This window comes from Variovorax robiniae, assembly GCF_037889955.1.
Lineage (GTDB): Bacteria > Pseudomonadota > Gammaproteobacteria > Burkholderiales > Burkholderiaceae_C > Variovorax > Variovorax robiniae.
The window spans coordinates 1-57,671 of record NZ_JBBKZS010000025.1 but is presented as its reverse complement, the minus strand read 5'-3'; the positions used below and the strand labels follow the sequence as shown (position 1 = coordinate 57,671).

Annotated in this window: 50 protein-coding genes (1 of these 50 running past the window's edge); 26 read left to right on the top strand and 24 right to left on the bottom strand. The window is 62.3% G+C overall.

The features are described from left to right. The 8 genes from WKW79_RS32080 to WKW79_RS32045 all read right to left on the bottom strand — a co-directional run. Positions 1 to 1,322, bottom strand: the 5' portion of a protein-coding gene (locus tag WKW79_RS32080; protein ID WP_340339285.1) for an NAD(P)/FAD-dependent oxidoreductase. 10 nt of this gene lie to the left of the window's left edge; 1,322 of the gene's 1,332 nt are visible here — the first part of the coding sequence; it begins with the start codon at positions 1,320 to 1,322; its stop codon lies beyond the left edge, outside the window. A gap of 333 nt (positions 1,323 to 1,655) precedes the next feature. Beyond that, a complete protein-coding gene (locus WKW79_RS32075; protein WP_340339284.1) occupies positions 1,656 to 2,066 on the bottom strand; it encodes a cupin domain-containing protein in 411 nt (136 codons plus the stop codon). A gap of 76 nt (positions 2,067 to 2,142) precedes the next feature. Next, positions 2,143 to 2,457, bottom strand: coding sequence for an antibiotic biosynthesis monooxygenase family protein (locus WKW79_RS32070; RefSeq protein ID WP_340339283.1), 315 nt, complete (start codon positions 2,455 to 2,457; stop codon positions 2,143 to 2,145). A gap of 18 nt (positions 2,458 to 2,475) precedes the next feature. Continuing rightward, positions 2,476 to 3,246 carry an SDR family NAD(P)-dependent oxidoreductase gene (locus tag WKW79_RS32065; protein WP_340339282.1) on the bottom strand — a complete coding sequence of 257 codons (771 nt, stop codon included), beginning with the start codon at positions 3,244 to 3,246 and terminating at the stop codon, positions 2,476 to 2,478. A 12-nt stretch (positions 3,247 to 3,258) separates the two neighbouring features. Further along, positions 3,259 to 4,188 carry an NAD-dependent epimerase/dehydratase family protein gene (locus WKW79_RS32060; protein WP_340339281.1) on the bottom strand — a complete coding sequence of 310 codons (930 nt, stop codon included), beginning with the start codon at positions 4,186 to 4,188 and terminating at the stop codon, positions 3,259 to 3,261. A 5-nt stretch (positions 4,189 to 4,193) separates the two neighbouring features. Then, on the bottom strand, positions 4,194 to 6,083 hold the full coding sequence (locus tag WKW79_RS32055) for a TRAP transporter large permease (RefSeq protein WP_422823995.1): 1,890 nt from the start codon (positions 6,081 to 6,083) through the stop codon (positions 4,194 to 4,196). A 124-nt stretch (positions 6,084 to 6,207) separates the two neighbouring features. Next, the gene (locus tag WKW79_RS32050) at positions 6,208 to 7,269 is read right to left on the bottom strand and encodes a TRAP transporter substrate-binding protein (protein WP_340339280.1); all 1,062 of its coding nucleotides are present in this window, start codon (positions 7,267 to 7,269) and stop codon (positions 6,208 to 6,210) included. A gap of 33 nt (positions 7,270 to 7,302) precedes the next feature. Further along, on the bottom strand, positions 7,303 to 7,728 hold the full coding sequence (locus WKW79_RS32045) for a VOC family protein (RefSeq protein WP_340339279.1): 426 nt from the start codon (positions 7,726 to 7,728) through the stop codon (positions 7,303 to 7,305). A 194-nt stretch (positions 7,729 to 7,922) separates the two neighbouring features. Between WKW79_RS32045 and WKW79_RS32040 the strand changes: the two genes are divergently transcribed. The 3 genes from WKW79_RS32040 (at position 7,923) to WKW79_RS32030 (ending at position 10,909) form a co-directional block, all read left to right on the top strand. Continuing rightward, entirely contained in the window at positions 7,923 to 8,759 is an 837-nt protein-coding gene (locus WKW79_RS32040) for an HTD2 family dehydratase (RefSeq protein ID WP_340339278.1), read from the top strand. Further along, entirely contained in the window at positions 8,693 to 9,964 is a 1,272-nt protein-coding gene (locus WKW79_RS32035) for a CaiB/BaiF CoA transferase family protein (RefSeq protein ID WP_340339277.1), read from the top strand. The genes WKW79_RS32040 and WKW79_RS32035 overlap by 67 nt, the downstream gene beginning before the upstream one ends. 75 nt (positions 9,965 to 10,039) lie before the next feature. Further along, complete coding sequence (locus WKW79_RS32030; protein ID WP_340339276.1) at positions 10,040 to 10,909, top strand: IclR family transcriptional regulator; 870 nt, start codon at positions 10,040 to 10,042, stop codon at positions 10,907 to 10,909. Positions 10,910 to 11,013: 104 nt separating this feature from the next. Here WKW79_RS32030 and WKW79_RS32025 read toward each other — a convergent pair whose 3' ends face one another. Continuing rightward, complete coding sequence (locus WKW79_RS32025) at positions 11,014 to 11,766, bottom strand: AraC family transcriptional regulator (RefSeq protein ID WP_340339275.1); 753 nt, start codon at positions 11,764 to 11,766, stop codon at positions 11,014 to 11,016. A 307-nt stretch (positions 11,767 to 12,073) separates the two neighbouring features. Here WKW79_RS32025 and WKW79_RS32020 point away from each other — a divergent pair, with 307 nt between their 5' ends. Continuing rightward, entirely contained in the window at positions 12,074 to 13,948 is a 1,875-nt protein-coding gene (locus WKW79_RS32020) for a tannase/feruloyl esterase family alpha/beta hydrolase (RefSeq protein ID WP_340339274.1), read from the top strand. A gap of 77 nt (positions 13,949 to 14,025) precedes the next feature. After that, entirely contained in the window at positions 14,026 to 14,925 is a 900-nt protein-coding gene (locus tag WKW79_RS32015; RefSeq protein ID WP_340339273.1) for a helix-turn-helix transcriptional regulator, read from the top strand. Here WKW79_RS32015 and WKW79_RS32010 read toward each other — a convergent pair. The 7 genes from WKW79_RS32010 to WKW79_RS31980 form a co-directional block, all read right to left on the bottom strand. Continuing rightward, entirely contained in the window at positions 14,910 to 16,811 is a 1,902-nt protein-coding gene (locus tag WKW79_RS32010; RefSeq protein WP_340339272.1) for a sigma-54-dependent Fis family transcriptional regulator, read from the bottom strand. The two genes, WKW79_RS32015 and WKW79_RS32010, sit on opposite strands and share 16 nt — an antisense overlap. 76 nt (positions 16,812 to 16,887) lie before the next feature. Next, a complete protein-coding gene (locus WKW79_RS32005) occupies positions 16,888 to 18,009 on the bottom strand; it encodes an LLM class flavin-dependent oxidoreductase (protein WP_340339271.1) in 1,122 nt (373 codons plus the stop codon). Positions 18,010 to 18,067: 58 nt separating this feature from the next. Further along, the gene (locus WKW79_RS32000) at positions 18,068 to 18,625 is read right to left on the bottom strand and encodes a flavin reductase family protein (protein ID WP_340339270.1); all 558 of its coding nucleotides are present in this window, start codon (positions 18,623 to 18,625) and stop codon (positions 18,068 to 18,070) included. A gap of 292 nt (positions 18,626 to 18,917) precedes the next feature. Next, positions 18,918 to 20,801, bottom strand: a complete 1,884-nt coding sequence (locus WKW79_RS31995) for a tannase/feruloyl esterase family alpha/beta hydrolase (protein ID WP_340339269.1) — start codon at positions 20,799 to 20,801, stop codon at positions 18,918 to 18,920. A gap of 102 nt (positions 20,802 to 20,903) precedes the next feature. Further along, the gene (locus WKW79_RS31990; RefSeq protein ID WP_340339268.1) at positions 20,904 to 21,797 is read right to left on the bottom strand and encodes a helix-turn-helix transcriptional regulator; all 894 of its coding nucleotides are present in this window, start codon (positions 21,795 to 21,797) and stop codon (positions 20,904 to 20,906) included. Between the two features lie 112 nt (positions 21,798 to 21,909). Next, positions 21,910 to 22,548 (bottom strand): maleylacetoacetate isomerase, encoded by a 639-nt coding sequence (maiA, locus tag WKW79_RS31985; protein WP_340339267.1) that lies wholly within the window; start codon positions 22,546 to 22,548, stop codon positions 21,910 to 21,912. A gap of 266 nt (positions 22,549 to 22,814) precedes the next feature. Then, on the bottom strand, positions 22,815 to 23,732 hold the full coding sequence (locus WKW79_RS31980) for a LysR family transcriptional regulator (RefSeq protein ID WP_340339266.1): 918 nt from the start codon (positions 23,730 to 23,732) through the stop codon (positions 22,815 to 22,817). 128 nt (positions 23,733 to 23,860) lie between these two features. Here WKW79_RS31980 and WKW79_RS31975 point away from each other — a divergent pair, with 128 nt between their 5' ends. The 11 genes from WKW79_RS31975 to WKW79_RS31925 all read left to right on the top strand — a co-directional run bounded on the left by WKW79_RS31975 (position 23,861) and on the right by WKW79_RS31925 (position 37,250). Beyond that, the gene (locus WKW79_RS31975) at positions 23,861 to 25,126 is read left to right on the top strand and encodes an aromatic ring-hydroxylating dioxygenase subunit alpha (protein ID WP_340339265.1); all 1,266 of its coding nucleotides are present in this window, start codon (positions 23,861 to 23,863) and stop codon (positions 25,124 to 25,126) included. Between the two features lie 4 nt (positions 25,127 to 25,130). Then, the gene (locus tag WKW79_RS31970; protein WP_340339264.1) at positions 25,131 to 25,601 is read left to right on the top strand and encodes an aromatic-ring-hydroxylating dioxygenase subunit beta; all 471 of its coding nucleotides are present in this window, start codon (positions 25,131 to 25,133) and stop codon (positions 25,599 to 25,601) included. Positions 25,602 to 25,609: 8 nt separating this feature from the next. Then, entirely contained in the window at positions 25,610 to 25,927 is a 318-nt protein-coding gene (locus tag WKW79_RS31965; protein ID WP_340339263.1) for a non-heme iron oxygenase ferredoxin subunit, read from the top strand. Positions 25,928 to 25,951: 24 nt separating this feature from the next. Beyond that, positions 25,952 to 27,217 carry an NAD(P)/FAD-dependent oxidoreductase gene (locus tag WKW79_RS31960; RefSeq protein WP_340339262.1) on the top strand — a complete coding sequence of 422 codons (1,266 nt, stop codon included), beginning with the start codon at positions 25,952 to 25,954 and terminating at the stop codon, positions 27,215 to 27,217. A gap of 50 nt (positions 27,218 to 27,267) precedes the next feature. Then, positions 27,268 to 28,650: an MFS transporter gene (locus WKW79_RS31955; protein WP_340339261.1), complete on the top strand. Its 1,383-nt coding sequence runs from the start codon at positions 27,268 to 27,270 to the stop codon at positions 28,648 to 28,650. Between the two features lie 33 nt (positions 28,651 to 28,683). Then, entirely contained in the window at positions 28,684 to 29,391 is a 708-nt protein-coding gene (locus WKW79_RS31950; protein ID WP_340339260.1) for a fumarylacetoacetate hydrolase family protein, read from the top strand. Positions 29,392 to 29,408: 17 nt separating this feature from the next. Beyond that, the gene (locus WKW79_RS31945; protein ID WP_340339259.1) at positions 29,409 to 30,545 is read left to right on the top strand and encodes a cupin domain-containing protein; all 1,137 of its coding nucleotides are present in this window, start codon (positions 29,409 to 29,411) and stop codon (positions 30,543 to 30,545) included. 13 nt (positions 30,546 to 30,558) lie between these two features. Continuing rightward, positions 30,559 to 31,827 carry a helix-turn-helix domain-containing protein gene (locus tag WKW79_RS31940; RefSeq protein WP_340339258.1) on the top strand — a complete coding sequence of 423 codons (1,269 nt, stop codon included), beginning with the start codon at positions 30,559 to 30,561 and terminating at the stop codon, positions 31,825 to 31,827. Positions 31,828 to 31,954: 127 nt separating this feature from the next. Next, on the top strand, positions 31,955 to 33,757 hold the full coding sequence (locus WKW79_RS31935; protein WP_340339257.1) for a GMC family oxidoreductase: 1,803 nt from the start codon (positions 31,955 to 31,957) through the stop codon (positions 33,755 to 33,757). Positions 33,758 to 33,822: 65 nt separating this feature from the next. Continuing rightward, positions 33,823 to 35,274, top strand: coding sequence for an aldehyde dehydrogenase (locus WKW79_RS31930; RefSeq protein ID WP_340339256.1), 1,452 nt, complete (start codon positions 33,823 to 33,825; stop codon positions 35,272 to 35,274). A 239-nt stretch (positions 35,275 to 35,513) separates the two neighbouring features. Next, complete coding sequence (locus WKW79_RS31925; RefSeq protein ID WP_340339255.1) at positions 35,514 to 37,250, top strand: tannase/feruloyl esterase family alpha/beta hydrolase; 1,737 nt, start codon at positions 35,514 to 35,516, stop codon at positions 37,248 to 37,250. A 256-nt stretch (positions 37,251 to 37,506) separates the two neighbouring features. Here WKW79_RS31925 and WKW79_RS31920 read toward each other — a convergent pair whose 3' ends face one another. From WKW79_RS31920 to WKW79_RS31905, 4 genes are all read right to left on the bottom strand, one after another. After that, the gene (locus tag WKW79_RS31920; protein WP_340339254.1) at positions 37,507 to 37,860 is read right to left on the bottom strand and encodes a c-type cytochrome; all 354 of its coding nucleotides are present in this window, start codon (positions 37,858 to 37,860) and stop codon (positions 37,507 to 37,509) included. Continuing rightward, entirely contained in the window at positions 37,857 to 39,476 is a 1,620-nt protein-coding gene (locus tag WKW79_RS31915; RefSeq protein WP_340339253.1) for a pyrroloquinoline quinone-dependent dehydrogenase, read from the bottom strand. Before WKW79_RS31915 ends, WKW79_RS31920 begins: the two co-directional genes overlap by 4 nt. Positions 39,477 to 40,154: 678 nt before the next feature. Further along, positions 40,155 to 40,700 carry an antibiotic biosynthesis monooxygenase gene (locus WKW79_RS31910; protein ID WP_340339252.1) on the bottom strand — a complete coding sequence of 182 codons (546 nt, stop codon included), beginning with the start codon at positions 40,698 to 40,700 and terminating at the stop codon, positions 40,155 to 40,157. 63 nt (positions 40,701 to 40,763) lie between these two features. Next, on the bottom strand, positions 40,764 to 42,122 hold the full coding sequence (locus WKW79_RS31905; protein WP_340339251.1) for an amidohydrolase: 1,359 nt from the start codon (positions 42,120 to 42,122) through the stop codon (positions 40,764 to 40,766). Positions 42,123 to 42,743: 621 nt separating this feature from the next. Between WKW79_RS31905 and WKW79_RS31900 the strand changes: the two genes are divergently transcribed. Beyond that, positions 42,744 to 44,441 (top strand): PQQ-dependent dehydrogenase, methanol/ethanol family, encoded by a 1,698-nt coding sequence (locus tag WKW79_RS31900; RefSeq protein ID WP_340339250.1) that lies wholly within the window; start codon positions 42,744 to 42,746, stop codon positions 44,439 to 44,441. Then, entirely contained in the window at positions 44,438 to 44,773 is a 336-nt protein-coding gene (locus WKW79_RS31895) for a c-type cytochrome (protein ID WP_340339249.1), read from the top strand. Before WKW79_RS31900 ends, WKW79_RS31895 begins: the two co-directional genes overlap by 4 nt. Positions 44,774 to 44,979: 206 nt before the next feature. On the opposite strand, the gene WKW79_RS31890 is transcribed toward WKW79_RS31895, so the two are convergent. Further along, positions 44,980 to 45,885: a LysR family transcriptional regulator gene (locus WKW79_RS31890; protein WP_340339248.1), complete on the bottom strand. Its 906-nt coding sequence runs from the start codon at positions 45,883 to 45,885 to the stop codon at positions 44,980 to 44,982. Between the two features lie 123 nt (positions 45,886 to 46,008). On the opposite strand from WKW79_RS31890, the gene WKW79_RS31885 reads away from it, so the two are divergent. The 5 genes from WKW79_RS31885 (at position 46,009) to WKW79_RS31865 (ending at position 50,447) form a co-directional block, all read left to right on the top strand. Beyond that, entirely contained in the window at positions 46,009 to 46,635 is a 627-nt protein-coding gene (locus WKW79_RS31885) for an NADPH-dependent F420 reductase (RefSeq protein WP_340339247.1), read from the top strand. A 46-nt stretch (positions 46,636 to 46,681) separates the two neighbouring features. Further along, the gene (locus tag WKW79_RS31880; RefSeq protein ID WP_340339246.1) at positions 46,682 to 47,101 is read left to right on the top strand and encodes a DoxX family protein; all 420 of its coding nucleotides are present in this window, start codon (positions 46,682 to 46,684) and stop codon (positions 47,099 to 47,101) included. Positions 47,102 to 47,129: 28 nt separating this feature from the next. Beyond that, entirely contained in the window at positions 47,130 to 47,942 is an 813-nt protein-coding gene (locus tag WKW79_RS31875; RefSeq protein ID WP_340339245.1) for a DODA-type extradiol aromatic ring-opening family dioxygenase, read from the top strand. Continuing rightward, the gene (gene ypfH / locus WKW79_RS31870; RefSeq protein ID WP_340339244.1) at positions 47,939 to 48,556 is read left to right on the top strand and encodes an esterase; all 618 of its coding nucleotides are present in this window, start codon (positions 47,939 to 47,941) and stop codon (positions 48,554 to 48,556) included. The genes WKW79_RS31875 and ypfH overlap by 4 nt, the downstream gene beginning before the upstream one ends. A gap of 820 nt (positions 48,557 to 49,376) precedes the next feature. Continuing rightward, positions 49,377 to 50,447: a DNA-binding protein gene (locus WKW79_RS31865; RefSeq protein ID WP_340339243.1), complete on the top strand. Its 1,071-nt coding sequence runs from the start codon at positions 49,377 to 49,379 to the stop codon at positions 50,445 to 50,447. 203 nt (positions 50,448 to 50,650) lie between these two features. Here the strand turns inward: WKW79_RS31865 and WKW79_RS31860 are convergent, their stop codons facing one another. From WKW79_RS31860 to WKW79_RS31850, 3 genes are all read right to left on the bottom strand, one after another. Continuing rightward, positions 50,651 to 51,505 carry a hypothetical protein gene (locus WKW79_RS31860; RefSeq protein ID WP_340339242.1) on the bottom strand — a complete coding sequence of 285 codons (855 nt, stop codon included), beginning with the start codon at positions 51,503 to 51,505 and terminating at the stop codon, positions 50,651 to 50,653. 190 nt (positions 51,506 to 51,695) lie between these two features. Beyond that, positions 51,696 to 52,037, bottom strand: coding sequence for a hypothetical protein (locus WKW79_RS31855; RefSeq protein ID WP_340339241.1), 342 nt, complete (start codon positions 52,035 to 52,037; stop codon positions 51,696 to 51,698). 159 nt (positions 52,038 to 52,196) lie between these two features. After that, the gene (locus WKW79_RS31850; RefSeq protein ID WP_340339240.1) at positions 52,197 to 54,788 is read right to left on the bottom strand and encodes a patatin-like phospholipase family protein; all 2,592 of its coding nucleotides are present in this window, start codon (positions 54,786 to 54,788) and stop codon (positions 52,197 to 52,199) included. Positions 54,789 to 55,060: 272 nt separating this feature from the next. Here WKW79_RS31850 and WKW79_RS31845 point away from each other — a divergent pair. The 3 genes from WKW79_RS31845 to tnpB all read left to right on the top strand — a co-directional run bounded on the left by WKW79_RS31845 (position 55,061) and on the right by tnpB (position 57,534). Next, positions 55,061 to 56,193, top strand: a protein-coding gene (locus tag WKW79_RS31845; RefSeq protein WP_422823996.1) for an IS3 family transposase whose coding sequence is annotated in 2 segments (ribosomal slippage) — positions 55,061 to 55,313 and positions 55,313 to 56,193 — 1,134 coding nt in all. Because the reading frame shifts where the segments join, the coding sequence is not laid out codon by codon here. Positions 56,194 to 56,758: 565 nt separating this feature from the next. Next, on the top strand, positions 56,759 to 57,181 hold the full coding sequence (tnpA, locus tag WKW79_RS31840; protein WP_340339239.1) for an IS66-like element accessory protein TnpA: 423 nt from the start codon (positions 56,759 to 56,761) through the stop codon (positions 57,179 to 57,181). 11 nt (positions 57,182 to 57,192) lie between these two features. Next, complete coding sequence (gene tnpB / locus WKW79_RS31835) at positions 57,193 to 57,534, top strand: IS66 family insertion sequence element accessory protein TnpB (RefSeq protein ID WP_340339238.1); 342 nt, start codon at positions 57,193 to 57,195, stop codon at positions 57,532 to 57,534. Positions 57,535 to 57,671: the final 137 nt, after the last annotated feature.

The window sequence follows — 57,671 nt, the reverse complement described above, 5'->3', positions numbered from 1 at the left end:
TTCACTCTCGGCTCTTTGCTGCGAGTCAACGCTCGGGACGCGGTTCCAAGCGCCGTCTTCCAGACACCGTGTACGGCGACTTCATGCATCTTGTAGAGCGACACGTACATCGCGCGGGCAAACAGGCCTTCAACCCAAAGATTGCCTCCGATCAGTCCCCCCATCAGGTTGCCGACTGTCCGGTGCTCACCAAGTGACACCAGCGAGCCAAAGTCACGGTACTGCCACGGCCGCAACGGCTGTCCAAGCTGCTGACGCCTGATCTGACTTGCAACGTGCGACGCCTGTTGATGGGCGGCCTGCGCGCGCGGGGGAACATTGCCCTCCCTGCCAAGCCATGGGGCCGCGGCGCAGTCGCCAAGCGCAAAGATCGAAGGGTCGCGCGTCGTCTGAAGTGTCGGATGGACAACGAGTTGATTGAGGTGGTTGGTCTCGAGCCCCGCAAGCCCTCGCATCCACTCCGCGGCCTTTACGCCTGCGGCCCAGACGACCAACTGCGCTGGAAGGAATTCACCGTTGGCGAGTTGAACACCTTCGGCGGTCACCCCGGTGACGCGCGTACCGCTGCGGACCTGTATTCCGAGGCGGCCAAGCAACTGGGCCGCTGCGTTGGCAATGCGCTCAGAAAGCGCAGGGAGGATCCGCGGCCCGGCTTCGATCAGATGAATTCGGATGTCGCGTTCAGGGTCGATTCTGTCCAGCCCATACGACACCAGAGTCCGCATTGCCCTGTGAAGTTCGGCCGCCAGTTCGACACCAGTCGCACCTGCGCCGATGATGGCCACGTTGACCTGTTGCGGATCGTCATCGGTTCCCTGGACGTGGGCTCGAATGCAGGCATTGACTAGACGACTGTGAAATCGCTCCGCATGCTTTGGCGTTTCGAGCGCAATGGCGTGCTCCGCAACTCCGGGCGTCCCGAAATCGTTGGTCTGGCTGCCCGTCGCAATGACCAGCGTGTCGTATGCCCTCGTGTACGCCGGTGTGATCGGGACACCCTCGTCATCATGCACGGGCGCAACTTGAACTTCCTTCTTCACTCGATCGAGGCCGACCATCTCGCCAATCCCGTAGCGGAATCCGTGCCAGTGCGACTGTGCCAAATAGCTGGTTGCGTGAATGTTGACGTCGATGCTGCCAGCTGCGATCTCGTGCAAGTGTGGCTTCCAAAAATGGGTTCGGGCCTTGTCGATCAAGGTGATGTGCGCACGACCCTTGCGCCCCAACTTGTTGCCAAGCCTGGTGACAAGTTCGAGTCCACCAGCACCACCTCCAATAACGACAATGCGATGAATGGCTTCGCTGGCTTTGCTCGAGTTCATGTTTCGTGCTCAACCTTTGAGAATTCCATGCCGTCTGCCGCCAACTGCTCCTGCTGCGGCGCGGGATTCCAGAACAGCGAAGCTTTCGTTGTGAAGAGACCTTCCGGGACATTCGGTAATCCGACTGCATGCGCACCACGGTGACTCGGAAAGCCAAGGTAGAAGCCGCGGCCCGCGTTCTGGCCAAGCCAGCCCTGCTTGGTGGCCCGGCCGTAGCTCCGACGTAGCGCCGCATGGGAGCGCGCAACTCGGCGTTTTCGGTTAGCCCAGCCGATGTCACCACCTGAGAGGTGAGTCAGCTGGAAAGCTGCGGAGTCTGGCGACCGCATGTGCCTATCCGAGGAACCGATCGCCTTCTGAGCCAATGCCTACCGTTTCACCTGTTGTCGCAAAAGTGCGGTTGACGTCCGGCGACCCATAAACGACCAGGACGTAGGCCGTATCCGTGCCAACGTTCACAAGTTCGTGCTCGACACCCGCGGAGATGAACGTGGAGTCGAAGCGCTGACAGATCGCTTCGCGGTCCCCCAGTTTGATCTTGACGGTGCCCTCCAGCACGGTCACCTGCTCCTCGCTGTTGTGAGAGTGTCGAGGCGCAGAGATTCCTACTGGCAGCTTTGAGATGCCGGTATGCATCGCGCTCGCGCCCACTTTTCGGGTGGCGATGAGGTAGTTGACAATGCCGTTGCCGCGCGGCACCTGCTGCAAGGTGTCAAACGGAAGGAAATGAGATTGCTGGGTCATGAATTTCTTTCTTCGAGGGTGAAGATTGAGCGCGAGTAACGACGACCGCGGGGAAGGGGTGTCGTTGTGTTGCAGTTCATCCGACGTTCGCTGCCGATTTGAAAGCGAGGTTGAAATGTTCAGTGAAAGGGGGTTGTGCAAAGAAGTCGGCAACGATGCTTCGCCATTCAGCAAACGCCGGCGAACCGCGGAACCCGATGGTGTGATCCTCCAGTGTGTCCCACTCAAGCATGAGCACATACCGGTCAGAAGACTCGATGCTGTGGCGCACTTGGTAGCTCCTGAACCCTTTCGATTTGGCGATGACAGTGTCCAGCCCGAACTGAACCGCCGTTTCGAACGACGCCTGCTGCCCAGGCTTGATGCGAATGTCGGCAACTTCCAGGATCATTTAGGTCTTCCTTGACGGTCAGTGGATATGGCTGCCGCCGTTGACATCGAGGGTGGCCCCGGTGACGTAGGCCGACAGCTCGGATGCGAGGAACAGGCAGGCTCCCGCGATTTCGCGCGGCTTGGCCGCTCGACGCAGCGGAATTCCAGACACGATTTCCTGATGCTTGGCGTCGGACATGCCATCCACCATGCCGGTCTCAGTCATCGATGGGCAGATGACGTTGGCTCGAATGCCCAGTGGACCGAACTCGCGCGCAATGCTTCGGGTCAAGCTCAGGACGCCGCCCTTTGAGGCCGCATAGTGCGCGCTGCCGACCAGTCCGCCACCGCGCTGCGCTGCGACCGAGGCGACATTGACGATCACACCAGAGCTGCGAGGCTGGAAGACCCTCAAGGCGCTTTGGCAAAGGTGGAAGGCGCCTTTCAGATTGACGTTCATCATGAGGTCGAGTTCCTTTTCTCCGATGTCGAGCATCGAGTGAGACTGGACCACCGCCGCGGAATTCACCAGGCAATCGATTGTTCCGTGCAGCGACACGACATCCTTCATGAGCCGCTCGCAGTCTGACGCGCTGCTGATGTCACACCTCAATCCGTGCACCGAGGCGCTGTGCCCAAGGTGCTTCTCGATGGATGCCTTGATGTCGGCCAGAACCTGGTCGGTCATCGACAGGTCGACCACGACGACCTTCGCGCCGTGCTCAGCGAACAGTTCGGCCGTGGCGTATCCGATGCTGCGCAGCGAGGCAGCGCCGGCAACAACACACACTTTGTCTTTAAGTAGCATGGGATTCTCAATTCATGGGGTTGGGGTTGTCGACGGAGCGTCGACGGGCATGTCGTTCAGGATCCAGTCGGTCACGGATGCATGCCGTGGCGACCAAGCGAGTTGCTGGCGCGCGCGCACTGCGCGGACCCGGCTGTTGCTGCCTAGCGAAAAGTACGCCTTGGCCTGGCCCCAACGCGCGACCGCGATGTCTGGCGGCAAGGCTTGGGAGGGACCGAGACCAAGGCGCCTGGCAATCGCTTCGCCGATCTCGCCGAACGACGCTTCGCCGTTCTCCGCGAAGTAGAACGAGCCAGCGGGCGCGTTGGCGATGGCCAGCAGGTACAGGTCGGCAACGTCGCTGATGTGCACGTTGGACCAGACATTCAACCCGGGTCCGACCGTTTGGACGATGCCCTGTTCCAGAGCGTTGGTGACAAGGGTTGGGATCTGCACGCTGTTTCGGTTCATCCCGCTGCCGACGCCGTAGATGAGGCTGGGGCAGATGACCACCGAACGCACACCGCGCGATGCCGCTCCGAGGATCAAGAGGTCCAACTCGCGGCGGGCTTGCTTGCCAGGAGCTACTACGAATGGCGTGTCTTCATCGAAGACCGCGTCCGAGCGACGGCTGCCGCGCACGTCGTCGCCCACCACGCTGGATCCACTGGTATGCACCAGCACTTTCGACGATCCCTCGAGACCGACCAGCAATGCATGAATGGCACCGGCATGGTCAGCGCTGGCGGTGTTGATCACGCCGTCCGCGGCGCGTGCTTCGCTCACAAGCAGTTCGACGTCGTCCAGCCCGCCAAGAACGGGTTCGATACCGCGCTGTGCGAGGAGCGCTGCGCTCTCGGCGCTGCGCACTAGGCCTCGTACCCGATAGCCGTTTTCGGCAAGCTTCGACGCGATCGTGCCGCCGATGTATCCGGTGGCGCCGGTCAGAAATATGGTTTGCATGACGTCTACTTCAGAAAGCCCGTCGACAGCCAGGGCACCGCGGCAACGATCACCGTTCCCACCAGCAGGGCCAGCATGTAGCCCATGATCGGTTTCATACCGGCGCTCGGGCTGACGCGGGCAATCGCGCAAGCCGAGTAGTAGCCCACCCCGAATGGCGGGGCAAACAGGCCGATGCCCATCGCAAGCACCACCACCATCGAGTAGTGGACATCGTTGACTCCGAACTGCTTTGCGATCGGGAAGAGGAGGGGGCCGAAGACGACAATGGCAGGGATCCCCTCGAGCACGCTGCCAAGGATGATGAATGCAAGGATCGAGACCGCCAGGAAGCCTGCCGTGCCACCTGGAAGTTGAGTCATTGCTTCAGCCAACTGACGCGAGAAGCCGGATTGCGTCAACGCCCACGCCATCCCGGTTGCCGTTCCGATGATGAGCAAGATTGCACCCGACAGCGCCGCGGTGTCCACCAAAGCAGGCCAGAGCTTCCGCATGTCGAGCTGGCGATAAACCAAAAGGCCTGCCACGATGGCATAGGCAATGCCGATCGTCGAGACTTCGGTGGCTGTTGCCACGCCTTCAACAACAGCGGCCCGAATGATGAAAGGAAGGGCCAGCGCGGGCAGTGCAAAGATCAGGGACTTCCAGATCTCTTGCCGGGTGGCTCGCACGATGTGGGACACATCGACTTTGCGGACGCGCCACCACACCACCGCGCACAGCAGGACGGCGAGCACCAGAGCCGGAACGAGACCGCCCGCGAAAAGCGCTGCGATCGAAATGCCCGTGACCGAGCCGATCGTGATCAAGACAATGCTGGGCGGAATGGTCTCGGTTTGCGCGCCGGTCGCGGCAAGCAGGGCCACCATTTCACCGTCTTTTTCTCCACGCTTGCGCATCTCCGGGAAGAGCACGGGTGCGAGTGCGGCCATGTCGGCGGCCTTGGAGCCTGAAATACCGGAGACCAGATACATACCGCCGATCAGCACATAGGACAGCCCGCCGCGAACGTGCCCAAGCAGAGACGCCAGAAATCGGACCATGGCCTTTGCCATGCCGCTGAGTTCCAGGATCACGCCCAAAAACACGAACAGCGGCACGGCCAGGAGCACCAGGTGGGACATGCCTTCGTCCATGCGCCCGACGATGACGTTCACCGGCTTGGTCGTGGTCAGCGCGATGTACCCGAAGGTGGCGAGGCCGAATGCGAATGCGATCGGTACGCCCGACAGGACGAGCAGCCCGACGATCACGACGAAGAAGATCAGCAGATTGAAGTTCCCGATGTTCGCGAAGGCCGGGCTGATGAAGTAGAGGGCGGCGCCGACAGCCAAGGTGAGGCCCACCGCCATCGCGAGTCGCTTGCCATCCGTCACTGCGGCCAGTTTGATGGCTGCAGCAACGCACATCAGGATCACGCCGCAGGGCAATGCAGCGGCGCGCCAGGCACTCGAGATGCCAAGCGATGGCGTGGTAACGATGGCTTCCTCGCTTGCGAAGTCGTAGGCGGGATGAGCTACCAAAAGGAGGAATGCGGCAGCCGCGACCACTGCGAAAAGGTCCAAGAACGCGCGCGTACCGGGAGATGCAATGTCGACCAGTGCCGTCATACGCATGTGAGCGGAGCGGCGCAGTGCGATGACCGCGCCGAGCATGGCCAGCCAGAGAAACAGGATCCCTGCAAGCTCGTCGGACCACGTCAAGGGCTGATGAAGGGCGTAGCGGCTTACAACCCCTGAAAACAGAACCAGGATCTCGATCAAAACCAGCAGGGCGGCGGGCACCTCGGTGACAAAAGCGAGGACGCGATCGGCCTGGTAGACCGCTCGCTTCCACGCGCTATCCGAGTGCGCGAGCGCCGCGTGCGGGCTCACGGAGGTGTTGGTTGGATCCACGGATTCGTCTCCAGTATTTCGAGTTGTCAGATGCGCGTTTGGGCACGCTCCCGCCAACCCGCCCTGGCCGCCATGAGCCCGGGTGGAACGACAGGATGGAAAACCCTGGCGGCGCTGCTTGGTGTCAGGCCAGCTTGCCGCTGTACTTTTCGAGAATGGCCCAGCCTTCGGGGCCGAACTTCTTCTGCCAGTCGGTGTAGAAGCCCGTCCTGACAAGGGTGTCGCGGAACGGCTTGCCGTCCACCTTGTTGAACTGCATGCCGGCGCTCTTGAGCTTTGTTTCGAGCGTGCCGGTCAGTGCGTCGTGCGCGGTGCGCTGCTTGAGTGCATTGGCGTCGAACACGCGCGTCGCCAGCGTCCGGAGGTCTTCAGGAAGTGCTGCCCAGTTGCGCTTGTTGCCGATCAGCGCGAAGTATTCCCAGGTGTGCGAGGTGTAGGTGAGGAACTTCTGCACCTCGTAGAGCTTTGCAGAATCAATGGTTGGAAGAGCGTTTTCCTGGCCATCGACAACCTTCGTCTGCAACGCCGTGTAGAGCTCGCCGATCGGGACAGTCGTCGGCGATGCCTCCAGGCCCTTGAACAGCGAGGTCTGGAACGCCGTTGCAGGCACCCTGATCTTCATCCCGACGAGATCCTTCGGAGCCGTAATCGGCTTGGCCGAGTTGGTGATCTGACGGAAGCCGTGGTCATAGAACTTGCCCACGGGCACGAGGTTCGCCTTGTCGAAGGTCCCGCGGATGTACGTACCGAGCTCACCGTCCATTGCCTTCCAGACCGTCGGATAGTCGGAAAAGGCAAACGGCATGGAGCTGAGCCCGGCCGCCGGAATCAGGTTGGCATAGATCTGGCCGGCCGTGCAGATGAAGTCGATGGCGCCGGAGCGGACTTGGGAGAGCGTGTCAGTGTCGCTCCCGAGTTGGCCATTCGAATAGACCTCGATCGTCAGGCGGCCGCCGGACTCTTTCAGGATCTCCGCGCACGCTGCCTTCAATGCGACAGGCGTGGGATGGCTGTCCGGCAGCGAAATCGCGATCTTGAGATTGAACTTGCCAGCGGCTTGCGCCGTGACAGCACCGGGCACCAGGGCGGTGGCGGCCACGGATGCGAGTTGCTTGAGGATGTCTCGACGTCCGGTCATGGATGGTGCTGAAAGATTGGAGCTGACGAAAGAGGTCTTGGTTTTCACGGTGTGTCTCCTGAGGATTTTCGAGATCGGAGGTCAGTTGAACACGTTGGGTTGGTGCACTTCGATCACGTTGCCGTCCGGGTCTTGCAGGAACACCTGATGCCAGCCAGCGATAGCCCAGCGCCCGTAGTCCGAATAACGCAGGCCGAGCTCGTCACACCGGCGCATGAAGCCCTTGATGTCATCCGTGCGGAAGCAGAAGTGGCCGCGTGCCATCGGGTTGACGATCTGCTTCATCTTGAAGCCGGTGTCCAGGTCACGTTCGGCCCAATGGAATTCGATGTCGCCATCGGTCAGGAAATCGACCTTGCCGTTGTAGCCGGTCGTGGTGCTTTCAGCGTTCACGCGGGAGTGCTCCTCGTCGCGGATCGTGCCGAGGTCAAACAGCGTTTGATAGAACTTTGTGAGCCGCGGCAGGCTATCGGTGCACAGGTTCATGTGGTGGAACTTGAAGTTCATGACGGGTCCTTTGTCTGATGTATAGAGGCCGAAGGGACACTGAAATTGCAGTGTGGAATGGACTTTAGGCGATTCACTGGTGAAGTCAAGCATGCATAGGTGTAAACACCTAGGACGGCGATTTGGCGTTTTCAAGCCAAAAGGATGCATCTAAACTTCACCCATGAACAAACATATGCATTGGTGAGAACGTCATGCTTGAGACAAACGAGACTGAAGCGGTCGTCCGCGAAGAGGTATGCGGACTGTCTGGCACACGGCGCGTCGCCGCGATGCTGGACCTCGACCCCGCGAAACTTTTGCCGGGCGCATCGTTGCCGCGCGGGTGGCAGTTCCTGTTGATGGGTGCCGATACACGCCGCTCGGACCTGCGCAGCGATGGGTTTCCGGGCTTGGGCGTGCCGATGCCGGACTTCGGACTTCCTCGTCTGATGCTCGGTGGCCGTTCCGTCACCTTCATCAGCGACATTCCGATCGGGGCCACGGTGCTGCGAAGCAGTGCTGTGCAAAGCGTGGTCCACAAGCCGAATGCGTCAGGACCGATGGCCATCGTGACGCTGCTGCATGAACTGCGGATCTCCGAGATAACCGAGCCTGCGCTGATCGAGACCCAGACTTACCTGCTGCTGTCCGCCGCGAATAAGGCCATTGGCGAAACGAATGCAGCGGCCCTGGAGCCGGTCCAGGCAGGGCACGTGAAGACGCTCACGCCGGACGAAACGCTGCTTTTCCAGTATTCGGCGCTCGGCTTCAACTCGCACAAGATTCACATCGACCGGGACTTCGCGCGTGAGCAGGAGGGATTCCCCGATCTCGTGGTCAACGGTGGCTTGGCGACGCTGCTGCTCACCGAGTTCCTGCGCCTCGACCTCGATGTGATTCCCGCTGCAATCAAGGTGCGCCACCTCGCACCGCTTTTCTGCGATCGACCAGTCACGCTGGCTGCCGATCGTGTCGGCGAACGTTGGCGGCTCAGGGCCTTCGACGATCGCAACCGATTGGCCGTCGATATGGAGGTAGATCCCCAATGAGCTTCGAACCCCTGAAGGGCGTGCGCGTCCTGGACTTGACCAGCGTTGTCGTTGGCCCGGTGTGTACCTGGCGTTTGAGCCAATACGGCGCAGAGGTCGTGAAGGTCGAGAGTCCTGAAGGCGACCTGATGCGTGGCCTGGGCGGACTGTCGCCCACCGGCCAGCATTCGGGCGCATACCTTCACTTCAACCGCGGCAAGCGCAACATCTGCCTCGACCTAAAGAAGAAGGGTGCGCGCGAAGCCATCGAGAAGCTCATCGCATCAGCTGACGTGATTGTGGCCAACATGCGTCCACAGGCGCTCGAGCGACTGGGTCTCGATGCAGCGACCGTGCGCGCCCGGCATCCTGACAAGATCTACTGCCTGATCACGGGCTATGGCACCGACGGCCCGTACTCGGGCTTGCCCACCTATGACAGCGTGGTCCAAGGCGCCACGGGCATGGCCGGCTTGATGCTGGCCCGCGATGGCGCACCAGCCTATGTGCCTCTGTTGATCTGCGACCACGTGGCTGGCGAGATCGCCGCGGGCGCAATCCTCGCAGCGGTCGTCGAGCGCAAGTCAAGTGGTGCTGGCTGCAGCATCGAAGTGCCCATGTTCGAGACGATGGCCGCCTTTGTGCTCCAGGAACACTTGGCGCAGCAGAGCTTCGATCCGCCGGTCGGACCGCCCGGCGACCTCCGCCTCTTGAGCCCACATAACAAGCCCATCCAGACTGCGGACGGATGGATCTCGTTCACCATCAACACCGATCCGCAGGTGCGCGCGTTTCTGAAGGCAACCGATCGTCAGGAACTGCTCGACGACCCGCGCTTTTCGAGCGTTGCCGCGCGCGCCAAGAACGTTGCACAGTGGTTCGAGATCCGGGGTGCTCCGCTGACGAGTCGGACCACCGAGCAATGGCTTCAGATACTTCGCGCGGCGGACATTGCCGTGCAGCCCTGTCACACGCTGGATTCGTTGCCGCGAGATCCGCACCTCGAAGCAGTGGGGTTGATCGATTTCGAGGAGCACCCGACGGAGGGCCGGACGGCGGCGATCAGGTCGTCCATTCGCTTCGAGGATGCCTACCCGGCACGCCGCTCGCCAGCGCAGCCGCGCGGCGCGGACACCCGAGGCCTGCTGGCCGAACTTGGCTATGACGCCGACGCCATCGGTGCATTGCTCTCCGACGGAGCGGCGCAGGCGACGCCGCAGAACTGAACGGTCTGCGTGATCGCGTCCCGGAAATCGAAAGCCGTCAAAATGCGGTGGTTGCGCGGAGCAACGGAGCACACGATGAAAGATGATGTGAACGAAGTCACCACGGTGGCGGAAGCAGAGGGTCGGTCCTACTCGGCGCCGGCGTTGGAAAAGGGGCTCGACATTCTCGAGGTGCTGTGCCGCAGCGATCAGCCGCTTTCGCAGAAGGACATCGCGCAGCGCGTAGGGCGCACCACGGGTGAGATCTACCGGATGGTGGCGTGCCTCGTCAATCGCAACTACGTGACGCTGGTCGACGAAAACACCTATGCGATCACGACCAAGCTCTTCGAGCTGGCGCACATCAATTCGCCGACACAACGCCTTCTGCAGGAGGCCGCGCCGCTGATGCAGCGACTGGCCAGCGAGCTGGATCAGTCCTGCCATTTGACGGTGTACGGACAGGGCAAGCAGGTGGTGCTGTTCAAGGTCGATACGCCCAGCGGCATGGGCTTTGCAATTCGCGCGGGCGCGGAGATCGATGTGCTGATTTCGGCTTCGGGTCGCGTCCTCGTGGCGTTCCAGGACGACGAAACCCGCGCATTGCGGGTCGAAGAGTCCTTGGCGCGGCGGCCGGACCAGGCCGACCCGCAGATCGACAGCATCCTCGATTCGGTTCGATCGACGGGTTACGAATCCATTCCGAGTGTGCAGGTCCGCGGCCTCTACGCGGTGAGCTTTCCAATTCTGGACACGCAAGGGCATGCGATTGCCGCCCTCACTGTGCCCTATGCCGAAAGGCTCGATCAGGTCGAGCGCAAGTCGATCCCCGAAGTGACCTTGGCGCTTGGTGAGGCGGCACGGACGCTTTCAGCGCGGATCGGCGGCATGGTCGGATTGAACCGGGCGAATGTCCCGGAGAAGTTGAGCGCTCCCAAGCGGTCCTCACGTTCCGGCGGACGATAGTTGGCACCGCTCCAAACATGCCAGCGCCGGCGCCGGATCTACCGGCGGATCATTGCGCTTGCGAACAGCGATGGCACGGTCACTGGGCAGATTCTGATCCGCGCCTAGGCCCGCTGCCGAACTTCACGTGGCGTCGCGCCAATCTTCCGCCGCATGAGCTCGGTCATGTGCGACTGGCTTGCAAATCCGAATGCAATCGCGATGTCGGCGATCGATCTCGCGTGATCCGTCTGGAGTGACTTGATCGCTGCCTTGATCCGGTAGTCCTGCACGTACGCGTGGGGCGTCAGTCCAAACGTCGCCTTGAAGGTCCTCGCGAAGTGGAAAGGGCTGAGGCCGACTTCGTCCGCGAGGCGCTTCAGCGAAAGGTCTGCACCCAATTCGGCATGGATGACATCCAGCAGCAGTCGCTGCTGCACAGCACCAAGACGGCCGGAAGACACTCCGAGCCGCGGTGCAGGTGCCGCGTAGCTCCCGCTCATCAACCCCAGAAGCGCAACCGACAAGCCCTGCGCATACAAGCGGCCATTAGGATGGCCGGCAAGCGCTTCGCCGGCAAGGGCGAAGACTGTATGGCTGATGCGGCTGTCGAACATCTCGTGCCGGGTGCGCAGTGCAAGCCGCGGCATATCCCCGTACGTCATGGACTGCACATCCGTGTCCGCAAATTCGACGAGCACGCACCGACCAGCTTCGCCTGACCACCGGCAATGGTCAAAGGCCAAGCCTTTCTCGTAGATCTCGATCATTCCCGGCTCGGTGCGCATTTGCAGCGTCTCGCCGCCTTGCCGGTACCAACGGCGCCCCCGTCCTTCATGGGCCACGAAGATCCGGGCGACCGGATGGAAGTCGTCCATGAGCTCCGCCTCGCAAGGGATTCCTGTGACAACCACCGGGAGGCACGACGAGGAGGCAGGGGATGACGCCAAAACCTCGGTTGGGTCGTTCGAATGGGGGAGGTCGTCCAGATCCAGGCAATCCATGCACGCATGATTGTTCCGAATGGGATGCACAACAGTTCATGGTTTTCCCGAGGTCAGCAAGATTCTGATAGATCGCGACGGGTTCCTGAAAGCGCGAACAGCGCTGAAATCCTAAGGTGCGAGTCAGCAGGTGAACGATTGTTCATCTGCCGCGATTCTTAAAAAACTGGAGCCAACAGCCATGCCGACCCTTGAACGAGCCCCTAAACCCACTCCCCACAAAGATGCCCCGATGCGGCGATCTCTTTCTCTCACCCTCGGCGCAGTGGGCGCCGCAGCGCTGATCGCTGGTTGTGGAGGAGGTGGGGGCGGCGGATACTTTCCGTTGCCGGCACCCGCTCCGGCGCCTGCACCGGCGCCGGCTCCCGCGCCGGTCGCGCTCCTGAAGTGCGACGACAGCCTGAAGACCGGATTCAAGCCCGATGCCAATACATCGGTCTTGCTGGTGCAGGCTTTCAAGGCCAACGAATCATTGCTTCTGTCGGGCACCGCTACGGCCAACACGCCGAAGGCGCCGGCGGACCTGTGCCTGGTGAAGCTCCTGGTGGGTCCCGGCAACCCCGGCCCCGCAGGAGCGCCATCGACTTCAGCAGGTATCGGCATCCAGATCCTGTTGCCCACAACTGCCAACTGGAATGAGCGGATCCGCTCATTCGGCAATGGCGGCTGGTCCGGCTCGGCGGAGACGAGCCTGACGTCGATCGCCACCGGTGACGGGCTGAACATCCTTGCCGCCGCAGTCGGCAAGGGCTTCGCGGTTTCGACTTCGGACAATGGCCACGTCGGCGGCAACGGCTCGTTCGCGATGAACCCTGACGGGTCCATCAACACGGTGCTGTGGCGCGACTTTGCCGAGAGAAGCTTGCATGAAACGGCGGAGAAGACCAAGGCGCTGGTACAGGCCTATTACGGCAAGACACAACGCTACGCCTATTGGGACGGCTATTCCACGGGCGGGCGTCAGGGCCTGAAGCTTGCGCAGGTCTTTCCGAACGACTATGACGGCATCACGGTCGGCGCCCCGGCGATCAACTGGAACAAGTTCATCACGAGCGAGCTCTATCCGCAGATCGTCATGAAGCAGGACCTGGGCGCGACGATGAGTTCCGCCAAGATCAATGCCATCAGCACGGCCGCGGTCAACGCCTGCGGCGGTGCGACGCTGGGTTATGTGCTCGACCCGCTCTCATGCCGATACGATCCGACCAAGGATGCGGCCGTCTTGTGCAGCGGTGTGGCCGGCAACGGTGGCGTCGTTGGGACCAGTACCGATACAAGCTGCGCGAACCTCGCGGAGGCCACCGCGCTCAACAAGATGTGGTATGGGCAGACGGCAGATGGCACCGCACCCGATCCCGCCCTCGACAATGCAGCAGGCCCGTACTTGACGGGCAGCAATCAACTCTGGTTCGGGTTGACACGCGGATCTTCCCTTGCCGCGTTGGTGGGTGCCAACCCGTTCCCGATCGCGACGGACCTGACCGCGCTTGAATTGCAGGATCCGACGTACGCCCAGGCCAACTTCCTGAATGCATCCGGCAACGGCGCCAACAAGTGGACCACCCTGACCTACGCCGCCCTGACGAATGCAGCGTTCCAGGGCGTCCTGCTCCAGCCTTCGTTCAGCAACATCAATACCGACAGCGCCGACCTCAGCGCGTTCAACGCGCGCAAGGGCAAGATCCTGCTGTACCACGGCCTTGCGGACAACCTGATTGCCCCGCAGGGGTCGATCAACTACTACAACCGTGTCGCTGCAGGGATGGGTGGCATCCCGGCGATCCAGTCGTTCTTCCGCTTCTACCTTGTCCCGGGCATGCAGCACAACGGCTCACTGGTCGGTGGGCCCACGATTCCGATGCCGCAATCGGCGATCGGGCGCGACGAGATGTTCACGACCCTGCAAGCATGGGTCGAAAGCGCAACGGTACCGGGCAGGGTGGATGTGACTTCGTCCAATGGCAACGTGTCTCAGGCACTCTGCATCTATCCGCTGAAGGCTGTATACGACGGCGCCGGTGCGCAGACGGCGGCGGCGAGCTACACATGCAAGTGACCTGAGGCGACTGTCGAAACTGCAAAGAGGAGCCTGCACAATGCCGGTTCCTCTTCGTTGCATCCTCTCATCCCAACATGAACGATCGAAGCGCAGCCGCGCCACTCAGCGACCTGGCGGACGAGCGATCACCCTACCTCGACGAATTCGGGGAACGCTTGCGCACACTGCGATCGCGTCGCGGCGTCACCCGCAAGGAACTCGCGCTCGCTTCGGCTATATCCGAGCGGTATCTCGCCAACCTCGAACTCGGTCGGGCGAACCCCTCGCTATTGATCCTCGATCAGGTCGCCCACGGGCTCGACTGTTCGATTGCAGAACTCGTCGGAGACGTCACAACCCTGACACCCGAGTGGCTGCTGTTGCGGGATCTTCTCGGCGGGCGCAGCGAGTCGGAGTTGCATGTCGCTCGTCTGGCCTTGACGCAGGCCTTGGGCGCTGCGACGGACGGCGCGAACAACCTCAACCGCGTTGCGTTGATCGGGCTGCGTGGTGCGGGCAAGTCAACACTCGGCCGCATGCTTGCCGCTGAACTCGGTGTGACGTTCATTGAACTCAGCACTGAAATCGAGCAACTCGCGGGCTACAGCATTCGTGAAATCCATGACCTGTACGGGCAGAACGCCTACCGCCGCTACGAGAGGCGCGCGCTCGAGCAAACCCTTCAGATTCATTCGGATTTCGTCATGGCCACGCCGGGCGGTATGGTGGCCGAACCCGCCACCTTCAGTGTGCTCCTGAGTCATTGCCGCACGGTGTGGCTCCGCGCAAAGCCCGAGGACCACATGAGCCGCGTCGCACGACAAGGCGATCTGCAACCTATGGCGGGAAACGAGGAGGCCATGGACGACTTGCGCAGAATCCTGACGGGACGCGAGGCCTTCTATGCGAAGGCCGATACGCAGATCGACACCAGTGCCCAGCCGCTGGAACAGACGCTCCAGCTCCTGCGTGATCTTGTTCAGGCAGGCCGATGAATACCAAACTCGTGCAAGTGGCGGTGCAAGGTCGCGCGCGAGATCCCAAGCGAGATTGCCGCCTCTGAAACATTCCAGTTGCACCGATTGAGCGCCTGCTCGATGGCGGCGCGCTTGCCGCCCGGCTGCGCACCCGGCGCGGGTGATCCCGGCTTTCTTCCCAAGGGCGGAGGAAGCTCGGTGATGTCGATCTTTCCATCCGTATCCATCGCGACGGCAAACCTGATGGCGTGATGAAGCTCGCGCAGATTGCCGGGCCAGTTGTGCGACATCAGGGCTTGCATGGCGTCTTCGTCGACGAGCGGAGCGGGCCTTCCGACCCGCTGTGCAGCGACCTTTACCGCGCGTTCGATCAATTGCCGGCGATCATCGCGATGGCGCAGCGCGGGCAGGCATACAGTCGCCCCCGCAAGCCTGAAGTAAAGGTCTTCCCTGAAGCGGCCCTCGCGAACCTGCTCGGCAACGTCATGCAGGCTGGCAGCAATCAGTGCGAAGCGCACCTGCACAGGCCGGGTCGCGCCGACCGGCGTGAATTCACCATCCGAGAGAACCTGCAAGAGCCTTGTTTGCAGCGCCACAGGCATGTCACCGATTTCGTCCAGGAAGAGGGTGCCTCCGTCGGCTTCCAGCAACCGGCCTCTTGAGCCCTGGCGTGCCGCGCCGGTAAAGGCGCCTGGTCGATAACCGAAGAGCTCGCTTTCGATCAGTTCCGCGGTGATTGCGGCACAGTTGATGGCGATGAATTTGTCGGGGGCGCCGCCGGCATCCATGTGCAGCGCCCTGGCAAGTGCACTCTTGCCGGTGCCCGTTTCACCTTGGAGGAACACGGGCACGCGATGAGCGATCAAGCGTCGCGCGACGCTCATGGCATCGCGCACCACCGGGTCGTTGCCCACGATCTCCTCTGCCGTGGGCTGTGTCGCGTCCAGTGGAACAGCCACACGTGCGGGCGTAGTCGCGCGTTGTTGGGACGAGCGCACTCTCGGCTGCTCGAAGCGGAAAAAGTGTTTGCTACCGTTCGGAAGATGGAACGCGACATCCCCGCAGTCTGGGGTCTTGGCCCATCGATCCAGACCTTGGATCTCCGAGAGCGACAAGCCGATCAGGCTCTCGCCGTTCGGTACGAGGATCCGTTGCGCCAGCGGCGTTGCATCGAGCACCCTCCCGCAAGGATCAACTGCAATGCGCGACTCTGCGGCCGCGTCGCAGAAATCTCCGTGGCGAGAGAGACGCAGAATGGTGTGGCCTGCATTGCGGCGATCGAAGAACTGGTTTTCGATCCGGCGGGCCGAAGCGGTGACAACTTGGCGGACCAAAGCTTGCGTTGCGCGATCCGATCCGCGCAAGGTGGTGACGTTCAGCACGCCGGCCAACTGGCCCGCTGCACCAAACACAGGGGCCACGGTACAGCTCACTCCGGCCAGGCTCGACGCAAAGTGGTCCTGCATCACCACGGACAAGGCGCGCCGCTCCTGGATGCAAAGTGCCACGCCGTTGGTGCCCTGCTTGTCTTCCGCCCAGATGGATCCCGGAAGCACCCCGACGTTGGTGCACGCGTCCAGCACTAGTTCGGTCGATCGAAAGCTGAGCGCGACTCCGTCGGGGTCGGCCAGCATCACGACGTAGTCCTGCTCGGCCAGCAATTCAAAGAGACGTTGAACCTCTCCTTGGGACAGCGCGAGCAGGTCTGCGATCGGCTCACGGTGATCCTGGAGTTCCACCGAAGTCAGCACACAAGGACGCGCCACCTGGTCCGGGGTCAGCTTGTGGACCGCAAGGCACCGCTCCTGCGAGGCAGCGACGCTAGTGCCATCCAGCAACGCGTCCTGGAGAAGAGCAGGTGCTGCGACGGGGCGTAGCACGCTCGGAGGAAAAACTTTGTCCACAGCGCGATGTCTCCTGCAAGGGGCCTGGGGCGGGCCCTTTTTATGGAAGGATTCTGCATCCTTCGCCCCATCGTCGTCACGCGGCCAAGAGTTCCTTGGCAGGCGTCGAGGTTGCCTTGCGCAATGTCGGCATCACCTCGTGCGCAAGGCGCTGCATGGTCTCCCATTCCCACGCACGATTGCGGCCCATCCCATCCATGGAAGCCATCATTAAGCCATGGAAGGGCCCCGTACGCTCACGGAAGCTCACCAGCTTGTCGGCCACGGTCTTGGGCGAGCCGTACACCACCATGCTGTCGATCAGTTGCTCCACCGTGACTGCGTCGTCGGGCTGCTTGGGATCGTCTTTCATGACGGCGGTGTAGTTGACCGACTTCAGCACGCGCCACAGGTAGTCAAAGTAGTAGTAGTTGCTGCCGGCCGGATCCATCACCCGGTCGCGGGCTTCGGCGTCGCTGTCCGCGATGATGATGTTTCGGGCGACGCGCCAGTCGTGGCCGGTCGGTTCGCGACCCGCCAGCTCGCAGCCCTCGACGTACTTCTTCCAGTGACTGGCGATGACGTACTCCGGACAGAAGTTCGCGCTCATCGCACCGAAGCCGCGTGCGGCAGCGGTCTTGACGCTGTCCGAGAACGGCGACATCGCCGTCATCGAGATTTCCGGATGTGGTTTCTGGAACGGCTTGGGCATGAAGCCGACGCCCAGTTCCGGAATGACCATGTCCTTCAGCGAGATCTTCCAGTGCTTGCCGTCGATGACGTACGGCGGATCTTGCGACCAGATCTTGAGGATCGTGTCGATCGACTCCATCATGCGTTCGGTGCGATATGCGCCGTCTAGGACTTCGAACAGTTCCATGTCGCTGGCCAGGCCGCCCGGGCCGATGCCGAACAGCAGCCGGCCCTGGCTCATGTGGTCGAACTGCGCAACCTCAGCGGCGACGACCGCAGGATGGTGGTTGGGAAGCGCAATGACGCCCGTGCCGAAGCGGATGCGCTTCGTCTGATGGATGAGGGATGCCAGAAAGATCAGCGGGGATGAGATCGGCTCCGTCGTGCAGGACATGTGTTCGCCCAGCCAGACTTCGTCGAAGCCGAGCTCATCCGCGTAGATGACCTTCTCGGTGTTTTCCTTGAAGGTTTCCGTATTGGACCGAGTGGGTGGATGCAGAGGCATGCCGAACAATCCGAGTTTCATGAAGTCTCCTTTAGCGGTTAAAAAAGCACGGCGGTTGCCGAGCGGGGAACGAAAACAATCAGGCGGCAAGCTTCTCTTGCAATGGCTTGCAGCGTTCCGATACACCGACACCTGACCCGTTGAACCAGACAAGGGGGTCAAGGTGTTCGTCAGCCAGATGTACGTCCGTGACGCGGCCAATGAACAGGGTGTGCGTTGCGTAGTCGATGCGCTGGTCGACTTCGCAGGTGACGGCAGCAGGCGCAGATGTCAGGAAGGGCAAGGTTTCGCTGCTGTCCTCCCAATCGCCAGTGACGAAGCGCTCCGCGCGCCGTGAGCTTTGGGCGAACGCGCCGAGCAGAGGGTGATGCGACCCAGCAAGGAGGTTGACACAGAAGCGGCCGTGTGTGCTCAGGGTCGAATGCAAGCCTGAGTTCCGGTTCACGGAAATCAGGATTGCCGGCGGGTCCATGGATACCGGGATCACTGCAGACGCCGCCATCCCGTGAGGCGAGCCATCCGCATCGCGCGTCGTGATCAGAGTGACCGAGGAGGCCACCCGGCGCATGGCATCCTTAAACGAGTTCGCGACGTCGGCGGCATGTTCTGCGTCGCTGCAAACTGACAGTGTGGTCATGGTGCAAGTCTCCTGGGGTTGGGTTGTCTGCTGTGCCTAATCCAGTGCAGATGGCATGCCCAGGAGCATTTCTTTTAAAATCAATGACTTAGCTGTGTCGTGAGCGGCGCGCGTGCGACACGTTGCGACACTTAGGGTGTCGCGTGCGACAGCGAAGGCTAGGCGTTAAAGGGAAAACGGTAGGTTGGCCGTGCTTCAACGCCTCGATGCCGCCACGCTTCCGGTGAGGCGTAGCGCCCAGACGATTCGCAATTGCCTTCCGCGCCGTTGGTCGACGTGGATTGCGCCAGATCTACCCGCAGGTGTAGCTGGCCGCAGCCTTGGCCGATCCAGCCCCGCTGTACGTGGCGCGCTGCGGATAGGCACATATGGGCAGCGAGACCGAACCATCGGACGAACTGAGATCGAGGCGGTTCGGCGCCGTGCCGTTCTCGACCCATTGGCGCAGCGCAGTGAACAGTTGATCAGAGCTGCTGCCGTTGATCGGCAAGGCCGGCAGCGGCACCTTCGTGGAGGCCGTGACGGTGCCCGTCGCAGCATCGATTGCGCTCACTTTGAATATCGTGTTGTGGCCCATCGCCGGAATGAGGAACAGGCGATCGAATTTTTGCACTTCCGCATCGCCACCCATGGTCGCCGCCACGCGCGAGTAGTAGTTGATCGAGCCACTGGGCGTGATCAGTTCGTCGGCCAAGCCGTGATAGGTCAGGATCTTGCCACCCTTGTTGCGAAAGGCGCTCAGGTCCGGATTGTCGGTGTTGATGTTGCTGAACGACGACTGCAAGGCCACTCCTTGCGCATTCACGTTTGTGAGATCGGCATAAGACAGGGTCTTCCATTTGTCTGCCGGCGCGCCGGTGGCGTTGGAAAAGGTCGCGGGCACGGTCTGCGCGTACAGCGGCGACCCCAAGATCAGGGCAAGGTCTTCGGTCGCGATCGGGAAGGGGGTGCTCCCGGCCAGGCTCGTCAGGCTGGTACCGCGCGTCAAGCCCCACCACAACTGCCCCAATGCTGGCGCGGTGCCGCTTGCGTTGTCGATGAGCGGATCGGGCGCGGTACCGTCACGGGTCTGGCCGTACCAGATCTTGTTGACCACTTGCGCTTCGGCCAAGCTCAGGCATCTGTTCGTGTCGCCGTTGGTTCCTGCCGCGCCGGTCAAGGTTGCAGAAGTCGTGCACAACGCAGCGGCATCCCTGGATGGATCGTAGCGGCACGACGCGGGGTTCAGGACGAACCCGAGAGATTGAGGATCGCATGCCTTCGTTGCCGACGCACTGATTGCGTCGAGCTTCGCAGCAGCGATAGGTCCTCCCAATTCCTTCAGCATCACCGTCTGTGGATAGATTTCACTCGTGATGAAGTTCGTCCAGTTGAAAGCCGGGGCGCCCGCGAGGATGCCGTCGTAGTCACCCGGGTATGTTTGTGCCGCTTTGAAGCCCTGGCGACCGCCGGTCGAGAAGCCGTCCCAGTACGCGAACTTGTGTGCCCTCCCGTAGTACAACTGGACCAAGGCCTTGGACTTCTCGGCCATTTCATGAATGGCACGCTGCGAAAAGTCCTGCCAGGAGACCTTGTTGATCGAGCCGTCGGCATTCATGAGAAACGATCCGTTGGAGCCGCCGGTATACGGTGCAGAGGTCTTGCCGTGATCTGACACGACGACTACGTAGCCATTGGCCACGGCAGCCAGGTGCAATGGCTGGAACGATGCGCCCTCATACCCGATGCGGGTGATGTCCGTGTGGCGTCCACCCGCAAACCCACCACTGCCGAAGGCTCGTATGCGATCGTTCCAGTTGCCCGGAGCTGGCAACCAGACCTCGATGCCGACACCCTTGGTAGTCGATGGCGCTCCGGCGGCACCTGGATTTCCCGGACCGATCACCAACTTGACCAGGCACATGTCGGTGGTCAGGACTGGAGCCGCGGGGCTCGACGGTGTTCCCGACAGGGCCAGCGAGTCTCCGGCCTTGAAAGACTTGACCAACAACACCGTGGTGTTGGTGTCTGGAGTGAATGAAGTTTTCAGGCCGTCATTGCAGACGGGTGCCACTTGGGGCAGAGCCGCAGTGGACACAAAGACGGGGGAATGGTCGCCGCCTCCGCAGGCCGACAGGACGAGCGCAGCGGCTCCGAACAGCCCGGCAATCCGGTGCGTGCGAAATTTCAAGGTCACGGTATCTCCTCGGTGAATGGAATGAGTACCGAGGTTAGGACTGGGCGCTTGAGCGGTCTTTCGAAAAACGGTTGTGCGTTGTCGAAGACCACCGGTGGGAGATCAGGACTTTCGCGCAGTCGCAGGCGTGACGCCGAAGGTTTCGCGGAAAGCCTGCGTGAAGTGCGATTGACCGGCGAAGCCGAGCGTGAGCGCGATCTCCGCGATTGACATGGCCGTGTCCTTCAGCAGTGTGCGAGAGCGATCCAGACGCCTCTCCCGCACGTAGCGATGCGGGGTGCACCCCATGCTCGCTTTGAAGCATTTCGCAAAATGATGCGGACTCAAGCCTGTTTCGCGTGCCAGCGCTTCAACACTCAGGTCCATCGCGAGATTGGCCTCGATGAGGTCAAGCACCCGCCGGCGGCTGTTGTCGCGGAGTTGCCCCGGGGGGGCGGCGGCGACTGGGGCGCCGTAATGCTCTCCAAGTCGGCCGATCAGCGCACTCGATAGACCCTGCGCATAGAGCGCACCGCCAGGCGCTCCCCGCAGAGCCTCATCTACCAGCTCCTGCACCAGCCACTGCAACTTGGGATCGAAGACTTCGTGCATCGTCTTCAAATCGAAGCCATGCAGTTCAGGCGCTAGGCGGTGTACCCGTTCGGGCGAGAGAAACACCCCGACTGTCATTCCCGATTCACCGTCCCAACGCGCGCCGCTCCGCTGGAAGTCGCGCCCATAGAGTTCGATCATGCCAGGCGCGGTGGCAAGCTCGACAGTGCGATGTTCGAACCGATACCATCGCCGACCGCGTCCGCGCGTAGCCATCAGCAACATCGGAGCGCTCACACACGCGGCGCCGCTCTCAAGCTTCGGCAGAATCGGATACGCCCCCACCGGCAGCCCGGCCCATTGAGCGGGCAACTCAATGAGCGGCGAACCGGAGGCGTTTCGTTGGGCGGCCTCAGCTGAGCAGATGGTGTATCGCTCGTGATCGGGGAAAGTCCACTCGGTCATGTTCGTCAGGACTGGGCATGGTCAGCAATGATGCGACTACAGGTGACAGAAGCCAAGTAGGTTTGATGATGGGAAATCGTTCGCGATGCTGACTTGGCGTCGCAGGCCTCTATCACGACGCGTCAGGCTGCGCCGCCGGTGCAGCGCGCTGGAAGGCGTCGAGCTTCCCGCACGATGCATCGATCGCAAGCAGGCGCGGCCACTGCGCCAAGTCCACCTTGAAGCGTCGCGCGCTTTCGATCTGGGGGATGAGATAGGCGTCGGCAAGCGTCGGTGCATTGCCGAAGGAGAAGCCTCGGTCCGAAACGCCGGCCGCCAGCAAGGCTTCGTACGCGCTGAATCCACTGCTGATCCATGTGCCGCACCATTCGTCGATCGCTGCCTGATCAGCCCCGAAGCGATGCTTCAGCGTCTCCAGGATGCGCCGGTTGTTGACCGGATGCACGTCACATCCAATTATTGCGGCGAGCGCGCGAACATGCGCGCGGTCAAGCGGATCTTGCGGCAGCAGTGGCGGCTGCGGATAGCGCTCTTCCAGCCATTCGATGATCGCGGGCGTCTGCGTCATCGTCATGCCATCGACATTCAGCGCCGGGACGAGTTGCTGGGGATTGATGGATCGATAAGCGTCGCCGAGGTGCTCTTCACGCCGCAGATCGACCGCGACTTGCTCATAGGTCAAGCCCTTGAGGTTGAGGGCGATGCGGAGCCTGTGGGAGGTTCCGCTGCGAAAAAACGAGTAGAGCTTCATGAGGTGAGGTCTGGGTAGGGTATGCAGGCGCTGCCCAGCGCGCTTGAAGGGGTCCCGCGCGAGCGCGACGGATCGACTCGCCGATGCGCGCAGCCGGGTTAAATGGAACAGCCGATCATTGCGCCGCGCGAAACATCGATCAATCGAATGTGCTGAATACAGCGCATAGATTTCAACAATGTGGCAGCGACTTTCGGCAGGTGCTTTGTCTTACGTGCACCTGTCCCGGATTCGCGGAGGCAAGATTGCGCCGATGGGGCGGCCGGTTATTGCTTGCCGGCCCCCTCGCCGTGCAACTGTGTGACTAGAGCCCGCAGCCAGACATTCGCAGGATCTTTGTTGTAGCGTTCATGCCAGAACAAGTTGATCGTGATCTCGGGGAGTTTCGCGGGGTGGTTGACGTACGACAGGCCAAAGGGTGTGACCAACGCCCGTGCAAGGCGCTCCGGTACGGTGGCGACCAAGTCGGAATCGTGCAGGATGTGCCCCACCGCGACATAGTGCGGCACCGTCAGGACGACTTTGCGGGCAACCTTCTGGCGTCGGAGCAATTCGTCGGCCTGCCCATGGCCGGTGCCTTCCGAGATCACCACGACATGCTCGGCCGCAGAGAAATCGGTCAGGGAAATCTTGCCTTTGTCGAGGGGGTGATCGATCCGGAACATGCAGACGTAGCGCTGCTTGAAGAGTCGGCGCTGGAAGTACCCGCCCTTCAATTGCGGGAGCAATCCCATCGCGAGGTTGACGTGGCCCGCCTCCATCTCGTCCTGCAGGTTGACTGACGTGTTGCGAACCGTGCTGAGCGAGACGCCCGGCGCGATCCGCGCAAGCTCCTTCATCAGCTTGGGCAGGAAGTAGATTTCGCCGATGTCTGTCATGCCCACGGTGAAGGCGCGCTTCGAGGTTGCCGGGTCGAAGGTTGAACGCTGGTTGATAGCTGCGTGGATGACCTGAAGGGCGCGGGCCGTTGGTTCGGCGAGCTGTTCCGCGAAGGGCGTCGGCTCCATGCCCTTGGGTGTTCGCAGGAACAGGGGATCGTCGGTGAGCTTGCGAAGCCGCGCCAGCGCATTGCTGACTCCAGGCTGTGAAAGCCCCAAGCTGGTCGCCACCTTCGAGACGCGCCGGTCGATCAGCAATTGCTGGAACACAACCAGCAGGTTGAGGTCGATTTCATTGAGTTCCATCGTGTCCTCGCATTCGCCAAATCAATTTTGTGTATTGCCCGCATTCTATTGAACGATGGTCCGGGAACGAGGATCATTCGCTCACCCCACAACGCCGGTCGTGAGACAACACGACACAGGAGACAAACATGGATGACGCAACAGCGGTCTTTCCCCAGCAGATCCACTGGGCAGACCAGGGTACGAGCCGCATACCTTTCATGGCCTACACCGAGGCCGATCAACATCGACGCGAACTCGAGCGTCTGTTCTACAAGAGCCACTGGTGCTACGTCGGCCTGGAAGCCGAGGTCCCCGAAGCCGGCGACTTCAAGCGCACGGTTGTCGGTGAGCGATCGGTGATCATGATCCGCGACGCCGAGGGCGGGATCAATGTGGTCGAGAACGTGTGCGCCCACCGTGGCATGCAGTTCTGCCGCGAGCGCCATGGCAACAGGAAGGCGGAAGGATTCACCTGTCCCTACCACCAGTGGAATTATTCGCTCAACGGCGACCTTCAGGGCGTACCCTTCCGCCGTGGCGTCAAGCAGGACGGCAAGATCAACGGCGGCATGCCGGCCGATTTCAAGCCCGCCGATCACGGCCTCAACAAGCTCAGGGTTGCAGTGCGCGGAGGCGTGGTCTTCGCGTCCTTCGATCCCGACATCGAATCGCTCGAAGACTTCATGGGCCCGACGATCCTCGGCTACTTCGATCGTCTTTTCAACGGCCGCAAGCTGAAGATCCTCGGCTACAACCGCCAGCGCATTCCAGGCAACTGGAAGCTGATGCAGGAGAACATCAAGGACCCGTACCATCCTGGCTTGCTGCATACCTGGTTCGTGACTTTCGGCCTCTGGCGCGCGGACAACAAGTCGCAGCTGAAAATGGACGATCACCACCGCCACGCCGCGATGATCTCGACGCGCGGCACCAGCGGTAAGGCCGATCAGGTCACGCAGGTGTCGAGCTTCAAGGAGAGCATGCAGCTTAACGACGACCGCTTCCTGGACATCGTGCCCGAGCCCTGGTGGGGCGGGCCGACGGCGGTGATGATGACGCTGTTCCCGAGCGTGATCTTCCAGCAGCAAGTCAATAGTGTCTCGACAAGGCACATCCAGCCCAGCGGCCCCGGCGCCTTCGATTTCGTGTGGACGCATTTCGGCTTCGAAGACGATGACGAAGCCATGACGCAGCGGCGTCTGCGCCAAGCCAACCTCTTCGGCCCCGCCGGCTTCGTGTCGGCAGACGACGGTGAAGTGATCGAGCTTTCCCAAAAGGGGTTCGAGCAGAAGCCCTTCCATCGCACGCTCGCCGAACTCGGCGGCCGCGAGGTCGGGGACACAGACCACATGGTGACCGAGACTTTGATACGCGGTATGTACGAATACTGGCGCAAGGTCATGGAGGCTTGAGATCATGAACTTCCAGGACCACTTCGAACTGAACCAGCTCTACGCAAACTACGCCAGCACCCTCAGCGCGGGCGACTGGGATGCTTGGCCGGAGTTCTTCACTGACGAATGCAGCTATCGCCTGCAACCGCGCGAAAACTACGAGCGCGGCTTTCCGCTGGCCACGCTCTCGTTTGAGAGCAAGGGCATGCTCAAGGACCGCGTCTACGGCATTCGCGAAACCCTGTTCCACGACCCGTACTACCAGCGCCACGTTGTGGGCGCGCCGGTCGTCAAGAAGGCCGAGGCCGATCGCTTCGAATGCGAAGCCAACTACGCGGTGTTTCGCACCAAGCTCTCGGAGCTGTCGTCGGTGTTCAACGTCGGCCGCTATATCGATGTCGTTGTGCGTACCGAAGCGGGGCTTAAGTTCTCTTCGCGTCAGGTCATCTATGACAGCGAAATGATCCCCAACTCCATCATCTATCCGATCTGAGGCACGCCATGACCGTACTGAACTGGACCGACGCAGCAACCGTCGAAGACGTGCCTGCCGATGATGTCATCGGCATGATCGTGGCTGGCAAGGATCTCGCCTTGTACAGCGTCGAAGGCGAGATCTTCGCCACCGACAACATCTGCACGCACGGCCATGCCCGCCTGTGCGAAGGCTTTCTCGAAGGCCATGAAATCGAATGCCCGCTGCACCAGGGCAAGTTCGATGTCCGCAACGGCAAGCCCACCTGCGCGCCGGTGACCGAAGCGATCCGCTCCTATCCCGTGAAGATCGAAGGCGGCCGCGTCTGGCTCGCCCTCGACTGACGCACCGCTCCCAAGGAGAACCCCATGACTGCAGAGCGACCGGAGGTCGCGGCCGCCGCATGCGCGGACGCCAGCGTGATCCAGAACATCGTGATCATCGGCGCAGGCCAGGCCGGCGGCTGGGCCGCCCAGACCCTGCGCGCCGAAGGCTTCACGGGCCGGCTGGTGCTGATCGGTGACGAAGCGCATCCGCCACACGAACGACCACCGCTGTCCAAAGCCGTCTTGTCGGGCGCGGCACTCCCCGAAACCACCCGTTTGATGAAGGCCGAAGCCTTCGAGGCGCTGGGGCTGAACTGGCGGCCAAGCGCCCGCGTGCTTCGGATCGATCGCGCGGCCAAGCAGGTCTTGCTGGCCGATGGCGAGGCCGTCCCCTATGACAAGCTGATCCTGTGCACCGGAGGCCGTGCCCGCCAGCTCACGCTGCCTGGCGTCGACCAGGTGCCGTTGCACACCCTGCGCACCATCGAGGATGCGCAGGCGCTCGCACCGGCGCTGGGCGCTGGGCGCAGCGTGGTGGTGGTGGGCGGCGGCTGGATTGGCCTGGAGGTAGCCGCCACGGCGCGCCAGCAGGGCGCCGAGGTGGTCGTGGTCGAGACCCAGAGCCGGCTGTGCGAACGAACCGTGCCGGCCGAGATTTCCGAACACCTGCTGGCGTTGCACCGTGCACAAGGTACACGCGTGCTGCTGGGTGCGGGTGTCAGCGGCTTTGCGCGGGCCGCTGACGGCCGCTCCGAAGTTCTGCTCGCCGACGGCAGCGCGTTGCGTTGCGACACGATCGTGCTGGGCATCGGCCTGGTACCCAACGACGAACTGGCGCGCGAGGCTGGCCTGGAATGCGATGGCGGCGTGCTCGTCGATGCCCGTTGCCACACCTCCGACCCCGACATTCTGGCCGCGGGCGACGTCGCCGTGGCACCCAACACCTGGGCCGGGCGCCGGCTGCGGCTGGAGTCGTGGCAGAACGCGCAGGAGCAGGGCATTGCCGCCGCGCGCTCGGCCCTCGGCCATACCGTGGACTACCAGCCGCTGCCCTGGTTCTGGTCCGACCAGTACGGCATGAACCTGCAGATCTACGGCATGCCGGCCGCCGCGCACCGCGTGGTGCGGCGTTGCGACGAGGCAAGCGGCAATTTCGTGCTGTTCTACCTGGCGGGTGACGTGGTGCAGGCTGCCATCGGGCACAACGCAGCGCGCGACCTGCGCTTTGCGCGACGCCTGATCGAGCAGCGCAAACCCGTGGATGACGAGCGCCTGGCCGATCTGGCCACACCGATGTCGAAGCAGTGACCAGACCCTGACGACAGTCCCCTTTGAAGAATCCCAACGAGACAAACACCATGCGCCAAATCGATGTTCATCAACTCGCGGACGATGCCCGCTTCAACCGCTTCCACGGCCTCGTGCTGTTCTGGTGCGCCCTGATCATCATCTTCGATGGCTACGACCTCGCGGTCGTGGGGATCGCGTTGCCCTCCATCATGAAAGACCTCGGCGTGGACCCCACGCAGGCGGGGTTCATGGTCAGCTCGGCCCTGTTCGGAATGGCCTTCGGTGCCATCTTCCTTGGCACCTTGGCTGATCGCATCGGTCGGCGCTGGTCCATCGTCGTGTGCATCACCCTGTTCAGCGTGTTCACGGCGGCTGCCGGGCTCACACGGAATCCCCTGCTATTTGCCGCCTCGCGCTTTCTGGCCGGCTTGGGCATCGGCGGGGTCATGCCCAACGTGGTTGCCCACATGACCGAGTACGCGCCCAAGAAGGTGCGCGCCACGCTGGTCACGTTGATGTTCAGCGGCTACGCGGTGGGCGGCATCCTGGCGGCGTTGCTGGGCAAGGGTTTGATCGAGAGCTACGGCTGGCAGTCGGTGTTCTTCGCTGCTGCCGCGCCGATGCTGCTGATCCCCTTCATCCTGAAGTCGCTGCCTGAGTCCATGCCGTTCCTGCTCGCCAAGGGCCGCCACGAGGAACTCAAGCGCATTGCTGCGCGTGTCGAGCCGAGCTACACGCCGCAGGCCACTGACCAGCTCACCGTGCCGGCGAGGGACAAGGCACAGGGCGCCCCCACGCGGCAACTGTTCTCCGAAGGTCGCGGCTTCAGCACCATCATGTTCTGGACCGCGTTCTTCATGTGCCTTTTCATGGTCTACGCACTCAGTTCCTGGCTGACCAAACTGATGGCCGGTGCGGGCTACAGCCTGGGCTCGGCATTGACATTCGTTCTGGTGCTCAACGCTGGGGCAATCGTTGGCGCGGTCGGCGGCGGCTGGCTGGCCGACCGGTTCCACATCAAGACCGTGCTGGCCTCCATGTACGCACTGGCTGCCGTGTCGATCAGCCTGCTGGGCTTTGCCATGCCGCAGGAACTCCTGTTCATCGTGGTGGCGCTGGCAGGGGCCTCGACCATCGGCACGCAGATCGTGGCAAACGCATACACCGGTCAGTTCTATCCGATGGCGATCCGTTCCACCGGCCTGGGTTTCGCGTTGGGCATCGGTCGCGGCGGCGCGATCCTGGCGCCCATCGTGATCGGCGTGCTGGTCAGCCTGAAGCTTCCACTGCAGCAGAACTTCTTCGCCATTGCGATACCGGGCGCCATTGGCATGCTCGCCGTCATGCTGATCGATCACCGCAAGTCTGCATCGGTGCAGCACGCGGCGCGGCTGGCCAGGGCCTCGGAAGTGACTGCGTCGGCTTCGCGCAAGGCACACACCCAAGCCTGATCCCCAACTCATATCAACCACAAAAGACACCCCATGACCAATACCACGTATCTCTGGAATCCTCCTGCCGTCAAATCGCTGCCCGTGCGCGGCAAGACTGAGCGACTGCCCATCAACCGCCTGTTCTTCGTCGGGCGCAATTACCACGCGCATGCAGTCGAGATGGGCAAGCCCGTCGACAAGAGCGTCGAGCGGCCGTTCTACTTCACCAAGGCCCCGCAGACGCTGGTCGAGTCGGGCGCGACTGTGGCCTATCCGCCGGAGACGAAGAACTATCACCACGAGATGGAACTGGTGCTGGTCATCGGCGCGCCGGGCTTCCGCGTGTCGCAGGAAGACGCGCACAAGCTGGTCTACGGCTATGCCTGCGGCCTGGACATGACACGTCGTGACCTGCAACTCGTGGCGCGCGACAAGGGGCGCCCCTGGGACCTGGGCAAGGACGTCGAAGAGTCCTCGGTCGTCTCCGAGGTGGTGCCCATGGAAGGGACGGTGCTCGAGCAGGGCGCACTCGAGATGACGGTGAACGGCCAGCCCCGCCAGAAGTCCGACCTCGACAAGCTCATCTGGAACATCCGCGAGATCATTGCGGATCTCTCGCTTTTCTATCATTTGCAGCCGGGCGACCTGATCTTTACCGGCACACCGGAAGGCGTCGGTCCACTGCAACCGGGTGACAGCATCGAGGGCAGCGTCGCGGGCGTGGGCGAGATCACGCTCAGCATCGGCCCGGCCGAATAAGCGCAAGGAGCACAACCATGACCGTCGAAGCCATGCCGTCCCCCGTGCGCCTGAAGGCGGTTGCCGCCAAAGGCCAGCCCGATCCCAGTCCCGCACTGGAACAGCTCTACCGTGGTTTCGAGAGCGAGTTGCTCGTCCCGCTCTGGACCGAGATCGGCGATCTGATGCCACAGAGCCCGCGCAGCAAGGCCATGCCGCACCTGTGGCGGTGGGACCGGCTCGTGGAACTGGCCAGCGAAGCGGGCCGCATCGTGCCCGTGGGCCGCGGCGGTGAGCGGCGCGCCATTGCTCTGGCCAATCCGGGCTTGGGCGGACGGCCGTTCGCGACGCCCACGCTGTGGGCGGCCATCCAGTACCTCATGCCGGGCGAGAACGCGCCGGAGCACCGGCACACGCAGCATGCGTTCCGCTTCGTGGTGGAGGGGGAGGGCGTGTGGACCGTCGTCAACGGTGATCCGGTGCGGATGTCCCGGGGCGACTTCCTGCCGCAAGCCGGCTGGAACTGGCATGCCCATCACAACGCGGCCAGTGCGCCTATGGCGTGGATCGATGGGTTGGACATTCCGTTTTCGTATTACACGGAATCGCAGTTCTTCGAGTTCGGGCGCGAGCGCGTCGGCACGGTCGAGATGACCACGCCGGAGTTCTCCCGCTCCGAGCGCTTGTGGGGGCACCCAGGCTTGCGTCCGCTGTCGCAACCCGACGCGCCGTCGGCCACGCCATTGCTGGCTTATCGCTGGGTCGACACCGACCGTGCGCTGGCCGACCAGTTGGCGCTGGAAGAGGAGGGCCATGCGGCGACGCTGAGTCCGGGACATGCGGCCGTGCGATTCACGAACCCCAGCAACGGGCGCGATGTGCTGCCGACCATGCGCACCGAGATGCACCGTGTCAGGAAAGGCGCCTCCACGCTGACTCACCGAGAAGTCGGGTCCTCGGTCTATCAGGTCTTCGAAGGGACCGGCAGCGTCACCGTGGGCGACAAGCAGTGGAGCGTCCGGCGCGGCGACATGTTCGTGGTTCCCTCGTGGGCGCCTTTCACGGCGCGCTGCGATGCAGCAAGCGAATCGACGCTCGATCTGTTCCGGTTCAGCGACTCGCCCATCTTTGAGGCGCTGCACGGACATCGTTCGCAGGTGGGCGACCCGGCGTAGACGGTTTGCGCACATGACAGCACCCGGGCCATCGTTGTTCTTCAATACCAGGAGCGAGCGCATCGCCCTGGCGCGCCAGCGCTATTTCGAAGAGGGGGAATTGCCCTCAGGCATCGTGAGCGCGGCCGTCTACGAGTCGTGGGCGCGCTGCCAGCGTTTCCACGCGAACCCGGCAGAAAAAGTTGAATTCGAGCCGGTATCGACCAGCCGGACCCATCTCGCACTGCAGAAGCATCGCGACCTGATGACTGCATGGCTGGACGAGCTCCCGCAATTGCAAGCCGTGCTGGGAACCACATCGTGTGCCGCGATGCTCACGGATCCAACCGGCGTCCTGATAGGGGCCACTTGTGTAGGGCGGGCCCATGAGATGCTGATGCCCATCGCGACCCGCACGGGTGTCAATCTCTGCGAGGAAGCGGTGGGAACTACTGCGCCAGGCGTGGCGGCGCGCACTGGCCAAGCGGTGTCTGTCTTCGCCGGCGAGCACTTCTTCGACTCGGTCAAGGAAATGCACTGCGCAGCGGCTCCAGTTCGCGACACGCAAGGCAGGGTTGCGGGCGTACTGGACATCTCAAGCGAGGCGATTCCTTTTCGCTTCGAAGCCTCCATCGTGGTTGGTCTGTACGCGGCCGGCATCGAGAACCGCTTGCTGATCTCGCAGTCCGCCAACCATCTCGTCGTTCGCTTTCAGGTCGATGCGAAGCTGCTCGATTCACACTTTGCAGCGCTTGTCGGCATCGACCAGAAAGGCGAGCTTGCGTGGATGAATGGCACTGCGGCCCGGCTCCTGGGGCTGCCTTCGACACCGGGTGCACACGATGAGCGCATATCGGCCGAGGCCGCGATGGGCGCGAGCTTTTCGCAGCTTGCTTCACTGCCCGAAACGGATTCCGCTTTCCTGCTACTCTCGAACGGACTCATGGTGTGGGCACGTGCCGAGATGAGGGCCGTCGATGGACACCGGAACCTTGTGCAGGGCTGGCAAGACGCGGCGCTGACGGTCGCGCAACGCGAGGTCGAAGCGCTTCCACTAGCGAAGGCAGATGATGCGGCGAGCGAGCGGTTGTCCGGAGATACAGCCGTGGGAATTGCCCGGCCGAAGCCCCGGCGCAAATCGCGTCAGCCAGGCGACGAGAGTCCGGACTTGGATCTGCGTGATTGCAGCCAGCATCTCATCGAGCAAGCACTAGACCGGTATGGCGGAAACGTCGCCAAGGCAGCCAGAAAGCTGGGCGTCTCGCGAGGTTTGATCTATCGCCGAATCGGCCGTCGCAAGTAGCCTCCGTTGGCTTGAAGACCGCATATCTGTTCCGAAACGGAACAGATTCGGCGAGGCGGGTTTACCCGATATTTCTGGCGAAGTGCCGCGTCACATACCTTCGTGACCTTCCTGTGAGCCGCGCCACGTGGCGGATTCAAGGAGTGAACTTCTCACCATGAAACCGAAGGTAGACAACCGCATGCGACCCTTTCCCTATGCTTCTCAAAGAACGACAGACGATGCGCAACTGGACCGGCTGGAACGCGCCCTGATCGCGGGCAAGCTCGACCGGCGAGGCTTCATCCGTGCCGCCGCTGCGGCCGGGCTTGCCACCACGGGGCTGGCAGCGCTCGCCGACGAACTGGACGCCGTGCGCGAGAACCAGGCCAAGCGATCGGCTTCCTTGCAACAGGCCTACGACTACATCGTGGTTGGAACGGGTAGTGCGGGTTCAGCACTTGTTGGACGCTTGGCCGCGAAGACAAGCGCCAGCATCCTCATGATCGAGGCTGGTGATTGGGACACGGCGCCATCCGTGATGGACCCGGGCCTCTGGTTCACGAATCTGGGCACGGAACGAGATTGGCAAGACGTGGCGCTTCCGGCGCCAAGCACGAACAACCGGGCGATCCCCGAACACATGGGCAAGGTGGTGGGCGGCGGGAGCAGCATCAATGCCACCATCTGGGCGCGCCCCTTCAAGAATGACCTCGCGCACTGGGCCGAACAGAGTGGGGACGCCGCCTGGGGCTATGAGCACGGTCTCTCCATCTACCGGCGCATGGAAAACTGGCAGGGCAAGCCCGATGCGCATTACCGCGGCAAGGGCGGCCCGGTGTGGTGCCAACCTGCACACGATCCGCACCCCGCTGCGTTGGCTATGCTGGCTGCCTGCCGCTCGTTGGGCATGCCGGTACTGGACGACCTGAACGGCGCACGCGAGGTAGGCGATGGCGGTTTCGCGCTGATGAACCAGATCATTCGCGACGGGCGGCGCCAAAGCATGGCGCGGTCTTATCTTTATCCGGTTCTCGCGCGCAAGAACGTCACGGTGCTAGTGAAGTCGCAGGTTGACCGACTGGTCTTCTCCGGCACTCGGGTCACTGGCGTCGAAGTCCGCCGCGGCGACGGGGCGCCCATTCGCATCCAGGCGAAGTCCGAAGTCATCCTCAGTTCGGGCGGCATCAACACGCCCAAGCTGCTGATGCTCAGCGGGATTGGCGATGAGGCACAACTGCGCACGCATGGCATCAAGACGCTCGTTCATGCCCCAGAGGTTGGGCAAAACTTCCAGGACCATATATTGCACGGCGGTTGCATCTGGGAGCCGAACGAGCACGTGCCCCATCGCAACAGTGCTGCGAACGCGTCGGGCTTCATCAAGAGCCAGAAGGATCTGCAGACCCCGGACTTGAACCTGGTGCAGATCGAATTGCCGTACGCGAGCGAGGTCGTGGCAAAGCAGTATTCACCACCGCCCACCAGCTGGGCGCTGTGTGCTGGGCTGACGGCGCCCAAGAGCCGTGGCGAAGTCAGGCTTCGGTCGCCCAATCCCGCCGATCGACCGCTGGTGGACGCGCGATTCCTCAGCCACCCCGACGACGTCAAGGCGCTTGCCTACGGGATCGAGGTTTGCCGCGAGATCGGCAATTCGCCGGCGATGCGCAACTTCGCCAAGCGCGAGGTCGCTCCGGGAAAGAAGCTCACGGGTCAGGCAATGGACGACTTCGTGAGAGACGGCGCAACGACCTATTTCCACCAGGTTGGTACATGCCGCATGGGCAAGGACGCAAGGGCCGTCGTCGACGCCAAGCTGCGAGTCAATGGTGTGCACAACCTGCGCATTGCAGACAGCTCCATCATGCCGCGCATCCCCGGCGTCGCGACGATGGCGACCTGCGCGCTCATCGGCGAGCGCATGGCAGAGATCCTCAGCAAGAGCGCGTGAACTCGTCGGACACATTGCTCGCCCCCTCATTTCATTCTCCGAAATCCAGATCTGGAACGCACATCATGGAATCCGAACTTCTCATCGACAACCTGAAAAGCGAAGCCGAAGGCGGCGCCACCTTCGAGCGTCATCACCCCACCAGCGGAGACGTCGTGACGCGCGCTGCTGCCGGTAGCGTGGACGATGCCATCCGGGCCGCCGAGTCGGCCAGCACCGCCTTCAAGACGTGGCGTCACGCGCCGCCTTCCGAGCGTCGTCGGATTCTCCTCAAGGCGGCAGACGCGCTGGAAGCCCGCACGCAGGAGTTCATCGAAACGATGGCGGCCGAGGTCAGCTCGCCCGCCCTGTGGGCCGGCTTCAATGTCGTCCTTGCGGCCAACCTGTTTCGCGAGGCCGCGTCACTGACCACACAGATCCAGGGCGAGACGATCCCCACCGACAAGCCCGGAGCAATGTCCATGACGGTGCGCCAACCGGTCGGTGTCGTGCTGAGCATCGTCCCCTGGAACGGCCCTGTGGTGTTGGCCGCGCGAGCGATTGCGTACCCGCTGATGTGCGGCAACACAGTCGTGTTTCGCGCGTCCGAAGCCAGCCCGCGGACCCACATGCTCGTCGCGGAGGCCTTGATGGATGCTGGGCTGCCGGCCGGCGTGCTCAACTTCCTGACCAACGACCCGAAGGATGCTCCCGAGGTGATCGACGCACTGATTGCTCACAAGGCCGTCCGACGCATCAACTTCACTGGCTCCACTCGCGTGGGACGCATCATCGCGCAGAAGGCAGCAGTACACCTGAAGCGGTGCCTGCTGGAACTGGGCGGGAAATCTCCCTTGGTGGTGCTCAAGGACGCCAACGTGGATGAGGCAGTCAAGGCCGCCGTCTTCGGCTCGTTCCTCTACCAGGGACAGATCTGCATGTCGACCGAGCGCATCATCGTCGACGAAGCGATTGCCAACGAGTTCGTTTCAAAGTTTGCGGCGCGTGCGAGGGACCTCGTTGCCGGCGACCCGATGAAGAACCCGCAATGCGTGATCGGTCCGATGGTGTCGAAACAGTCGGGACCTCGACTCAATGCGTTGATCGACGATGCGCTCTCCAAAGGCGCCAAGCTCGCCTGCGGTGGTCATGCCGATGGCGCGTCCATGCCCGCGACGATCGTCGACCACGTCACCAGCGACATGGCGATCTACGACGAGGAGACCTTTGGTCCCATCACCACAGTGGTCAGGGTCAATGGCGATCATGAAGCCGTCAGCGTGGCGAACGATACGGCGTACGGGCTCTCCGCGGGGGTGTTCTGCAAGGACGTGATGCGAGCTCTGGACGTCGCCCTCCAAATCGACACCGGGGCATGCCACGTGAACGGATCCACGGTTCAGAACGAGGCGCAGGCGCCCTACGGTGGGACGAAGAACAGCGGCTACGGCCGCTTCGATGGCCGAGCCGTGATCGATGAATTCACCGAGCTGAAATGGATCACGATCGAGCCTTCGGTACAGCAGTATCCGATCTAGCGACCGCGCTCCGACCGGGCCATCTCGCCAAGGCGCTGGCCCGGTTGCAGCAGCTCTCGCTGACGCCGAGGGCAACGAAACAGTCGTGCGACCTGCGCTCCTACCGGGGTGCACCAGCTTTAGTAGGCAGCCCTCCGCCTCCAGGAACCCGCTCGGCCAATGCCGCTGCCATGCGCGTGCGTCTGGCGATGGCGATGGCGACATGCTTCGCTTCTTCAATATCTTCAGCTGAGACAAGAATGACCCAAATACATCCTGCGCGTCGCGTCGTCGAACATCAAGCCGAGGGCCTCGGTCTTCGTCTGGCATCCACCGTCGCCGCGGCAGCTGCGGCTCTCATGGCCGCTTCCTGCGGCGGTGGGCATGGCAACGGTGGGGGCGGGTTAGTCAATGGCGGGACGCTGCCAACATCGACGAGCGAGAAGGTCTCATGCGAGAGTCTCGCAAGCACCAAGCTCGCCGGCGGAACGGTCAAGTCTGCTGTTGCCATTCCTGCCGGCGACTTCACCCCACCCGGTCAGCCGGCGCCAGTGACTGGATTGCCGGCCTTTTGCAGAGTCACCATGACGATGCAACCCAGCGCTGACTCGAACGTCAACGTCGAGCTGTGGCTCCCCCGCCAGAACTGGAACGGCCGCTTCCTTGGCACGGGCAACGGCGGCGGGGCGGGATCCATCGCATACAACACCGGAATTGCAGAGGGCCTGAAGCGCGGCTTCGCGGCCGCCAACACGGATCTCGGCACCGCACCGGACCCAAACCAGCTCGTTGATCATCCCGAGCGTTGGCGTGACTTCGGATACCGCGCCAACCACGAGATGACGCTCGCCGGGAAGGCACTGACGACCGCCTACTACCAATCGCCGCCCAAGACCTCCTACTTTTCGGGATGCTCCACGGGCGGCCAGCAAGCGCTGACGATAGCCCAGCGTTACCCCGAGGACTACAACGGAATCCTCGCAGGGGCGCCCGCGAACAACCGCACCCATCTTCACACCATATTCCTGAGCAATCTGCAAACGCTAAACGCCCCTGGTGCAAAGCTCTCGCAGGCAAAGCTCGACATGATCACCAGCAAGGTTCTCGCCGCTTGCGTCGGAACCGACGGCGGCGCGCCGACAGACAAATTCCTCACGGATCCGCGACGTTGCACCTTCGATCCGGAAACCCTGCCGAAGTGCAGCGGCACCGAGACGGACGCGTGTCTCACTAAACCGCAACTCACGGCCCTGAAGAGCGCCTGGAATGGCCCGGTCAATCCTCGTACCAACGAACGAATCTTTTCGGGCCTGGTTCTCGGATCGGAAAGCGCAGTCTTCGGACTTGCGTTCCAGGGCGACACCGTTTCATGGCCACTGCAACAGCTTTACATGTTCAAGTGGGCTCTGGGAACTGACTGGCAATACACCAACTTCGACTTCGACAAGGACATGGACAAGGTCGACTCCGTGCTGGCCCCCATCCTGAATGCCAACGACGCGAACCTGTCGCGCTTCAAGTCATTGGGAGGCAAGTTGATGATGTACAACGGGACAGCCGATCCGGGTGTTCCGTTCTCCAGCCCCATCGAATACTACGAGCGCGTGGTGCAAGCCCAAAGCGGCTCGCTGGCCGATACCCAAGGCTTCTTCCGTTTCTACCAAGTCCCCGGAATGGGACATTGCAGCAGCATTACGGGAGGGGCCGGCTTGGGAGATTTTGGTCAGGCTTACTCATCGTTCGTCCCCAAGGACAAGGAGCACGACGTGATCCTGAAGCTCGTCGATTGGGTGGAGAACAACAGCGCTCCGGACAGCGTGATTGCCACGCGGTACTCGGATCCAGCGGGGAGTGCGATCGCGATGGAGCGTCCCATCTGCACGTATCCAGCGATCCCGAAATATCTGGGCGGCGACGCCTCAAAGGCGACCAGCTTTGCCTGTATCGAGGCGCCTCGCAACGGTGTCCCTGTACCCGCGCCCAGATACTTGAATTGATTGATTCCTCAAATACTGTCTGGGTGTTGTTTGGATGACCCGTGCACCGGATCTTCTGCGCTCAGGGCATGCCGCTCCCTTCGCGATGCAATCCATTCCGGGTCGACCTCAAGACCGCGGCAATGGATTGCGGCTGAGCAGGGCGAGGGTTTCTGGGTCCAGTGCCATCGTTGTTCCTTGAAGTGCGTGCGAGGTTCACTCGCACCGGCGCAATCCGTAGCGAAGCAAGCGGCGGGGCGCCGGCGCGCTTGTCGTACTAGGGCAACTGCATGAGATAGCTACGGATGTCGGCCCAGATCTTGTCGTCGATGGGCGTTGGATACATCTTCGGCATGGAGCCTCGCGGTTCCATCAATTGCCGCGTGATGTCTTCCTGCGTCATTCGCTTTGAGATGCCTTGCAGGGCAGGACCGAGCGCTCCCTCACCACGCATACCATGGCACACGCTGCAATAGCGTTGGTAGGCCTTCTTGCCTTTGGCCAGGTCCGGCTCCCCAGGCGCTGCCGCCGGCTCGCTTGCCGTCGGCGCGGCAGGCTGCTGGGCTTCGGCCTGGGGGAGCATGACAAGGCTGGCAGCAAGTGCCGCCGCGACCAGGTTGCGCGGCATCATGGCGCCGCCAGTCCGAACACGACCAGGCTCGGATTGCCGTCCCCACCGAAGGTCAGCCGCGAGATGTTGCCGGTGGTGATGGCAACGTACTGCGTGCCCTTCTGGGAGTAGGTGATGACGCCGCCGCCCAAGGCACCGTCCATCTGCCTGGACATCAGGACGTCTCCGGTCGCGCTGTCCAGCGCCAGGAAGGCGCCCCGGCTGTCGCCTGCAAAAGTTACACCGCCGGCAGTAGGCGTCACTGCCGCGACCACGGGTGCTTCCGTGTGGTACTTCCACTTGACGGCACCGGTGTCGGCGTCGACAGCAGTAATCCATCCGGTGGCCTTTTCGCCCGGCACCGGCACGACCTTGCCGCCATAGCGCAGTTGTCCGCGTACGAAATCAGGGTCGGTTTGCGTGGCGATGAAGCACCAGTCGACGGCACCGACCGTCAGCTGATTCATGCTGACGTCATAGGCGGGGCCATTCCATTCCACGCCTCCGATATTGCCCGGGCAATGCTTGGAGCCAGCCCGGGTCGGTGCCGGGTCTTGCTTGAACTGCGTCGTGACGGCAGTCTTGAAAATCGTCTTGTGCGTCTGGCGATCAACCGCGTGGATATAGCCATCCTTGCCCGCGACCGCAGCAATCTCGCGACGGCCGGCATTCGTCTGATACAGCACGGCAGCGGATACCAGGTCGTAGTCCCAAGGGTCGTTCTTGGCCGCTTGATACCACCACTTCAGGCCTCCAGTCCGGGCGTCCAGCGCCACCAACGAGTTCGTGAAGAGGTTGTCGCCCGGCCGAAGGTCGGCACGGAAGTCCTGTGCAGGGTTGCCCACGCTGACAAAGAGTTCGCCCTCGCGTACATCGAGCGAGAAGGCGCCCCAGATACCGCCGCCGCCGATCTGGGCCGAGGCCTTGTTCTTCCAGGTCTCGGCACCCACGTCCTTGCCACGTGGAATGGTGTTGAAACGCCAGAGTTCCCGGCCTGTCTTCGCATCGATGGCGAGCACTCGACCGCGAATACCCCAATCGCTGCCGGCGACACCCATGTAGACGACACCCTGCCAGGCCAGCGGTGCGGCGGAGGCGAATTCGCCATAGGAGGTATCGGTGATCTGGTTGTCCCAGACCACGTTGCCGTTCTTCGCGTCATAGGCCAGAAGATGGCCGTCGGGCGTACCTCGGATGATCATTCCGTCGGAATATGTCGCGCCGCGATTGACCACGAAGGGCATGTGCGCGACTGGCTTGCGAGTGGCCTTCCAGATCTGCTTGCAGTTGGTCGGGTCAACGGCGAAGGTATCCAGCGCGGTCGTGACGAAGATCGTCCCGTCCACAAGGATTGGACCGCTTTGAAGCGAGCCGCCATCGGAGAGTTCGATCCTGCAAACCTCCTTGAGGTTCGCTACGTTCTTCGTGTTGATCTGTTTGAGCGCCGAGAAGCGCTGGCCGGCATAGTCCTGGTTGAAGGACTGCCAGCCGATGTCGGATTGGTCAGGGTCTTCGGCGAGCCCATTCGCGGCGTACGCTGATGTCATGAGACCCGCGCAAAGAATGGCAGCCAGTCCTGTGTGACGCAGTGCGCTGTTCGTAGTGGTGTTCATTTGTCTCCTTGGTGTATTGATCAATGCGGCGGCCGAGGGTCAGGACTGAAAGACCCGGCCCCCGTGGTTTGTCCTCGTCTGCGGTTGTGGCGGTGTGGTGTCCCGCTGTGGACATTGCCAATGCCGTGCCAGCATTGCTCCCCGTGAAGAATCAACGACTTACACGTCCGCTTGCTGTCGCATGACATGACCTTGCGACACTGAACTGTCGCAAGAGGATGGCCTTGCGACACTTGTTGTGCTGGGGCAGAGGCACGGCGAGCATGGTCGCGTCTACCTTCGAGCCACACAGGAATCACGTCGTTCTCTGCGGCAGTTCGCACGACCTATGCCGCGTTTCGGGGGCAGCGCTTACCCGGAGGTGTTCGTTCTCATCCCACCGCACCGCGCCAGATTGTTGGCAGCGATGCAGGCGTGCCTTGGCGCCTACGAATAGCGCGACGCCCTCATGCCCGTAGCCCGACGCCTCGACTGCATGGCGAGAGCGCCTGCGGTAACCCCAACTGGCCCGGGGCGTTGCACGGGCATGGGCCCCATCGCGTCTGTGGCTTTGTCGCGATCAACGGTGGCCCCATACCCGCGGGTATCCGACCGACCCTCGCATATCGGTACGAACAACCGTCGCGCATCGGCATTGCGTGGTATTTCGGGCTGCCAGGCGGGCGGTGCGACTCTTTCCGCCTTTCGGGCCATATCAAGGCTTCAGCGATGTGACACCAACCAAGGCCTGAAAAGTCTGGTGAGCTGAGGCGCCACGATCCATGTCATCACCCCCACGACGGCGAGCGTCAGGATGACTGTGCGGGGCAGCAGCGCCCACGACTTCAACAAGTCCCCTGTCAGCAGGAACAGCACATACACCGTCGGGAAAATCCCCAACCAAGTCACCACCGCTACTTTCCATCGGGGCGGACTTAAAGGTCGGGTTTGGTACCACAGCCCCAAGCCAGACATCGGTTTGAAACTGGGCTCGCCTTCGATGAACGGCGCTAGCGCAGCCATCCCTTGCCTGCGCTCTGAAGAATGCTGCCACGAGTTCAGGTTGGACTGCTGGTCGAATGCCAGCACGACGTGATACATCGTGTCCTCGACTTCCGGGTCGTCACCGGGATGAACCAGTTGTGCGCCCAAATAGCCCGGCGCGCGGGCCGCGGCGTCCATCAACGTCTTGGTCACTTGTTCATAGTCTGCTTCGCAGCCCGTCTTGACGTTGCGGCTGATCAGGACTGTCACGGCATGCTCGCTCAAGATCTACTTCCTCGGGTACGTTTCCGCCTCAGCTCGACGCTGCGGGCCTTGTCTTGCTGCAAATCATTGCGTCAAGGCACCAAGCACGGCAAGACTCATCGCCTTGATGCCCGTCTTCAACGATGGCTCCGGAACCGGTGCGAAGTAGGGTGAGTGATTAATAGGCAGCGGCTTGCCGCCGGGCTGGCGCGATGCGTCCACGTCCTTCGGATCCAGTACCCCAATGAAGAAGAACATGGACGGCACGCCCGCACTCACGAACTCGGCGAAGTCGTCGGTTGGCGTGGCCGGCGGCATGCGTTTGACCCTTGTGGGATCGAATGCCGTCTTCAACAGTGCTTCGGTGCGGTTCACTATGGCGGCGTCGTTCACGACAGAGTCAACGCCCGGGATGATTTTCACCTCGGGCTCGGGGGCTGCTGCAAGGAGCGCAGTTGCCTTCGCGGCGCGCCGGATGCCGTCGTGCATCCTGTTGCGAACGGTCTTGTCCAGGCTGCGAATGGTCCCGCGAAGGTCGACAGCGTCCGGAATGATGTTGCCGGCCGTCCCTCCCTGAATGGAGCCAACGGTGAAAACGCCGAACTGGAAGGGGTCCTTTTCACGACTGACCACGCTTTGAACGTCGACGACAAAGCGCGAGGCCATCAGCACCGGATCGATCGACTTGTCGGGCGCGGAGCCATGCGCACCGCGGCCGAAAAACCGGGCCTCGAATGCGTCGCTTCCCGTGAGCACCGGACCGGAGTTGAGGCCGATCTCTCCGGCTGCCATCGGCCAGGCGTGAAGCGCGAATGCCACATCCGGCTTGCCGAAACGCGTGAAGAGGCCGTCCGCCAGCATCGGCTTCGCGCCGCTGAGAGTTTCTTCGGCGGGCTGCGCGATGAACATCAGCGTGCCCTTCCAACGGTCCTTCAACGCGACGAGCGTCTTCGCGGTGCCTACCCACGCTGCCATATGCAGATCGTGGCCGCAGGAATGTGCGACGTACGTCTCCTTGCCGTTGTAGTTCGTCTTGATCTTGCTCGCGTAGGGGAGGCCGGTCTTCTCTTCCATCGGCAGTGCATCGAGCTCGGTGCGAACCATGATCGTCGGGCCGGTCCCGTTGCGCAGCATTGCGACGATGCCGGTCTTTCCAATGCCTTCTGTTACCTCGAAGCCGAGTTCGCGCATCGCCACAGCCAGCTTCTTGGCGGTATTGACTTCTTCCATCGCCAGTTCGGGATGGGCGTGGATGTCCTTGTAGATGGCTTCGACGCCCGCATAGTCCGTGGTGATCAGCTTCTCGACATCCGTTGCGAAGCGCGCTGCGCCACCTGGCGCCTGCGCGGAGGCGATCGACGAAACCACGGCAAGCGCGAGCGACACAACTCCGCGGCAGAAAGGTGCAACGCGAAGGCGTCGAGTGGAGGAACAATGGGTCACGCTGCGTGTCTCCTGACGGTGTGATTGATTGCGCTACCCGTGACATTGCGGGCAGCCGCGTGACGAGCTGACGCCGCAATTGCTGCACGCCCTGCAAGCCAAAAATGGGAAGCGAACCTGACGCAACTGGCGAGCGCTCGGGGCGTAGGTCCGATTTGCATCCATGTCGCTGGGATCGGGAATCTCAGCGCGTCGCTAACGACGCGATGGCCCAGATCATCATTCGCTCGATGACATCCGCCAATAGAAATCGACGAATACACCGCATAGATATTGGGAATGGCGAATGGCGGATGGCGATCGCCTGCAGCGGATGGCTGCTTTGGTGCCTTCTCTTCGATCAGGTACCCGGTGACGCTTGTAGAACCAACAAGCTCGGGACAAAGTATTCGGGTGTCGCGCCGGCGACTCGGGGATTGCATCGGCGCCCTCGCTACCCATTGGCGAAGCGTCCCATCGCGCGCGACAATGCGCGCGCCTGCGCTGCGAGGAATCGGGCGCGAAGAAGCTTTGGTTCGGAGGAAGACGGACGATTTCGTGGCGCCGCCGCGCGCGACTTGTTCCGCGCACTTTCGCGGCAGTTGAATGGATCAGGTGCGCTCTCACAAACGAGGAGACAGCATGCAAGCCTTTCACGTCGGGGTCCACCGTTGGCGTTTCGCCGTTGTGCTGGCCATCGCTTCAGCGATGGCCAGTGCGCAGAGCGTGAGCGACCTTCAACGGGACACTTCCACCCCTGGCGATGTGCTGACATACGGGCTGGGCTGGAGCCAGCAGCGACACACGACGCTGAGCGCCATCACGCCCGGCAACGTGAAGGGACTGGTCCCGGTTTGGAACCTGAGTCTGGACAACTCGGCCAATGCTTCGAGCCAGCCGCTGATCGTCAATGGCGTGATGTACGTCGCCACCCACTCGCACACGCTGGCAGTTGATCCGGTAAGCGGGCGGCAGTTGTGGAAGGTGCCCGTCGAGCTTCCGGCAGACATCAACGGCTACCTGTGCTGCGGCATCCAGAGCCGCGGGCTGGCGGTGCTCGACGGCGTGCTCTACCGCACGACGCTGGATGCCCAAGTGGTCGCGCTGTCGATGAAGGACGGCAAGCAGGTCTGGAAGATGAAGGCCGCCGATTACAAGCAGGGTTACAGCATGACCCACGCGCCGCTGATCGCTGGCGGCGTACTGATCACTGGTATCTCAGGTGGGGAATACGGTACGCGCGGCTTCCTCGACGGCTGGGATCTGAAGACCGGCGAGCGCAAGTGGCACAGGTGGACCACAGCCACCGGCAGCGAGCCCGGCGCCGACACCTGGAAGCCCGGCATGGCCGAGACCGGTGGCGGACCGACCTGGCTGACCGGCACCTACGATCCGGACCTCGACCTGGTCTACTGGGGCGTGGGCAACGGCTCGCCCTGGAACGCGGCCATGCGGGGCACGGACACGCTATATGTCGGCTCGGTGCTCGCTCTGCGGCCGAGTACAGGCGAGGTCGTGTGGCACTTCCAGTTCAGCCCCGGCGACCCGTATGACTACGACGGCACCAACGAGCTGGTGCTGGCGGACTTGCCGGGCACCGGCAGCGGCAAGGTGCTGATGCAAGCCAACCGCAATGGCTTCTTCTACGTGCTCGACCGCACCAACGGAAAGATGCTGTCGGCCAAGCAGTTCGCGCGCACAGTCAACTGGGCCACCGGTATCGACCCGGTGAGTGGCCGGCCGATCGACACCCCCATGACGGCCAACGTGCGCAAGACCGCCATTGGCGCCGCTGCGGTCGAGGTCTGGCCGAGTGCCTACGGCGGCAAGAATTGGATGCCGATGAGCTACGACCCCGGCCGCAAGCTCGCGTTCTTCAACACCATCGACTTGGGCATGAAGATCAAGTACGTCGAGCAGAAGCGGCCGGGAGGTCCCAACTGGTGGCTCGGTCTTGAGCTCGAAGGCTTCGTCGGCCCACCTGACGGAAACCGCGGCGCGCTGGTCGCTTGGGATCCGGTTGCGAACAAGAAGGTGTGGGAGGTGCTGTTGAAGTCGCCCAACTGGGCGGGCGTGCTGACGACCGCCAGCGGGGTGGTGTTCACCGGGACGCAGACCGGCCAGTTCAAGGCCTACGACGCGAAGGACGGCAAGGAGTTGTGGAGCTTCCAGACCGGCAGCGGCATCACCGGTCTCCCCATCGCGTGGGAAAAAGATGGACGCACCTACATCACGATCATGTCAGGCGCGGCCACCGTCTATGGCGCGCTGGCGGGCGATCCCGAACTGGCCAACGTGCCGGCTGGCAGTTCACTGTGGACCTTCGCGCTGCCACGATGAAGGAACATGCGAGCGCCCTGATTCGAGCCGCGGTGCTGGCCGTCGCTCTGGGCGCGGCCAGCCACGTCCGGGCGCAGGACGCGCCCGTGCCCCCCACACCCGAGGCTGGCCGCAAGGCGTATACGAGCTACTGCGTGCGCTGCCACGGCATTAACCTGGCCGTGAGCAGCAGCGCCTTCTATGACCTGCGAACCTTTCCTAAGGACGACAAGACTCGCTTCGTCGAGTCGGTGACGCAGGGCAAGCGCGCCATGCCGGCGTGGGGCGGCATCCTGAAACCGGGCGAACTTGAGGCGATCTGGGCCTATGTGGGCAGTGTCAACGGATGGTAGGAGTGTCCGCTGCTGCGTTTGCAAAAGTGCGCCACTGGGCGTGCCATGCAGTCAAGAATCCTCGTCGTGGGATCTCGCTTTTTCTTCGGACCTCGCACCGAAAGGTCGCGATCAAAGGCGCATTGCAGGAAAGACTGGTCGCGTGAGGCGTCGGCCTGAGTGTCGATCGAAATAGAGAAGGATCGCTTGGTCCGCCGCCCCACGCATCAGTCAGCCGTCAACCACTCTGCGTTGGCAAACGCCTTCGATACGTGGTCGATGAGCAGCCGCACCTTGGGTGCCACGAACTTGCGGCTGGGGTAGAGCGCAAAGATGCCGAGTTCGATCGAACGAAAGCGCGGCAACAACTCCACCAGAGTCCCTGCGGCAATGTGCTCGCTGACCAGGAACGTCGGCTGCAGGATGATTCCGCCTCCGCTCAGGGCTGCGGTGATGCAGGTGTCGCCGTTGTTGCTTCGAAGCTTGGGCGCGACCTTGACGCTGACGGAACCGTCTGGCCCTTCGAAGCTCCATTGATCGCCCATCGCCAGCAGCGTGTAGGCGATGACGTCGTGCTCGCGCAGCGCCGCAGGATCCCGCGGCTTGCCTCGTCGCCGCAGGTAACGGGGTGACGCGCACAAGACCAAGCGGGTGGATGCGATTTTCCGCGAGATCAGCGAGGAGTCGGGCAATCGCGCAATGCGTATGGCCAGGTCGAAGCCTTCATCCACCAGGTCGACCGCGCGATCCGACAGGTTCACGTCGAGAAAAACTTGGGGATGAGCGGTCATGAAGCTCGCCCACAACTGCGCCAAATGCTTGACACCAAAGCTCAGGGGCACGCTGATCTTCAACAGGCCGCTGGCGCTGCCGGCCCGGGTGGAGATTTCAGCCTCCGACGCTTCGATGCTCAACAGAATTTCGCGGCACCGCGAATAGAAAACCTCACCTTCTTCGGTAAGCGACAGCTTGCGGGTTGTGCGATGCAAAAGCCGGACGCCGAGCCTTTGCTCCAACTCTGAGACATAGCGCGAGACGGCTGCCTTCGAGGCGGGCAACGAGGCCGCCGCAGCAACGAAGCTGCCGGCGTCGACCACCGCGCTGAAGACGCGCATCTCCTGGAACTTGTCCATTGATCCGATTTTCTGAACTGTCTATCTTGAAAGAGGAAGTTTATCTCGCTCTTTTTAATCAATACAGTCCGTTCATTGCTGCCGCATTCGCTGGCAGCAACGTGAACCTCTCAGGAGAAATGAATGAAGGTATTGGTAATCGGCGCCGGCAACATGGGTGCCGGCTTCGTCAAGCAATTTGCCGCGGCGGGCCATCAGGTGACAGTGACTGCGCGTGATGCCGCCAAGGCGCAAGCCCTCGCCAATCAATACGGGGCAGAGGCCGTGCCGAGCGCAGGTGCCGCGAATGACCGGGACGTCATCGTGGTGGCCACTGGCTTCGCCGACGCAGTGACCGCACTGCAAGGTGTTGGCGATCTGGCTGGAAAGACCGTGGTGGACATCACCAATCCGCTGTCGGCCGACTTCATGAGCCTGACCGTCGGCCACACCACGAGCGCTGCGGAAACCATCGCCGCCGCCATCCCCGCCGCGCACGTGGTGAAGGCTTTCAACACCGTCTTTGCCCAGGTGCTGGCTGCAGGGCCGGAGTTGAGCGGTCAGAAGGTGCCGGTATTGGTTGCTTCGGACGACAAGACCGCCAAGGAAGCGGTCAAGGCACTTGCACAAAGCGTCGGATTCGACGTCATCGATACGGGCGGCCTGAGCAATGCCCGTTACCTGGAGCCGCTCGCCGGTCTGAACATCTACTTGGGCTACGGCGCCGGTCTGGGCACCAGCATCGCACCCACCTGGATTCGCAACAGCTAACACGAAGAGATCAGGAATGACTCAATCAAATTCTTTCCTTCGGCGTTTGCTCGCCACCAAAGCAGGCTGGGGCACGTTGGCCTTGCGCCTGACGGCGGGCATCATCTTTGCCGCGCACGGTTCACAAAAGCTTTTCGGCTGGTTCGGTGGCTATGGCCTGGAAGGCACCGGCCAGTGGATGCAATCGATCGGCCTGGCGCCGGGTTACCTGATGGCGTTGCTTGCCGGGGCCGCCGAGTTCTTCGGCGGGTTGGCTTTGATCGTTGGGCTGCTGGTCCGGCCGGCTGCGGTGTCGTTGGCATTCGCGATGCTTGTGGCGATCTTCAGCGTGCACATCGGCAAGGGCTTGTTCGTGGCGCAGAACGGCTATGAGTTCGCTCTGGCGTTGCTCGGTGTTGCTCTGGCGCTCGCCGTCAGTGGCGGCGGCCGTGGCTCGATTGACCGTGCCATCACGCAAGGAGCCTGACTGCGGCTGTGCCGTGGAGACCCATCTCATGACAACCCTGCCCACCTTGTTCATCTCGCACGGCGCGCCGACGTTCGCGCTGGAGCCCGGGCTCGCCGGGGCCCAACTTCGCGCCCTCGGCGAGGCGCTTGGCAAGCCCCGTGCGATCGTCGTGGTGTCACCGCACTGGATGACACGCGGCGTCGAAGTCGGCGCAGCCGCGCAGCCGGAGACAGTTCATGATTTCGGCGGATTTTCCCCAGCGCTGTATCAAATGCGCTATCCCGCGCCTGGCGCGCCTGAAGTGGCGCACCGTGTCGCCGCGGTACTGGGTGACGCTGGCATCGAGGCCTCGCTTGCCGAGCGACAAGGCCTTGACCACGGCGCCTGGGTACCGCTGCTGCACCTATACCCCGATGCAGATGTGCCCGTGATACAGGTCTCGCTGCCCGCGGGTCTGGACGGCAACGAAGCGTACGCGCTTGGGGCAGCACTGGCACCCCTGGCGGAGGAGGGAGTGCTCGTGATCGGCTCCGGCAGCCTTACGCACAACCTCTACGAATTTCGCGCAGGGACCGCAAGCGAGGCGGCATACGCACGGGAGTTTTCACTCTGGATCCGGCAGCGCGTCCTGTCCGATGATCGCGAAGGGTTGATCCACGCACTCGAGCGTGCACCGCACGCCCAGCGCGCTCATCCGACGGCCGAGCACTTCCTGCCTCTGCTGGTTGCGCTTGGAGCAGCACGCCATACATTGCCGGCGACTGTGCTCGACGGTGGCATCCGCCACGGCGTCTTGGCCATGGAGTCTTACGTGTTAGGGCGAGAGCTTGTGCTCGAAGCCAGCGAGGCAATCGCATGACCGATGTATCGATCGTCGTCGCCCGGCCTCAGAACGCGGCCCATCTTGTGCTGTTGTTCCATGGCGTTGGTTCTTCCGCCGGCAACCTGGTGCCGCTTGCTGAATTGATCGTGAAGGCTCGTCCCGACGCGATGGTGGTCAGCGTCGATGGGCCGCATCCGACGGGGCCGGGTGCAGGTCGCCAATGGTTCTCGGTGGCGGGCGTGACGGAGCACAACCGGCCCGAGCGCGTCGAGCAAGCTCTACCCCTGTTTCGCGACACGATCGCGCGATGGCAACTCGCGAGCGGCCTCGGTGCAGACAACACCACGCTCATCGGCTTCTCGCAGGGCGGGATCATGGCGCTCGAAGCCACGCAAGCGGGCGATACGCAGGCCCTGTGCGTCATCGCTCTCGCCGGTCGCTTCGCTCAGCCTGTGCGGCGCGCGCCGCCGGACGTGCGCTATCACCTAATCCATGGCGCGGACGACCCGGTCATCCGAGCCGCATTCAGCCTGGAGGTCGCGCCCGTGTTGCAGCAGCTCGGCGCCGAAGTCACCCTGGATGTGCTTCCCGGCCTTGGGCATGGCATCGACATGCGCGTTGCGAAGTTGGTGACCGGCTACCTTGCGTAGCCTGAAGATCTGGCCCGTTGTCCCATGGATCAGGGCGAGGAGGGCTAGCAAGGGTTCAATCAACGACTCAACCGAAGTTGAGGCAACTCGATGTTGCGCCAGGCGCCATTCGGAGGCTTGGCACGGTCGATCAAATACCGTGCAGAGGGGTTGCATCTCAGGCTGAGTGGCAGGTTTTTTGAACTCAGACGAGGCCTCGGCTCTTGGACCAGGTCGAAACTTGGGGATGCGCAAATAGTTCTATCGCGATAAGTCTTCTTATCACGATAGCAATGTTGCTGGCTCAGGCTGAATCACGCCAGGGCAATAGGGCAGGGGAGGCGGCCGGGAAAACCGGATTTTCAGAGTTTCTCGCAACTGGAAGTGCTGCGTGCCCTGGTGCGAAAGCCTGCCCCGCGCACATCGGTGGTCTAGTACCTCGGCCTGCGAGTGCGTCACTCCGTTGGACTCGACGATCTGGACTTAGAGCGCGTGCGCTGCGAAGCATTGCTTGGCACCGCCGACGTGGACCATTTCTCGACATTTGCGGAGCAGGAAATCTTGGCTCAAAGGGTCTCATCCTTAGCGAAAGCCCCCTTGGCCGCGTCTGGCGCATTGCAACTCCACCCGAAACGGTCGTCCGCGACCTCCAGGCGCATGCACCCCGCTCCGATCCATGAAGCCCTCACCGTTTGGGGCGCGCTTTCGGACCGGCGGGCGCACCCGTGTTCGCACAGGCGGTTTACTCGTATGATTTCAGTGCAATACATATGGTGTTTGATGCAATTGCAGCAATTGGGCACCATAATTCCCTGTTATCGACCCCAATCGGAGGCTGTCGATGAACCCTGATCCAGCCGGCGTCCGAGCGACGCCGCCGAGGTCCCCGACCGCCGTGACGCGACGCCGCGGCCCGCGCGGGGTGCAGGCCGAGGAGGTCGCGCAAGCGGCCGACGCGCTGCTCGCGCGGGGCCTGAAACCCACCATCGAGCGGCTGCGCGTCGAACTGGGCGGCGGCTCGCCCAACACCATCAGCCCGCTGCTGGATGCGTGGTTCGTGGATTTATCCGCGCGCGTGGCCGGCGTGGCGACACCCGTGCAAGACGACCTGCCACCCGATCTGCGCAGCGCTTGGCAGCAGGCCAAGGAATCGGCACGAGCGCTGGCCCAGGAGGCCGTGCGCGAAGCGCGCCTGGCGCTGGAGGAGGGGAGGGCCGAACTGCTGGCGGGCCAGGCCGCGCTCGCGCAGCGCGAGGCGCAAGTCGCCATTGCACAGGCGGCGCTCGAGCGGGCGCTTGCCGAATCGCGCGAAGCCTGCGCCACGTTGCGCGCGGATTTCACGGCCGCCCAGCAGGAACTGGCGGAGCTGCGCCATCGGTCCACGAAAGAGGCGGAGAGCCTGCGCGCGGAGGTCGAAAGACTTCGGCAGGCCAGCGACGCGCTGCGCGGCGAGCAGGCCCGACTGCTCGAGACCCGTGAGGCCGCCTGGCGGCAGGAGCGTGAGACTTTGCGGGCGCGTGAGGCTGCGCACGAAAAACACTTTTTGGCGGAGGTGGATCGGGCGCGTCAAGGCGCCAAGTCGCTCGAGGCGCAGGTGGCCAAGGAGGTCAAGCGGCGCACGCAGCTCGAGGACGCGTCTGCTACCGAGCGGGCGTCATTATCTGCAGCCTTGCAGGAGGCGAGGAGGGTGGAGCGCGAGCTGCGCCAGGAACTGCAGGAGAGGGTGGCGGAGCTATCCAGCGCGCAGGCGCATGGCCATGCGCTAGAGGAGAAGCTGGGCGCAGCGAGCCAGCAGTTGACCGACGAAAAGGCCGCGCATCGTGCGGCGCGCACGGCCTTGGCACAAGCCATTGCGGCGGTAAGTCAGAAGCTCAACAAGCGACCCGCAAAGCGCGGCCCGCGGGCTGCATGAACGCTACCGAGGCGCAGGAAGCCTCAACGTGCAGATGCTGCACTCCGGTCACCGATCGGCTTCCTCGGAACGTGACGACGCTGCACCGTAATGGCGATAGCCGGCCGGCCGTACACACTCAAAGGTTGCGCCGGCCCAATGAAATTTGCGGTTCCGGACGCATTCCGACGATGCAACCTAGGCTCGCGCTCGCCGATCGAGTTTCAAGGGAACAGAAGCTGAAGCTCAGCACTGAATTTCTTGGCCAGGAGTCGGTACCCGGCTGGAGAGGGGTGAATCTCGTTCTCCCAATGTCCTTGTTTACCCGTCGATCCTTCTGGGGCTGGCGTCAGGGTGCCTTGCGTCTTGACGACATGCATCCCTGAAATCTTCGTGGATATGTCGCAGATCAGGTCGGACAGGCGACCGAGCAACTCGTCCGCAAGGGGGCACCAATCCGACGAAGGGACGCTGTAGGCAGTCAGCGCCTTGTAAAGCCAGGGGCCACTCGGACCCGCCGGCGCGTTGCGGGGTGTTGCCAAATCGTACGTGTGGGTGATGATGGGTGTCGCCTTGTTGAGCTTTGAAGCGTGACGCATCCGATCGAGGTCCTGGTAGAGGGCCATGGCGTATTTCTCGAACGCGGTCCAGCCGAGCTCACTGATATACCGAGACGGTGAAGTGCTGTCACCCCACTCAACGGCAGTCGCAAGCAATCGCCTTTCCTGGGGCTCTGAAGCCTTGGCTGAGAGCGCGTGAATGACGTCATTTCCCAGGCCAGAAATGAGTATCCCGTCCCACTGGTACTCCATGGCGCCGCACAGCAGCTGCTGAAACACCGGGTCAGACATTCGGTCAAGCATCTTCTCGAGGGTGAATCCGGGGTCCGCACAATTCACCACCCCGGCGCGCTTGTCCAGACCCGAGGGATAAAGAAGATTCGTGGTCGCAGAGAACGGTAGTGCTCCAATCGAGAACCATGAGTCCCCCTGAGCCAAGAACTGTTTGTAGAACGGGGCTCCAGGTATCGAGCCCTGGTTCAGGCTGCTGGGCTGGATCAAGGCAAATGGAGTGGTCACAAGGGTCCTTTCTGGATGAAGGTTTTGAACACGGCGGGACGACACCCGGATTGGAATGGATGTTGGCGCCGGCCCAAAAAATGAACCACCGGGTGGTCAATATCGAATCGGCGCCGACAGTCACTGCGGGCCTCGGGGCGAAGTAGCTACGCTGCCGTCTTCGCCCCGACAAAAGAGCCAAGGCCGCAATCTAGAGCCACATGCGAATTCCTGCCGCCCCACCGTCCTCGCTGATGTAGAGGTCGTACACCTGCCCAGCATCTTGCTCCGAGAGCAAGCCCATCGCCTGACGCACCATGTACGCGACGATCCGCTCGCGACTCTTGTCGGCCGCGGTATGGGCGAGATACTTTGTGGAAGCAAAGAGCTTGGCAGCCGACTCTGGCGGAATCTTTCCGTTGAGCAAAGTCGAGATCGCTTCTCCGGTGTCGGTGATCTGCTGATGACCACCCGGAAAAAGGGTTGGCGCCAGTCGCTGCAACTCGTTCTTGATGACGTCTGCGGGCGGCTTCGGCTTGAACAATCCAAACATGTTTGAGTACTTCCTTTTTGTGGGGGCGGCGAAACTTAGCTTTTCGACATCAGGTCGGCAAGATGTGAAATCCACTACTGCACTCCCCGCCCCGCCAAGTCGCTACGCAACAGTGGGCTGCAAAAATTCTGTTGTAGCGATTCGGCGCGCTCCGACCGATTACTGGGCAACAGGTCTGCGTTCGAGCTGGCTTTCGGGCTGAGGCCAGGGCCCCTTTGCTGCGCTTAGGCAATTCGTTGATGAATCGCCCAACCTTGCGTATCCCCTCTGTAGAGGTTCCTTTTGTCCCTGCAGCAGGGCCAATCGTTCGAACATCTGCACTCCGTCAGGATCGTCCTTTGTCAGCTGACTCAACAGTTTGGCCGCCTGGCTCAGATATTGGCGGCCCAGCTCTCGATATGCGCTGTAGACCACCGGCGAAGAGTCGTACGTTGTGGTCCAGGTTTTATGCTGGGGAAACCCTTGGCACGGCCCCTTTTCCATGTCCCAGCGAATGAGAAGGTACTGAAGGGATTCGCAGTTCAGCAGCGACGAATCATTCCTTTGGGCTGCACTCGTCTCAGCCGCGATTCGAGCCGGTTCGCCAGGCACAGAGCAGCTCGTAACGGTCCAACGCTTCACCTCGTTGTCAGGCGGGCCTGCCAAACCGTCTTCCGGTAGCCCCTTGTTCGTCTGGGCAGACAAAACCCGCTCCACATCGATTGCTGGCTTCACAATCAGTAGACGAATGTCGTTTTTCATTTTCAAGTTGCTGCATGGCTGAGAAATATCCTCTGGCTTGCTCAAGCGAATGCAACCCAGAAGCACTGGAAACGACAGGCGCCAGTCGCGTACCGAGTAGCCGCCTCGCTTGCCCGGAGGTTCACCAGCGTCTTCGTCGCGTTCAGGCTTGATCATCCCGCAATGGGTATCGAACTCACTCAGGCCGGGTACATGCATCGTCATCTTTGAGCCGGGGCCGGCACCCATGTGTAAAGTCTCTGGCTTGAAGTTGCTTAACCTGTTCTTGAAGCCGCACAAGTCCTCGAAGAGTCCATCGATGTCCTGACCTGCGTCCGAAACGACGATCGTTTTCACCCCTCGCCGAATCAATGCAAACAAGCCGAAATTTTCCGAGTTGCCGCCGTCGATGAGCCTGATGAAGGCAATCCGCTCCCGCTCCAGCATGACCTCATCTCCCCTGTGCTTGCCCATGCCTTCGTTGGCGAATGCGTCCGCATAGTTCAGCGGAAATGGCAGAACCTTATGAACACTGCGGCGCCCATCACTAACGTTGTAGTTGGCGATGTCACTCCCCCAATCCAAGTTCGCAAAGCGGATGCCAACTCCAATGACTCCCTTCGTAGGGCCGGAAACCACGAACTGATTGGCGTCAAGGAACGCTGCAGAGGCTGCTACGGAGTCCAGAACGTTCATGTTGTGCAACGAGGCTGGCGCCGACACAACTCCCCATCGGCTCGACCCGTGGGACACGGCGGTCATCTCGAACAAATCCCGACTGTCGACGTCCTTGTTCGATGGAGCCCACCAGCTACGCACACTCCTGGACCTTGCCGCGGTGGCATTGATGATCCAGAAGGGCAATGGTTTACTAGTTCCCTTAGCCTTGTGAAGGCCTGCTAGCAATTCTGGATAGGTCATTGCCTGCGGGCTGGCGAGGAACACGCCTCTGTGGCAATCCATCGCATAGAGATTGGATCCTTCAGTGCACCCCACCGGCTTGTTGAAGCCAGTCTGCCCATCGTTGATGCCTGCCTGTCCATCGGGAGCCAACTCCTGCACGTTCGCAACCGTTGTGCCATACGCCATTCCAATGCCTCGTCGGTACGTGTGGGCGGCTTGCGAAATGTTGAGTCCCCAATCGAACAACCCGCCAGAGATGAGATTCACAGGAATGAGAGCTATGGTCCCTAGGAGAGGCCGAGGGCCCATGCTGCCCCAAAGGCCGCGGTCAGTGATGTTGGAGCACCTGCCCGGATAGAGAACGTCCTGCTGGCACCTCAAAAAGGCTTGGTAGCGGTTTGAAGGCAACCCATTCACGGACGCGCTGCCCATGGGCAGCAGGCTGAGTCCCTCGCAGATGCCGTGGCCTTCGATCTTCTTGCGCACTCCTCCGGTCAATCGCGCCTCTTTGGGAACCTGTATGCAATCCCGAAACAGCGCCGCAGTGGAGGTGTCCTGTTCCAATTCGTGCTGCGGACGATCGCGCACCATCGGAAAAATCCGATGTGAGTAGTAGAAATAGGCCGCATAGGATCCGCCCGACACCGAGCTGATGTAGTCGGCGGTATCCAACATCCCGTGGTCGGCCAACCCCGCCAAAACGCCGACGCCGAAGGCGGAGGCTTTACTGCCTCCTCCCGACAACGCGATGCCAAGGGCGGGGCGGCGGTCTCCGTTCTTCGCGGAGGTCGGCAAGAAAGGCTCTTCGAGAACGCGGCGCACCTTTTGCTCGTACGGCAGATCAACCTTAACGGCCGGCGTCGCGTCATTGGGACGGCTCACGCAAACGTCATCTTTGCTGAAGCCCAGCCCCTGAACAACTTGACCAGGTTCGGTTGACTGCTGCTTCCCCTGTGTTGCGTCACCGCGGTTGCGGACTTCAGCCAACTCAAGGTTTCCATCAGTGCAAAACGCCAAGGGGAAAGCCACGTTGCGCTCAGCTTCAGACGGCTGAAAGCTGATGACTTGGCATCCCATGAGGGACGTTGCGCAAACCAACGTCCAGAACGTGCTTACGACGGCTCGCATGCTCCACCTCCAGTTTTTCTTGTGGGCCGAGGCACGGGGCTCGGGCGCCAGAAACCTGGTCGTCGGCAGTGAGCGCCGCGGAGGGCGAATGTACGCCTGCGGGAGGTGGCTGTCCAATCACCTTGGCCACCGTCAACGTGAGTTGGAGATGCTCGAGCGAAAGGCTGAGCACACGAGTGGAAAGAGCCGGCCGCGCAAATCTGAACACGCTGCAAAGTGGATAGGCTGCTCCCATGGGCGAGGACAGAGCCCGGATGACAGGAGCAGACGACATGAGCAAAAGACCCCGCCGCAATCACTCAGCGGCATTCAAGGCCAAGGTGGCGATCGAGGCGCTGGCCGATGGCAAGACGATAGCCGAGGTGGCGCTCAAGCACGACGTCCACCCCAATCAGGTGACGGAGTGGCGACGGCAGTTGATCGAGCGTGCCGCGGGCGTCTTCGGGGGCGCGGCGGCGCCTGAGACGCCGCCAGTAGACCTGAAGGAACTGCACGCCAAGATCGGGCAGTTGACGCTGGAGAAGGATTTTTTGCAAGGCGCGCTCAGCAAGGCCGGCTTGCTGAGCGCAAAGCGATGATCGAGCGCGGACATGAGCTGCCGATCAAGCGCCAGGCCGAGCTGCTGGGCATCAGCCGGGGGACGGTGTATTACCAGCCCGAGCCGATTTCCGACAGCGAGCTGGCGTTGATGCGTCGCATCGATGAGCTGCATCTGGAGCACCCCTTCGCCGGCAGTCGCATGCTGCGCGATCTGCTGCGCCTGCGGGGCATCGATGTGGGGCGGCGGCACGTGGGCACGTTGATGCAACGCATGGGCATCCAGGCGCTGTACCGCAAGCCCAACACGAGCAAGACGCATCCATCGCATCCGGTGTTCCCATACCTGTTGCGCACATCGACCGTCGAGCGGGCCAACCAGGCTTGGGCCCTGGACATCACCTACATCCCGATGGCGCGCGGCTGGGTGTACCTGGTGGCGGTGCTGGATTGGGCGAGCCGCAGGGTGCTGGCTCATCGCGTGTCGATCACGATGGAGGCAGACTTCTGCGTGGAGGCGCTGCGCGAGGCGGCAACCCGTTGGGGCACGCCGGAGATCGTCAACACTGATCAAGGCAGTCAATTCAGCAGCGCCGATTTTGTTGCCGAGGTGAAGCGCATTGGCGCGCGCCAGAGCATGGACGGCAAGGGGTGCTGGCGGGACAACGTCTTCGTCGAGCGGTTGTGGAAGAGCGTGAAATACGAAGAGGTGTACCTGAAGGCCTACGACAGCGTCAGCGCCGCGCGCAAGCACCTGGCGGCTTACTTCGACTTCTACAACGCCCGCCGCCCGCATCAGTCTCACGACGGGCGAACGCCCGACATGGTCTACTTCACAACGCTGCCTGAAATGAAGGAGGCTGCCTGATGGGTTGAGCCATGAGTACATGGCTCAACCGGGGCGCCTCCGGCGGCCTGGCAGGGGCCTGCAGAGCCTGAAGATAGAAAAAATTAAACCGCAGCCAATCCACTTATCTCAGGCCGCTGCGTGTTCAGACGACCGGAGCCGGCTCTGAAGTCGATGCCCTTGATCATCACAATGGGCCTCAACACGGATCTGGCGCGTGGCTGGACAGCTTGGGGCAACGTGGGCCGCCACTGGGGTGGCCAGGGGTACAGGACCATCAACCTGAGGCTGGGCGCCAGGTACACGTGGTAGCTTTCGATCGACGCTCAACTTGTCGTCCGTCAATGCGGTCGAGGATGCTGGCGACTCGTACGCAGCTCGTCTGTAGACAACTTCATTCGGGCCGATTCCGACCTGTATTCGGCGTTGGAATGGGCGCCGGCTCTTCACTCCATCTGAGTGTCTGCGACGAACATCACAGCGTGAGTTCAACGAGCCAACGGCAGAGGACACCAACCGCTGCCGAGCCGCCGGACAGTGAGCGTCCGGCGGTCCCACCTTGCGCCTGCCGCGGCACCCTCAGAGGATGGCGTCCACCTATTTTTGGCGGACACCTATGCATCCCAATAGCTCCAATCGCCGGGTCCACAGCGCCGAGTTCAAGGCGCGGGTCTTGGCAGAGTGCCGGCAACCCGGCGCGTCGGTCTCGGCCGTGGCCATCGCACATGGCTTGAATGCCAACGTCGTGCGCAAATGGCTCACGGGCCGCGGCCTCAAGCGCATGAGCGCTGCGACGCCTGCGACCAATGGTGTGGCGCCTGCTCTGCAGTTCCTCCCTGTGGAGTTGCCGCGGTCTGAGTCCTTGGTCGCCGCCCCAACATCCCAGCCCGAGATCCGCATCGAGCTTCAGCGCGGCGGCCTGCACGTGAAGCTTGAGTGCGCTGCCAGCGCAGGCGCGCTGTACGCCGCGCAACTGCGCGCCTTGGCCGAAGCGCTGTGCGCCGCCTGAGGAGCCTGTCGTTGATCCGCATCGATTCGCTGTGGCTATGCACCCAGCCGCAAGACATGCGTGCCGGCGCCGACCGGTTGCTCAACATCGTCGTCAACACCGTCGGTTCGGCGCATGCGCACCACGGCTATCTGTTTGCCAACCTTCGCGCCTCGCGCATCAAGCTGCTCGTGCACGATGGATTCGGTGTGTGGTGCGCCACGCGCCGTCTGCACGCGGGTCGCTTCGTATGGTTGGAGCGTGCGCCAGGGCAGGCCGCAACGCTGCAGCTGACCGCGCAGCAGTTCGAAGCCTTGGCGGTTGGTCTGCCATGGCAACGCTTGGGCGAGCTCAGCGTCATCAGCCGAACTTGAGGGCTAGGCGATGACCGCCCCGCGCTGCCGTTGACATCGCATCTGCGGATGCGCAGCACGTCCCCACTCGTGCAACATACCGAGCATGCTCGGCGACACCGCTTCCCCCCGGATCGACATGGCGCAACTGCCGCCAG

Excerpts from the sequence above, each read along its gene's own strand:
- WKW79_RS31885 (WP_340339247.1), top strand. The coding sequence starts at position 46,009 with ATGAAGGTATTGGTAATCGGCGCCGGCAACATGGGTGCCGGCTTCGTC.
- WKW79_RS32070 (WP_340339283.1), bottom strand. The coding sequence starts at position 2,457 with ATGATCCTGGAAGTTGCCGACATTCGCATCAAGCCTGGGCAGCAGGCG.
- WKW79_RS31950 (WP_340339260.1), top strand. The coding sequence starts at position 28,684 with ATGACCAATACCACGTATCTCTGGAATCCTCCTGCCGTCAAATCGCTG.
- WKW79_RS31960 (WP_340339262.1), top strand. The coding sequence starts at position 25,952 with ATGACTGCAGAGCGACCGGAGGTCGCGGCCGCCGCATGCGCGGACGCC.
- tnpA (WP_340339239.1), top strand. The coding sequence starts at position 56,759 with ATGGCGTCCACCTATTTTTGGCGGACACCTATGCATCCCAATAGCTCC.
- WKW79_RS32030 (WP_340339276.1), top strand. The coding sequence starts at position 10,040 with ATGAAAGATGATGTGAACGAAGTCACCACGGTGGCGGAAGCAGAGGGT.
- WKW79_RS31990 (WP_340339268.1), bottom strand. The coding sequence starts at position 21,797 with ATGACCGAGTGGACTTTCCCCGATCACGAGCGATACACCATCTGCTCA.
- WKW79_RS31925 (WP_340339255.1), top strand. The coding sequence starts at position 35,514 with ATGACCCAAATACATCCTGCGCGTCGCGTCGTCGAACATCAAGCCGAG.
- WKW79_RS31965 (WP_340339263.1), top strand. The coding sequence starts at position 25,610 with ATGACCGTACTGAACTGGACCGACGCAGCAACCGTCGAAGACGTGCCT.
- ypfH (WP_340339244.1), top strand. The coding sequence starts at position 47,939 with ATGACCGATGTATCGATCGTCGTCGCCCGGCCTCAGAACGCGGCCCAT.
- WKW79_RS31890 (WP_340339248.1), bottom strand. The coding sequence starts at position 45,885 with ATGGACAAGTTCCAGGAGATGCGCGTCTTCAGCGCGGTGGTCGACGCC.
- WKW79_RS32020 (WP_340339274.1), top strand. The coding sequence starts at position 12,074 with ATGCCGACCCTTGAACGAGCCCCTAAACCCACTCCCCACAAAGATGCC.
- WKW79_RS31850 (WP_340339240.1), bottom strand. The coding sequence starts at position 54,788 with ATGCGAGCCGTCGTAAGCACGTTCTGGACGTTGGTTTGCGCAACGTCC.
- WKW79_RS31900 (WP_340339250.1), top strand. The coding sequence starts at position 42,744 with ATGCAAGCCTTTCACGTCGGGGTCCACCGTTGGCGTTTCGCCGTTGTG.
- WKW79_RS32045 (WP_340339279.1), bottom strand. The coding sequence starts at position 7,728 with ATGAACTTCAAGTTCCACCACATGAACCTGTGCACCGATAGCCTGCCG.
- WKW79_RS31855 (WP_340339241.1), bottom strand. The coding sequence starts at position 52,037 with ATGTTTGGATTGTTCAAGCCGAAGCCGCCCGCAGACGTCATCAAGAAC.
- WKW79_RS31955 (WP_340339261.1), top strand. The coding sequence starts at position 27,268 with ATGCGCCAAATCGATGTTCATCAACTCGCGGACGATGCCCGCTTCAAC.
- WKW79_RS32005 (WP_340339271.1), bottom strand. The coding sequence starts at position 18,009 with ATGAAACTCGGATTGTTCGGCATGCCTCTGCATCCACCCACTCGGTCC.
- WKW79_RS32040 (WP_340339278.1), top strand. The coding sequence starts at position 7,923 with ATGCTTGAGACAAACGAGACTGAAGCGGTCGTCCGCGAAGAGGTATGC.
- maiA (WP_340339267.1), bottom strand. The coding sequence starts at position 22,548 with ATGAAGCTCTACTCGTTTTTTCGCAGCGGAACCTCCCACAGGCTCCGC.
- WKW79_RS31895 (WP_340339249.1), top strand. The coding sequence starts at position 44,438 with ATGAAGGAACATGCGAGCGCCCTGATTCGAGCCGCGGTGCTGGCCGTC.
- WKW79_RS32060 (WP_340339281.1), bottom strand. The coding sequence starts at position 4,188 with ATGCAAACCATATTTCTGACCGGCGCCACCGGATACATCGGCGGCACG.
- WKW79_RS32065 (WP_340339282.1), bottom strand. The coding sequence starts at position 3,246 with ATGCTACTTAAAGACAAAGTGTGTGTTGTTGCCGGCGCTGCCTCGCTG.
- WKW79_RS31865 (WP_340339243.1), top strand. The coding sequence starts at position 49,377 with ATGAACCCTGATCCAGCCGGCGTCCGAGCGACGCCGCCGAGGTCCCCG.
- WKW79_RS31970 (WP_340339264.1), top strand. The coding sequence starts at position 25,131 with ATGAACTTCCAGGACCACTTCGAACTGAACCAGCTCTACGCAAACTAC.
- WKW79_RS32025 (WP_340339275.1), bottom strand. The coding sequence starts at position 11,766 with ATGGACGACTTCCATCCGGTCGCCCGGATCTTCGTGGCCCATGAAGGA.
- WKW79_RS31875 (WP_340339245.1), top strand. The coding sequence starts at position 47,130 with ATGACAACCCTGCCCACCTTGTTCATCTCGCACGGCGCGCCGACGTTC.
- WKW79_RS31930 (WP_340339256.1), top strand. The coding sequence starts at position 33,823 with ATGGAATCCGAACTTCTCATCGACAACCTGAAAAGCGAAGCCGAAGGC.
- WKW79_RS32015 (WP_340339273.1), top strand. The coding sequence starts at position 14,026 with ATGAACGATCGAAGCGCAGCCGCGCCACTCAGCGACCTGGCGGACGAG.
- WKW79_RS32075 (WP_340339284.1), bottom strand. The coding sequence starts at position 2,066 with ATGACCCAGCAATCTCATTTCCTTCCGTTTGACACCTTGCAGCAGGTG.
- WKW79_RS32000 (WP_340339270.1), bottom strand. The coding sequence starts at position 18,625 with ATGACCACACTGTCAGTTTGCAGCGACGCAGAACATGCCGCCGACGTC.
- WKW79_RS31940 (WP_340339258.1), top strand. The coding sequence starts at position 30,559 with ATGACAGCACCCGGGCCATCGTTGTTCTTCAATACCAGGAGCGAGCGC.
- WKW79_RS31980 (WP_340339266.1), bottom strand. The coding sequence starts at position 23,732 with ATGGAACTCAATGAAATCGACCTCAACCTGCTGGTTGTGTTCCAGCAA.
- WKW79_RS31975 (WP_340339265.1), top strand. The coding sequence starts at position 23,861 with ATGGATGACGCAACAGCGGTCTTTCCCCAGCAGATCCACTGGGCAGAC.
- WKW79_RS31945 (WP_340339259.1), top strand. The coding sequence starts at position 29,409 with ATGACCGTCGAAGCCATGCCGTCCCCCGTGCGCCTGAAGGCGGTTGCC.
- WKW79_RS31920 (WP_340339254.1), bottom strand. The coding sequence starts at position 37,860 with ATGATGCCGCGCAACCTGGTCGCGGCGGCACTTGCTGCCAGCCTTGTC.